Origin of the sequence: Methylomarinovum tepidoasis, from assembly GCF_030294985.1 — a bacterium.
Taxonomy (GTDB): domain Bacteria; phylum Pseudomonadota; class Gammaproteobacteria; order Methylococcales; family Methylothermaceae; genus Methylohalobius; species Methylohalobius tepidoasis.
The window spans coordinates 1,389,793-1,445,941 of the sequence record NZ_AP024718.1; the positions used below are offsets into that span (position 1 = coordinate 1,389,793).

General features: G+C 65.7%; 52 protein-coding genes (1 of these 52 cut by a window edge). 29 read left to right on the forward strand and 23 right to left on the reverse strand.

Going from position 1 to position 56,149, the window contains the following annotated elements; all coding sequences use genetic code 11:
- From MIN45_RS07060 to MIN45_RS07090, 7 genes are all read right to left on the reverse strand, one after another.
- Window positions 1–136, reverse strand: partial view of an IS4 family transposase gene (locus MIN45_RS07060; protein WP_337250361.1) — the start only. 1,199 nt of this gene lie to the left of the window's left edge; only the first 136 of its 1,335 coding nucleotides appear in the window; the start codon lies at window positions 134–136; its stop codon lies beyond the left edge, outside the window.
- A 99-nt stretch (window positions 137–235) separates the two neighbouring features.
- A complete protein-coding gene (locus tag MIN45_RS07065) occupies window positions 236–940 on the reverse strand; it encodes an acylneuraminate cytidylyltransferase family protein (protein WP_286291227.1) in 705 nt (234 codons plus the stop codon).
- Window positions 924–2,267, reverse strand: a complete 1,344-nt coding sequence (locus MIN45_RS07070) for a surface carbohydrate biosynthesis protein (protein WP_286291228.1) — start codon at window positions 2,265–2,267, stop codon at window positions 924–926. Before MIN45_RS07070 ends, MIN45_RS07065 begins: the two co-directional genes overlap by 17 nt.
- A complete protein-coding gene (gene neuC / locus MIN45_RS07075) occupies window positions 2,264–3,409 on the reverse strand; it encodes a UDP-N-acetylglucosamine 2-epimerase (protein WP_286291229.1) in 1,146 nt (381 codons plus the stop codon). Before neuC ends, MIN45_RS07070 begins: the two co-directional genes overlap by 4 nt.
- The gene (locus tag MIN45_RS07080; RefSeq protein ID WP_286291230.1) at window positions 3,409–4,431 is read right to left on the reverse strand and encodes an N-acetylneuraminate synthase family protein; all 1,023 of its coding nucleotides are present in this window, start codon (window positions 4,429–4,431) and stop codon (window positions 3,409–3,411) included. Before MIN45_RS07080 ends, neuC begins: the two co-directional genes overlap by 1 nt.
- Before the next feature lie 14 nt (window positions 4,432–4,445).
- On the reverse strand, window positions 4,446–5,600 hold the full coding sequence (locus MIN45_RS07085) for an O-antigen ligase family protein (protein WP_286291231.1): 1,155 nt from the start codon (window positions 5,598–5,600) through the stop codon (window positions 4,446–4,448).
- 91 nt (window positions 5,601–5,691) lie between these two features.
- The gene (locus MIN45_RS07090) at window positions 5,692–6,252 is read right to left on the reverse strand and encodes a YbhB/YbcL family Raf kinase inhibitor-like protein (protein WP_286291233.1); all 561 of its coding nucleotides are present in this window, start codon (window positions 6,250–6,252) and stop codon (window positions 5,692–5,694) included.
- A gap of 39 nt (window positions 6,253–6,291) precedes the next feature.
- Here MIN45_RS07090 and MIN45_RS07095 point away from each other — a divergent pair, with 39 nt between their 5' ends.
- Both MIN45_RS07095 and MIN45_RS07100 read left to right on the forward strand, forming a co-directional pair.
- On the forward strand, window positions 6,292–7,170 hold the full coding sequence (locus tag MIN45_RS07095; protein ID WP_286291235.1) for a fructosamine kinase family protein: 879 nt from the start codon (window positions 6,292–6,294) through the stop codon (window positions 7,168–7,170).
- Between the two features lie 22 nt (window positions 7,171–7,192).
- A complete protein-coding gene (locus tag MIN45_RS07100) occupies window positions 7,193–7,378 on the forward strand; it encodes a PA3496 family putative envelope integrity protein (protein WP_286291237.1) in 186 nt (61 codons plus the stop codon).
- A gap of 85 nt (window positions 7,379–7,463) precedes the next feature.
- On the opposite strand, the gene MIN45_RS07105 is transcribed toward MIN45_RS07100, so the two are convergent.
- Window positions 7,464–9,569: an Rne/Rng family ribonuclease gene (locus tag MIN45_RS07105; RefSeq protein WP_286291238.1), complete on the reverse strand. Its 2,106-nt coding sequence runs from the start codon at window positions 9,567–9,569 to the stop codon at window positions 7,464–7,466.
- A 395-nt stretch (window positions 9,570–9,964) separates the two neighbouring features.
- Between MIN45_RS07105 and rluC the strand changes: the two genes are divergently transcribed.
- A complete protein-coding gene (rluC, locus tag MIN45_RS07110) occupies window positions 9,965–10,885 on the forward strand; it encodes a 23S rRNA pseudouridine(955/2504/2580) synthase RluC (RefSeq protein ID WP_286291240.1) in 921 nt (306 codons plus the stop codon).
- A gap of 69 nt (window positions 10,886–10,954) precedes the next feature.
- Here rluC and MIN45_RS07115 read toward each other — a convergent pair whose 3' ends face one another.
- A complete protein-coding gene (locus tag MIN45_RS07115) occupies window positions 10,955–11,917 on the reverse strand; it encodes a WD40 repeat domain-containing protein (RefSeq protein WP_286291242.1) in 963 nt (320 codons plus the stop codon).
- Window positions 11,914–13,341, reverse strand: coding sequence for a siroheme synthase CysG (gene cysG, locus MIN45_RS07120; RefSeq protein WP_422732654.1), 1,428 nt, complete (start codon window positions 13,339–13,341; stop codon window positions 11,914–11,916). The genes MIN45_RS07115 and cysG overlap by 4 nt, the downstream gene beginning before the upstream one ends.
- A gap of 20 nt (window positions 13,342–13,361) precedes the next feature.
- Between cysG and MIN45_RS07125 the strand changes: the two genes are divergently transcribed.
- Window positions 13,362–13,589 carry a sulfurtransferase TusA family protein gene (locus MIN45_RS07125; RefSeq protein WP_286291243.1) on the forward strand — a complete coding sequence of 76 codons (228 nt, stop codon included), beginning with the start codon at window positions 13,362–13,364 and terminating at the stop codon, window positions 13,587–13,589.
- Here MIN45_RS07125 and MIN45_RS07130 read toward each other — a convergent pair.
- Window positions 13,568–14,302 (reverse strand): histidinol-phosphatase, encoded by a 735-nt coding sequence (locus tag MIN45_RS07130; protein WP_286291245.1) that lies wholly within the window; start codon window positions 14,300–14,302, stop codon window positions 13,568–13,570. The two genes, MIN45_RS07125 and MIN45_RS07130, sit on opposite strands and share 22 nt — an antisense overlap.
- Before the next feature lie 87 nt (window positions 14,303–14,389).
- On the opposite strand from MIN45_RS07130, the gene MIN45_RS07135 reads away from it, so the two are divergent.
- From MIN45_RS07135 to MIN45_RS07145, 3 genes are read left to right on the forward strand one after another with little or no spacing between them, the layout of a single operon-like run.
- Complete coding sequence (locus MIN45_RS07135) at window positions 14,390–14,905, forward strand: RNA pyrophosphohydrolase (RefSeq protein ID WP_286291246.1); 516 nt, start codon at window positions 14,390–14,392, stop codon at window positions 14,903–14,905.
- 48 nt (window positions 14,906–14,953) lie between these two features.
- A complete protein-coding gene (locus tag MIN45_RS07140) occupies window positions 14,954–15,403 on the forward strand; it encodes a type 2 periplasmic-binding domain-containing protein (RefSeq protein ID WP_286291248.1) in 450 nt (149 codons plus the stop codon).
- A gap of 24 nt (window positions 15,404–15,427) precedes the next feature.
- Window positions 15,428–16,618 (forward strand): porin family protein, encoded by a 1,191-nt coding sequence (locus MIN45_RS07145; RefSeq protein ID WP_286291249.1) that lies wholly within the window; start codon window positions 15,428–15,430, stop codon window positions 16,616–16,618.
- Here the strand turns inward: MIN45_RS07145 and cpdA are convergent.
- The 6 genes from cpdA to MIN45_RS07175 all read right to left on the reverse strand — a co-directional run bounded on the left by cpdA (window position 16,615) and on the right by MIN45_RS07175 (window position 23,569).
- Window positions 16,615–17,442 (reverse strand): 3',5'-cyclic-AMP phosphodiesterase, encoded by an 828-nt coding sequence (gene cpdA, locus MIN45_RS07150; protein ID WP_286291251.1) that lies wholly within the window; start codon window positions 17,440–17,442, stop codon window positions 16,615–16,617. The genes MIN45_RS07145 and cpdA overlap by 4 nt on opposite strands.
- A complete protein-coding gene (gene argA / locus MIN45_RS07155; RefSeq protein ID WP_286291252.1) occupies window positions 17,433–18,740 on the reverse strand; it encodes an amino-acid N-acetyltransferase in 1,308 nt (435 codons plus the stop codon). Before argA ends, cpdA begins: the two co-directional genes overlap by 10 nt.
- Window positions 18,741–19,029: 289 nt before the next feature.
- Complete coding sequence (gene ilvD / locus MIN45_RS07160) at window positions 19,030–20,727, reverse strand: dihydroxy-acid dehydratase (protein ID WP_286291253.1); 1,698 nt, start codon at window positions 20,725–20,727, stop codon at window positions 19,030–19,032.
- Between the two features lie 28 nt (window positions 20,728–20,755).
- Window positions 20,756–21,427 (reverse strand): TIGR04211 family SH3 domain-containing protein, encoded by a 672-nt coding sequence (locus MIN45_RS07165; protein ID WP_286291254.1) that lies wholly within the window; start codon window positions 21,425–21,427, stop codon window positions 20,756–20,758.
- Between the two features lie 76 nt (window positions 21,428–21,503).
- Window positions 21,504–22,397, reverse strand: coding sequence for an ornithine carbamoyltransferase (gene argF / locus MIN45_RS07170; RefSeq protein ID WP_286291256.1), 894 nt, complete (start codon window positions 22,395–22,397; stop codon window positions 21,504–21,506).
- Window positions 22,394–23,569 carry an acetylornithine transaminase gene (locus MIN45_RS07175; RefSeq protein WP_286291257.1) on the reverse strand — a complete coding sequence of 392 codons (1,176 nt, stop codon included), beginning with the start codon at window positions 23,567–23,569 and terminating at the stop codon, window positions 22,394–22,396. The genes argF and MIN45_RS07175 overlap by 4 nt, the downstream gene beginning before the upstream one ends.
- 409 nt (window positions 23,570–23,978) lie before the next feature.
- Between MIN45_RS07175 and bufA2 the strand changes: the two genes are divergently transcribed.
- The 3 genes from bufA2 to MIN45_RS07190 are packed head-to-tail and all read left to right on the forward strand — an operon-like array spanning window position 23,979 to window position 25,993.
- Window positions 23,979–24,404, forward strand: coding sequence for a BufA2 family periplasmic bufferin-type metallophore (bufA2, locus tag MIN45_RS07180; RefSeq protein ID WP_286291258.1), 426 nt, complete (start codon window positions 23,979–23,981; stop codon window positions 24,402–24,404).
- A 37-nt stretch (window positions 24,405–24,441) separates the two neighbouring features.
- Window positions 24,442–25,278: an MNIO family bufferin maturase gene (gene bufB, locus MIN45_RS07185; protein WP_286291259.1), complete on the forward strand. Its 837-nt coding sequence runs from the start codon at window positions 24,442–24,444 to the stop codon at window positions 25,276–25,278.
- Window positions 25,265–25,993: an HvfC/BufC N-terminal domain-containing protein gene (locus tag MIN45_RS07190; RefSeq protein WP_286291260.1), complete on the forward strand. Its 729-nt coding sequence runs from the start codon at window positions 25,265–25,267 to the stop codon at window positions 25,991–25,993. The genes bufB and MIN45_RS07190 overlap by 14 nt, the downstream gene beginning before the upstream one ends.
- Before the next feature lie 8 nt (window positions 25,994–26,001).
- On the opposite strand, the gene MIN45_RS07195 is transcribed toward MIN45_RS07190, so the two are convergent.
- A complete protein-coding gene (locus tag MIN45_RS07195; protein ID WP_286291261.1) occupies window positions 26,002–27,279 on the reverse strand; it encodes a hypothetical protein in 1,278 nt (425 codons plus the stop codon).
- Between the two features lie 72 nt (window positions 27,280–27,351).
- Here MIN45_RS07195 and alaC point away from each other — a divergent pair, with 72 nt between their 5' ends.
- The 6 genes from alaC to MIN45_RS07225 are packed head-to-tail and all read left to right on the forward strand — an operon-like array spanning window position 27,352 to window position 34,027.
- Window positions 27,352–28,536 carry an alanine transaminase gene (gene alaC / locus MIN45_RS07200; protein WP_286291262.1) on the forward strand — a complete coding sequence of 395 codons (1,185 nt, stop codon included), beginning with the start codon at window positions 27,352–27,354 and terminating at the stop codon, window positions 28,534–28,536.
- Window positions 28,537–28,571: 35 nt separating this feature from the next.
- Window positions 28,572–29,882 (forward strand): homoserine dehydrogenase, encoded by a 1,311-nt coding sequence (locus tag MIN45_RS07205; RefSeq protein WP_286291263.1) that lies wholly within the window; start codon window positions 28,572–28,574, stop codon window positions 29,880–29,882.
- A gap of 4 nt (window positions 29,883–29,886) precedes the next feature.
- Window positions 29,887–30,957, forward strand: a complete 1,071-nt coding sequence (gene thrC, locus MIN45_RS07210; protein WP_286291265.1) for a threonine synthase — start codon at window positions 29,887–29,889, stop codon at window positions 30,955–30,957.
- A gap of 3 nt (window positions 30,958–30,960) precedes the next feature.
- Window positions 30,961–32,664, forward strand: coding sequence for a single-stranded-DNA-specific exonuclease RecJ (gene recJ / locus MIN45_RS07215; RefSeq protein ID WP_286291267.1), 1,704 nt, complete (start codon window positions 30,961–30,963; stop codon window positions 32,662–32,664).
- Window positions 32,661–33,488: a carboxylating nicotinate-nucleotide diphosphorylase gene (gene nadC, locus MIN45_RS07220; RefSeq protein WP_286291268.1), complete on the forward strand. Its 828-nt coding sequence runs from the start codon at window positions 32,661–32,663 to the stop codon at window positions 33,486–33,488. Before recJ ends, nadC begins: the two co-directional genes overlap by 4 nt.
- A gap of 2 nt (window positions 33,489–33,490) precedes the next feature.
- Window positions 33,491–34,027, forward strand: a complete 537-nt coding sequence (locus MIN45_RS07225) for a hypothetical protein (protein WP_286291269.1) — start codon at window positions 33,491–33,493, stop codon at window positions 34,025–34,027.
- On the opposite strand, the gene MIN45_RS07230 is transcribed toward MIN45_RS07225, so the two are convergent.
- The 3 genes from MIN45_RS07230 to gltA are packed head-to-tail and all read right to left on the reverse strand — an operon-like array spanning window position 34,024 to window position 37,582.
- Window positions 34,024–34,389 carry a YraN family protein gene (locus tag MIN45_RS07230; RefSeq protein WP_286291271.1) on the reverse strand — a complete coding sequence of 122 codons (366 nt, stop codon included), beginning with the start codon at window positions 34,387–34,389 and terminating at the stop codon, window positions 34,024–34,026. The two genes, MIN45_RS07225 and MIN45_RS07230, sit on opposite strands and share 4 nt — an antisense overlap.
- Window positions 34,367–36,214, reverse strand: a complete 1,848-nt coding sequence (locus MIN45_RS07235) for a penicillin-binding protein activator (protein ID WP_286291272.1) — start codon at window positions 36,212–36,214, stop codon at window positions 34,367–34,369. The genes MIN45_RS07230 and MIN45_RS07235 overlap by 23 nt, the downstream gene beginning before the upstream one ends.
- A 3-nt stretch (window positions 36,215–36,217) precedes the next feature.
- Window positions 36,218–37,582 (reverse strand): citrate synthase, encoded by a 1,365-nt coding sequence (gltA, locus tag MIN45_RS07240; protein WP_286291273.1) that lies wholly within the window; start codon window positions 37,580–37,582, stop codon window positions 36,218–36,220.
- Window positions 37,583–37,874: 292 nt separating this feature from the next.
- Here gltA and MIN45_RS07245 point away from each other — a divergent pair, with 292 nt between their 5' ends.
- The 5 genes from MIN45_RS07245 (at window position 37,875) to MIN45_RS07265 (ending at window position 42,362) form a co-directional block, all read left to right on the forward strand.
- The gene (locus tag MIN45_RS07245) at window positions 37,875–39,455 is read left to right on the forward strand and encodes a peptide chain release factor 3 (protein ID WP_286291278.1); all 1,581 of its coding nucleotides are present in this window, start codon (window positions 37,875–37,877) and stop codon (window positions 39,453–39,455) included.
- 281 nt (window positions 39,456–39,736) lie between these two features.
- Window positions 39,737–40,174, forward strand: a complete 438-nt coding sequence (locus MIN45_RS07250; RefSeq protein WP_286291279.1) for a c-type cytochrome — start codon at window positions 39,737–39,739, stop codon at window positions 40,172–40,174.
- Window positions 40,175–40,277: 103 nt separating this feature from the next.
- Entirely contained in the window at window positions 40,278–41,225 is a 948-nt protein-coding gene (gene pip, locus MIN45_RS07255) for a prolyl aminopeptidase (protein WP_286291281.1), read from the forward strand.
- Entirely contained in the window at window positions 41,222–41,791 is a 570-nt protein-coding gene (locus MIN45_RS07260) for a UbiX family flavin prenyltransferase (RefSeq protein ID WP_286291283.1), read from the forward strand. Before pip ends, MIN45_RS07260 begins: the two co-directional genes overlap by 4 nt.
- 13 nt (window positions 41,792–41,804) lie before the next feature.
- Entirely contained in the window at window positions 41,805–42,362 is a 558-nt protein-coding gene (locus MIN45_RS07265) for a Uma2 family endonuclease (protein ID WP_286291284.1), read from the forward strand.
- Here MIN45_RS07265 and bioA read toward each other — a convergent pair.
- Window positions 42,311–43,636: an adenosylmethionine--8-amino-7-oxononanoate transaminase gene (gene bioA, locus MIN45_RS07270; protein WP_286291286.1), complete on the reverse strand. Its 1,326-nt coding sequence runs from the start codon at window positions 43,634–43,636 to the stop codon at window positions 42,311–42,313. The genes MIN45_RS07265 and bioA overlap by 52 nt on opposite strands.
- On the reverse strand, window positions 43,633–45,147 hold the full coding sequence (locus MIN45_RS07275) for a Ppx/GppA phosphatase family protein (RefSeq protein ID WP_286291289.1): 1,515 nt from the start codon (window positions 45,145–45,147) through the stop codon (window positions 43,633–43,635). The genes bioA and MIN45_RS07275 overlap by 4 nt, the downstream gene beginning before the upstream one ends.
- 117 nt (window positions 45,148–45,264) lie before the next feature.
- Here MIN45_RS07275 and MIN45_RS07280 point away from each other — a divergent pair, with 117 nt between their 5' ends.
- The 8 genes from MIN45_RS07280 to fba all read left to right on the forward strand — a co-directional run bounded on the left by MIN45_RS07280 (window position 45,265) and on the right by fba (window position 56,102).
- Window positions 45,265–46,563: an N-acetylmuramoyl-L-alanine amidase gene (locus MIN45_RS07280; protein ID WP_286291292.1), complete on the forward strand. Its 1,299-nt coding sequence runs from the start codon at window positions 45,265–45,267 to the stop codon at window positions 46,561–46,563.
- Entirely contained in the window at window positions 46,560–48,320 is a 1,761-nt protein-coding gene (gene mutL, locus MIN45_RS07285) for a DNA mismatch repair endonuclease MutL (RefSeq protein ID WP_286291294.1), read from the forward strand. The genes MIN45_RS07280 and mutL overlap by 4 nt, the downstream gene beginning before the upstream one ends.
- The gene (miaA, locus tag MIN45_RS07290; protein WP_286291295.1) at window positions 48,320–49,240 is read left to right on the forward strand and encodes a tRNA (adenosine(37)-N6)-dimethylallyltransferase MiaA; all 921 of its coding nucleotides are present in this window, start codon (window positions 48,320–48,322) and stop codon (window positions 49,238–49,240) included. The genes mutL and miaA overlap by 1 nt, the downstream gene beginning before the upstream one ends.
- Before the next feature lie 150 nt (window positions 49,241–49,390).
- A complete protein-coding gene (gap, locus tag MIN45_RS07295) occupies window positions 49,391–50,404 on the forward strand; it encodes a type I glyceraldehyde-3-phosphate dehydrogenase (protein ID WP_286291297.1) in 1,014 nt (337 codons plus the stop codon).
- A 3-nt stretch (window positions 50,405–50,407) separates the two neighbouring features.
- The gene (pyk, locus tag MIN45_RS07300) at window positions 50,408–51,880 is read left to right on the forward strand and encodes a pyruvate kinase (RefSeq protein WP_286291299.1); all 1,473 of its coding nucleotides are present in this window, start codon (window positions 50,408–50,410) and stop codon (window positions 51,878–51,880) included.
- 28 nt (window positions 51,881–51,908) lie between these two features.
- Window positions 51,909–52,940 carry a class 1 fructose-bisphosphatase gene (locus tag MIN45_RS07305; RefSeq protein ID WP_286291300.1) on the forward strand — a complete coding sequence of 344 codons (1,032 nt, stop codon included), beginning with the start codon at window positions 51,909–51,911 and terminating at the stop codon, window positions 52,938–52,940.
- A gap of 87 nt (window positions 52,941–53,027) precedes the next feature.
- Entirely contained in the window at window positions 53,028–55,034 is a 2,007-nt protein-coding gene (gene tkt / locus MIN45_RS07310; protein WP_286291301.1) for a transketolase, read from the forward strand.
- 21 nt (window positions 55,035–55,055) lie between these two features.
- Window positions 55,056–56,102, forward strand: a complete 1,047-nt coding sequence (gene fba, locus MIN45_RS07315; RefSeq protein WP_286291302.1) for a class II fructose-bisphosphate aldolase — start codon at window positions 55,056–55,058, stop codon at window positions 56,100–56,102.
- Window positions 56,103–56,149: the final 47 nt, after the last annotated feature.

Below are 56,149 nucleotides of genomic sequence, written 5' to 3' on the forward strand. Positions count from 1 at the left end.
GGTAGGCTGCCTTGGTCTCCGCCCAACCGCCCCCGCAAACGCTGGGAATGCTCGCCATCGGGTCGCTTGCCATCGCTTCTATCACCTGACACAGCCGCCGGTTCAGGCGGGCATCGCCCAGCGCCAGGTAAAAAATTCTTGTTCAGCCCAGCTCATGTCAACGCTTATCCAGAAAAATCAACATCTTACTACAGGGGTGGGAGATGTGGGTAATAGGGTGGGATAACGCCGGTCGCTATCGATAGTGCTTTTGATAAAGGAATTCGGCGAAATCCAGATCGATGGGATCGTCAATGTTGGCCGTTGGCGTCTCGATCACGACGCCTGCGCAGTTTCCTTCCACGATGCGCCTTTTGGTCACGATGGTATCCCGCCAGGCGGCATAGCACGCGCCGGTGCGGTAATAATACCGCGGTGCCTGCTGGCGGTTGGACAGGCTCTTGTCCAGATAAGGGCGGACACAGCCACTTTCATCCAGACGCAATATTTTTTCCGGTACGAAATGGCCGGGAACCGGCGCGATGGTGGTGGCGGCCTCGAAGTTGCCTGCCGACAGTGCCTCGACGGTTTTTTCGATATGCTCGGGACGCCGCAAAGGCGTGGTCGGTTGGAGATAGACGGCGAGATCGAACTGCCGTCTCCAGTGTGCTTCCGCCGCCAGCCAGGCATGGCGCCAGACATCGATCCCCAAAGCGGTATCGGTCGCAAGCTCGGGCGGGCGCAGAAAGGGAACCGCCAGGCCGGAACGGCGTCCTTCCTCGGCCAGGGCAGGATCGTCGGTGCTGAGAAGCGCCTGGTCAATCCAGGGGATCTGGTCGATCAGCCAACCGGTCCACCCGATCAGGGAGCGCCCGCCCACTTCGCGTAAGTTCTTGCCAGGAATGCCCTTGCTGCCGCCGCGGGCGGGGACGACGGCGAGAACGCTATGGCCTTTCCACATGACGGATGCAGTAGTAGTTGGTGTCCAACGCAACCGCCTCGATGCCGTCGAAGCGGTTCAGCAACCGGGCATAGGCGACGATACGCTGGTTGATTTCCGCGACCGGCGTCGGTGGGAACACGTCCCTGAGCGGTGTCTCGGTTTCCCCGAGCAGGCGGCGCTGGATCTGTTTGCGAACGCCCCGCCAGCGGCTGCGAAGCCGTTTCATCCGGGAGATCTGCGGAAAGGGTACCGTTTCCAGGACATCGGCAATGCGTTCGCTGGCCAGAGGGCCGTCCAGTGCTGCCACATGTTTTCCCAGGAGCGCTTCTTGTTGGGGTTTCAGGCGGTAGGTTTTCTGCTCCAAGGCCGAGGTTAGCGCCTGCCGTAGGGTGTCAGGATCTTCGGCCTGCAGGCTCAGCTGGATGGGCAGGTGGGGATCCATGGACGCTTCGCGGTAAGGGCGATAGCAGAGCACGGGTTTGCCGAGGATGGTCGCCTCCACCGCCGTGGTGCAGCTGTGGTGCAAAACCGCCTCGCTGCCCAGGATCCAGGGGGTGACCTCCCCTTCGTGCAGCACGGTGCAGTTGGGCAGATGGGCGGTGGCTTCCTGCCAGGGTCCCGGGTTTTCCGCCGGATGCGGGCGAATGATGAAATGCAGCTGTGGCAGGGACCGGGCCAGTCGGGGCAGCGCCTCCAGGTAAGCGCGGAACAGGCGAATGCGATAACGGGCCAGATCGGGATTGTAGAAAGCCGGCACGGGAAAGCGGCCGGCGGCGACGTCGTCCGGGTCCGGCAGGCGGGTTGCCGCCGCATCTCGGGTGTTGACCCAGTGGAAGTTGCTGTTGAACAGCACGTAGCGGCCGAACCGGGCCTGGTAGGCGGCGGCGCGCTGGCGGTAGATCTCCCGCAAGGGGGTGCGCAGCAGATCGAAGCGGGGGTTGCCAGTGATGTGGATCCGTGACGCGTCGCCCAGTTCCTCACGCCAGATGGCGGCATTGGCCGGGCCCCAGGCGAACAGGGCCTGGGGGATGCGGATGGTGTCCCGGCCGATTCTGCGGGTGCGGTAGATTTCCGGGGAATAGATCACCAGCCCCTCCTCGTCCAGTGCCGTGATGCAGTGCCCCATGTCACGCAGCCAGCGATAGCGCTTTCCCACCGATTGGGTGATCGTGCGTCCCAGATAGACCAGGGGCGGCAGGGTGTGGGCGGTCCGTTTGGAATGTTTATGATTGCCGAGCCAGACCTGGTGTCCCCGTTCTGCGAGGAGGCAGGCGAGGAGGATGGTGGCGTCCAGTTCTCTGGCCTTGATTTCGATCGGGAGGAAAAAGGAACGATGTGCAGTCATTTTTCGTAATGCAAAGGTTCGGTGGCGAGCAGGTCGGCGATGCGCTCACCGGCACGGCCGTCACCGTACAGGTGGCTCGGCTGGGGGCGTGGTTGTCGTTTGACCGTTTCGATCGCAGCGAGGATTTGGCGGCGGTCGTGGTCGATGTCGATGACGTTGGGAGCCCGGTCGCGGTTCTGCTGGCGTTTGCCGATGTTGACGGCAGGGACGCCGAGGAAGGCACACTCGCGGATGCCGACGCTGGAGTTGCCCACGATCGCCAGGGAATGGTACACCAGCCGCAGAAAATCGTCGGGCGGCAGATTCTTGAAGAAATGGATGTTCTGCGGCCGGTAACGTTCCCGAAAGGCGCGGATGGCGTGGGAGGTAGCGTCGGAGCCGGCATCGATGTTGGGCCAGAACCAGAAGGTGGGGATGCCGCTTTGGTGGACGGCGTGCAGCGTTTCCTCCGCCTGAAAGCCGGCGGCTTCCGGTTCGGTGGTGACCGGGTGCTGGAGCACGACCAAATAGGGCTGATGCCAGTCGAAAGTGGGGCCGACGCCCTTGTAGGCGGCGAACAGATCGACCTTGATTTCCGGATCGCGAAGGATGCGGGCGGCCAGATCGATGGAAGGGCAGCCGGTGACGTGAACGGTGGCGGGTTCTTCTCCCATGGCGATCACCCGCCGGCGTGCCGGTTCGGATGCCACCAGGTGGAGGTCGGCCAGTTTGGTGATGGCGTGGCGCACCTTGTTGTCGATGTTGCCGGTGATCTCCCCGCCCTGGATGTGCACCAGCGGAATGTTCATGTAGGCGGCGGCCACGGCGGTGGACAGGGTTTCGAAGCGGTCGGCGATGGTTACCACCGCATCCGGCGCCAGCGCCTGGAACGCCGAAGTCAGCTCGATGATGCCCAGACCGGTGGATTTCGCGGCGGTGACCAGATTGCCGCCTTCGAGCATGGTGTGGAGCTTGTAATCGATGCTGAAACCTTCGGCCTCGATCACCCGGTCGGGAAAACCGAAACGCTCCAGGATGGCGGAAGCGGCGGTGATCACCTGAAGTTCCAGCTTTGGATGTTCCCGGATCGCTTCCATGGCGGTGCGGATGCGGGCGTAGCTGGGACGGGCGGTGATGACGACGCAAATCTTGCGGCGGTGCATTAGTCCTCCAGATCCTCCGGCGTCAGGATGTGGTTTTCCGGTACGCTGTTGCGCAGGCGTCTGCCTATGAGGCGGTCGAAATCCCACGCCGGAATGCCGGTTCCCGGTTTCTTGGTGGTCAGGTGTCCGGCCTCGAGGCGGGTTCCGGCCGGGAGCGCCTGGCGGGTTACCACGCTCTTCATGAAGATGGGGCGCAAGGCTTCGACCGTCTCCGGCATCCGGTCCTTGTCCTGGGGGTGGGCCAGCATGGTTTCGATGAAGCGGATGCCTTCCACCAGCCGGGTCAGTTCCTCTATCGTCAGCGATGCGGGTACGTCAGGGCCGAACATGTGGCGGCTGAGGGTGACGTGGACCTCGACGACCTGGGCGCCCAGCACCGCCGCGGCCAGTCCCGGATAAATCGTGCCGGAATGATCCGAGAGACCGGCGGCGCCATAGCGTTCCCGGAACAGGACGACGTTGTTGATGCCGATGTGCTCAGGGCCGCAGGGGTATTCGGACGTGCATTGCAGCACCGCCAGGGGCGAGGAAAAGCCTCGCAGCCATGCCACGGTGCGGTCGATCTCCGCCAGCGGGCTCATCCCCGTGGACAGCAGCATGGGCAGCCCGGTGCGGGCCATGCGTTCGAGCAGGGGCTTGTTGGTGATCTCTCCGGAGGCGACTTTCCAGGCGGCCACGCCGATGCGGTCCAGGAGCTCGAAAGCCGGTTCCGAAAACGGGGAGCTGAGAAACAGCAGGCCCTTTTCCTCACAGTGGCGCTTGAGCCCGGCCCATTGCTCGGGGGTGAATTCCATCCGCTTCCAATAATCGTAACGGGTTTCGTCTTGAGGGCTGAAGCGGACCCGCCAAGGCTCGCCCGGCGTGCTTTCCGCCGCGGCGATGTGGGTCTGGAATTTCACCGCGTCGGCGCCGGTGGTGGCGATGGCGTCGATGAAGGCGTGGGCCATCCCCAGACTGCCGTCGTGGGCCTGGGCGACCTCGGCAATGACGGTACAGGCCGCCTTCTCAGAAGGCGTATGCAACCAGGTAGGTGGGATCATTTTGCAGAAGGTGGTGATTGTCGCAGAATCAGTTCGTCCCCGAGGGCGATGCCGAGGGGGAACCAGAAAACCGTCAGTACTTCTTTGACTTTGAAGCCGGGGTAAAACAGCTCCCATTCATTGGCCTGCATGGCCAGAAAAGCGAACGCCAGCAGCGGGACGGCCAGGCCGTCAAGCTGCATTTTCCGCCAGCCCCGATAACTGTAGCCAAGAGCGGTGCCGATCACAGCGACAATGGCCAGGACACCGGCGATTCCCAACGCACGGAAATGTCCCAGGAGCAGATTGTGGGCATCGCCGTAGTGGAAAGGGTGGCCGTCGATGGTGACGTTCCCGCCGGGATCGGAAAGCAGGCCGGAACCCAGAAAGGGATGTTGCAACGCTTGCAGGAAACTTGCCTGCCAGATGTAAGGACGGTAGGGAACGGAGCGGAAGATTTCACTTGCCCAGGCAGGTTCGGCCAGGTAAAGGATGCACAGAGAAACCAACAGGATGCCCAAGATGGCGGCCAGGCGGAGAACAAGAGACTTTGGATCGACGCCGGCCAATATCGCCGTGACGGGCAGGCAAACCAAGCAGGCGATCAGAATGCTGCGGCTCTGGGAGAGGGCCAGATACAAAAGCAGGGGTATTTGAAGCGCTAGATAGCGGTTTTGTCCAGTTGTCAGAAAAAGGTGGAAAGCCATGATTTGCGCCGCGGCGATGATGGCGGTGGAACGTATAGGGCTGTCTATCTGGCCGATGCCTTCCAGCCTCGACAAGGGAAAGGGATGGTCATGATACCAGACGCCCATATCGATTGCCGCCGCCAGGCTTGCGGCGATGACCAGGCTCGTTGCCAAGCTTGGGAAATCAGGCGTAAACCGCTGGCGGAAATAGGCGGTCGCAATCGTAAAATGAAGGATGAGGACGGTGTTTGAAATCAACTTGAAAACTATGTGCTCGTCAGAGGCCGTTGGAACGTGCGACCAGGCGATGCTGGCGAGCGCCAGGACCGTATAGAGGGAAATGAGGCGGAACAGCCGGCTGGCGGTAAGGGTGCGGAACCAGCCCTCTTGGACCATGATCCAGGTCAGGATTGGCAAAACGGTCAAGGCATAGAAGAATTCCATCCATTTGCTGCCGGGGAGAACGACGGCAAGCGGGATCAAGGTGAGGTAGGCTCGGTACCCCAACAGAGCGGGTCTGTGCATGCAAATGATGTCGTGCGGATGCCGGCATGGGCCGAAAAAATACAAACGGTTATTTTTGCCGCTGATACGTCCCGATCAACACCGCCTCCTCCAGAACATGCCCCTTCATCGCCTTCTCCAGCTTTTTCTTGGTCGGCGTGTCGAGATCCGGAAGCACGGTGTCGAGCGCATACAGCTTGAAGAAATAGCGGTGCCGTCCCCGGGGCGGACAGGGGCCGCCGTAGCCGGTGCGTTTCCAGTCGTTCAGCCCTTCTCTGGTGCCGGGGGGCAGCTGTTCGGAGGTGACGCCCTCCGGCAGTCCGGTCGCCGTGGGCGGGATATCGTACAGGATCCAGTGCACCCAGGTCATGATCGGGAAACGGGGATCGGGGGCGTCCGGATCGTCGACGATGAGGGCCAGGCTCTTGGCCTCGTCGGGAATACCGGACCACGTCAGAGGTGGGGAGATGTCTTCACCGTCACAGGTATACTTGACCGGGATCTCGCCGTTGTGGGAGAAGGCGGGGGATTTCAGGACCATGGTCACAGATTGCCTCCTGTCCGCGAGGACGTTGTGGGTGACCAGAAACAGCAGCAGGCAGCTGCAGAGGAAGCGGGCAAGTGCGTTCATGCGGAACGATGTTAATTTCCCTGCAGGGATGAATCAACCATGAACCGGACTTTTTTCGGTGAAATCGTGCGCCGGGTCGATCCCGGCTTCAGGCTTGCTGCTTACGCGCCGGTCACGGGGGGCTGCATCCACGAGGCCTGGCAGGTGACAGGTGGAAGCCGGCGTTATTTCGTCAAAACCGCCGAAGCCGCCCGTCTGCCGATGTTCGCCGCCGAGGCCGAAGGCCTGCGCGCTTTGGCTGAAACCAAAGCGGTGCGGGTGCCGGCGGTGCGCGATTGGGGGTGTCTGGACGGAAAAGCCTTCCTGATTCTCGAATGGTTGCCTTTGACCTGCCGGGATGGCGATGCCGATGCCCGCCTGGGTGAACGTCTGGCGCGGCTGCATCAGGTTCCGCAGCCGCGATACGGTTGGCCTTGCGATAACTTCATCGGCGCGACGCCGCAGCCCAACGGTTTTGCCGACGACTGGATCGCGTTCTGGCGCCGGCGCCGCCTGGGTTACCAGCTGGCGCTGGCGGCCAGGCGGGGATACGGCGGGAAAATTCAGGAACTCGGCGAGTGCTTGCTGGTCAATCTGGACGCCCTGTTCTCCGGCCACCGGCTGGTTCCCTCGCTGTTGCACGGGGACCTGTGGTCGGGGAACGCTGCGGCGCTTCCGGAGGGAGATCCGGTAGTCTATGACCCGGCCTGTTACTGGGGAGATCGGGAGGCCGATGTGGCCATGACCGAATTGTTCGGCGGTTTCGATGCGCGTTTTCACGCCGCCTACCGGGCGGCCTGGCCGCTGGATCCCGGCTACCCCGTCAGGCGGGATCTCTACAACCTCTATCATGTCCTCAACCATCTGAATCTCTTCGGAGACAGTTACCGCCGTCAGGCCGAAGTCCTGTTGGCGCGTCTGGTGGCGGAAATCCGTTGACCGGCTGAAGGAGGTGACGACGATGGAGATGTCCGAACGGTTGCAAACCGACGACCACGACAACATCGACCAGGAAGTGGAGGCGCTGTTTTCCCAGTGGCGCGAGGACCGGAAGAAACTGGCGGCCCGCCGTCAGGTGGAACAATATCTGGAAATGAAGCGCCTCCGCGAACAGATCGGCGACGTGTTCGATCTGGAGGATTTCTGATCGGCCGGCTGTACGCCGGCCTTTTCAATGCATTGCCGAATTCCCTGGTCGGAGAGGGGATAACCGGGCTGACCGCCCCGATGGGTCAGTCCGGTTCGTCGTTTCGATCCGTTGGCGGTTTTTCCGGCGTTTCCGTGGTTCTGGGCGCTGGCAGAATGTTGGTGGCCGGTGGGGGGGTGAGCGTAGCCTTGTCTGTCTCAGGCGCAGGTGTGTTTTCCGCCGTCGTTTCAGCGTTGTCCGGCCGGGATGGAACGGCAGGGTTGCCACCGGCGCGGCGTCCCCGCCGCCGCCGGCCACCGCGGCGGCTGCTGCGGCGGCGTGAGGGCGCCGGGGTGGGTTCTTCTTCCGCAGGCGGATTTTCCGCTGTCGTGGTTTCTACCGGCGTCGGGGTCGTCGGTGCGGCGCTGCGGTTCGCGGTGCCGCGACGTCGTCGCGGGCGTCGCGGCCTCGGCGGCTGGGTTTCCGTGGTTTCGGTAGCCTGGGATTCGTCGGGGCGGTCCTGCGGTTCTGCGGTGCGGGCGCCGCCGACCAGCTTCTGCCAGAAGCGTTTGATGAGCTCGGTGGAGGAGGTCTTGCTGCGGATCGGTGCCGGCGTCGAGGGCAGGAAATCCTTGACTGCCGGTTCTTCCACCTTGCGGCCTTCGGCGGTGGCGTATTCCGGCAATTCGCGTTCTTCCTCCTCGATGCGTTCGTAACTGACGGCTTCCTCTTCTCCCTCGCTGGCCTTGATGCGCTGGATTTCGTACGCAGGGGTCTCCAGATGGCGCGCCGGGATGATGACGATGCCGACCTGGTGGCGTTTTTCGATCTGCCCGAGCACCTCGCGTTTCTCGTTGAGCAGGTAGGTGGCCGGCTCGACGGGTAGTTGCACCACGATCTTGCCGGTCTGGGGCTTGAGCGCTTCTTCCTCGATGATGCGCAGGATCGACAGCGCCAGGGATTCGGTGCTGCGGATGGTGCCCTGTCCCTGGCAACGGGGACAGGGCACCAGGCTGGATTCCCCCAGGGAAGGACGCAAGCGCTGGCGGGACATTTCCAGCAGACCGAAGCGGGAGATGCGGCCGATCTGGATCCGGGCCCGGTCGCTTTTGACCGCCTCGCGCAGTTTGGTTTCCACCGCCCGCTGGTGGCGCATGGCGGTCATGTCGATGAAGTCGATGACGAACAACCCCCCCAGGTCGCGCAACCGCAGTTGGCGGGCGATTTCCTCGGCCGCCTCCAGATTGGTGTTGAAGGCGGTTTCTTCGATGTCGCCGCCTTTGGTGGCCCGGGCCGAGTTGATGTCGATGGTGGTCAGGGCCTCGGTGTGGTCGATGACGATGGCTCCGCCGGAAGGCAATGGCACCTCGCGCCGGTAGGCCAGCTCGATCTGACTTTCGATCTGGAAACGGCTGAACAGGGGAACGGAATCTTCGTACAGCTTGGCCTTGTTAATGAAATGCGGCATCACCTGCTGGAGGAAGTTGCGCACCATGCGGTAGGTGGCCGGGTTGTCGATGAGGATCTCATCGATGTCGGCGCGCAGGTGGTCGCGCAGGGCGCGGATGATGACGTTGCTTTCCTGGAAGATCAGAAACGGGGCTTTGCGCTGGGCGGCGGAGCGTTCGATGGCCTCCCACAACTGGAGCAGGTAGTTGAGATCCCACTGCAGTTCCTCGGCGCTTTTGCCACCGGCGGCGGTACGGACGATCAGCCCCATACCTTCCGGAATGTCGAGGGAAGCGAGAATTTCCTTCAGATCGCCCCGGGCCTCGCCCTCGATGCGGCGGGAGATGCCGCCGGCACGGGGATTGTTGGGCATCAGCACCAGATAGCTGCCGGCCAGGGCGATGTAGGTGGTCAGAGCCGCACCTTTGGTGCCGCGCTCTTCCTTCTCGATCTGGACCACGACCTCCTGGCCCTCCCGGATCAGGTCCTTGATGTCGGAGCGGCTCTGCTGTGGTCCAAGGGGCTGAGAGAAATAGGTCGGGGCGATCTCCTTGAACGGCAGAAAGCCGTGGCGCTCGGCACCATAGTTGACGAAGGCGGCTTCCAGGCTGGGTTCGATGCGGGTGATGATGCCCTTGTAGATGTTGGACTTTTTCTGTTCTCGGGAGGGAACCTCAATGTCAAAGTCGTAAAGTTTCTGCCCTTCCACCAGGGCGACCCGCAGCTCTTCCGGCTGCGTGGCGTTGATGAGCATTCTTTTCATTGCGAGGGTCCTTTTGGCATGGGGCGAATGCGCACACGGCGGGACCGGACCGGAACACGACGTCGGTCTCAAGGATAGCGCTCTCCGGAAAGCGGGAGCTGCGTTCCTGCTGCGGCAGGGGACGATCCCGGTTAATGGGTTGCTGCATTCGCATCCTGTGATTTAAACCAGTTGATTTACAATGGGTCTTCTATGGAAGATTTTGTTTCTTCTAAGACTCCGTGGCCGGCGCTTGGTTCGGGGAAGGCGCGGGAGGCGGTCTTCCGGCCGGCGTGTCCCCGGCTGGATGCCTGTCAGGCAAAGGAGGGGAGCAAACATCGGACAAAGCATTATAAACAGGCCATGCCATGAAATCCATGAAAGGACAAGTTTCTGATTCGGCGCGAAAAACGCCAGTGCGCCAGGTCGAGATCGACGCCGACGAAGCCGGTCAGCGCATCGACAATTTTCTCCTCGCCCGTCTCAAGGGAGTGCCCAAGAGCCGTATCTACCGGATGCTGCGTACGGGCGAGGTGCGGGTCAACAAGGGGCGGGTCAAGGCCCCTTACCGCCTACAGGCCGGGGACGTGGTCCGCCTGCCGCCGGTCCAGGTCACAGCAGTCTGTTCCCCGGTGGCGCCGGGAGACTGGGGGCGGCGTCTGGAAGCGCGGATCGTGTACGAAGACGAAGACCTGCTGGTGCTCGACAAGCCGGCGGGGATGGCGGTCCACGGCGGCAGCGGATTGGCGGGCGGGGTGATCGAGGCGCTGCGGGCGATCCGTCCCCAGGCCCGCTTCCTGGAGCTGGTGCATCGTCTCGACCGCGACACCTCCGGCTGTCTGCTGATCGCCAAGCGCCGTTCCGTGCTGCGGGCGTTGCACGAGCAATTGCGTTCCGGTCGGGTGGAAAAGCGCTATCTGGCCCTCTTGGAAGGCGGGTGGCGCCGTCGATTCCAGCGGGTGGACGTACCGCTGCGCAAATTCGTGCTGCAGGGCGGGGAACGGTTAGTGAAGGCGGCCGAAGACGGCAAACCGTCGCAGACGCTGTTCCGCCGCATCGAGGCTTTCCCCCATGCCACGCTGGTGGAGGCCGAACTGCTGACCGGCCGCACCCATCAGATCCGGGTCCACGCCGCCTGGCTGGGACACCCCCTCGCCGGGGACGAGCGCTACGGCGACAAGACGGCGAACCGCCGCTGGCGCCGCCTGGGGCTCAAACGCTTGTTTCTGCACGCCTGGCAGGTGGCGTTCCATCATCCGCGCCGGGACGTTATGATACGTCTCGAAGCCCCGCTGGATGGGGAGCTGGAGGCCCTTCTCGATCATTTAAGGCAGTGATGAGTCTCCGGGACTCTGCCGATGTTCCCGGTTTTGCCGCCGATCACCTGATCCGGATGCAAGATGAGATCACTTTTTCTTCTTTCTTCCCCGGATCGCCCACAGCTGGACAGTGCCGTCTGATGTGGCGCTGAGCAGTCGTTTCCCCGCCTTGACGAAACGCAGCGCCAGCACCGGCGCCGAGGTGGGTTTGAGAATGCCGGTCTGACGCGGTAGAAACTCACGCAACAGCTTGCCACGTTTGAGGCTCCAGAGCTTGATGCCCCGGGAAGGGTGGCCGGTGGCCAGCAGCCCCTCCGAAGGGGTGAAGGCGGCGCGGGTGACGGTGACGTATCGAGGCCCGAGTTGCCGTTTCAATTTGCCGTTGGCGGTCTTCCAGACCTGGATCGGGCCGAGGAGGGGGTTGGTCAGGGCGTAGGTGCCACGGCCAGAGAGGGCGACGGCGGCCAGTTTGCCCCGTTGTTTCCAGGTGCGGCGCAGCTTGCCGCTTTGCAGATCCCACAGTTTGGCGGTGGCATCGTCACTGCCGGTGAGGGCGAAACGGCCCTGGCGATCCAGGGCCACGGTCTTGACCGCGCGGTCGTGGGGGAAGGCGAAACGGGTCTTGCCGTGGCGCAGGGAGAAATAGACCGCCCGGTCCCCGAGACCGATCAGCGCCCACTGGCCATCGGCCGACAGCGCCAGGCTGTGGATGCCTTCCAAGGTCCAGGACGCCAGCGGCCGCCCGCTTCGGGTGTCCCACCAGGCCAGGCCGTTGCGGTCGGCGGTGACCGCGAAACGGCCGTCGGCGGTGACGGCGACGGCGATCATCTCCTGTTTTGCCTGGCTGTGCCGGAAGGTATGAAGCAGCTTTTTCGGTTTCAGTCGCCACCACTGGGCCCCCTGGTCGATGCTGGCCAGCAGGGCGTAATTGTCGGCCACCGCGGCGGCGGTGATGCCACCGGGGACCAGTTTCCAGGTCTTCAGGGGCGGATTGGCGTCGCCACAGGCGCCCAGAAGCAGGGTCAACAACAGGGGCAGGAGCGTTTTCATCGATGGTTTCCTTGGAACCAGGCCAGTTTGTCATGCAGGCGCACCACTTCGCCCACGATCACCAGAGTGGGCGGGGACACGCCGGTCTGCCGGGCCCTGTCGGCCAGCGTCGCCACGGTGGTCACCACCACCTGCTGCTGCGGGGTGGTGCCGGCCTGAATCAGGGCCGCGGGCATGGCCGGATCCATACCGTGGGCGACCAGAGCCTGACAGATTTCCTCTAAGCCTAGCAGACCCATGTAGATCACCAAGGTCTGACGGGGGGCGATGAGCCGGTTCCAGTCCAGGTTGGGGCGGTCGTCGCGGCGGTGGCCGGTGACGAACAGGCAGGACTGGGCATAGTCGCGGTGGGTCAGGGGAATGCCGGCGTAACTGGCGCAGCCGGAGGCGGCGGTGATGCCGGGGACCACGATGAAGGGCACGCCTTCGTCCGCCAGGGTCGCGATTTCCTCGCCGCCGCGGCCGAAGATGAAAGGATCGCCGCCCTTGAGGCGCACCACCCGCTTGCCCTGTTTCGCCAGCCGTACCAGCAGCGTATTGATGGCCTCCTGGGGAAGGGCATGGTCGGCGCGGGCCTTGCCGGCGTAGATCTTTTCCGCATCGCGGCGGACCAGCTCCAGAATCGGTTGCGACACCAGGCGGTCGTAGACCACCACGTCGGCCTCCTGGAGGAGGCGCAGGGCGCGCAGGGTGAGCAGTTCCGGATCGCCGGGGCCGGCCCCCACCAACGCCACGTAGCCGGGGAGGGGACGGTCCGTTTCCGCCGCCGTCAGGGCCTGTTCCAGTGCCTGGGCGGCGGCCTGTTCCTGACCGGCGTGCACCAACTGGCCGGGAGCGCCGTCGAAGACCTGCTCCCAGAAACGCCGCCGCCGCGGGGGCGGGAGGCGGCGCTTGACCGTTTCCCGGAAGCGGCCGGCCAGGTGCGCCAGCCGTCCCAGTCCGGCCGGTAGCAGGGTTTCCAGCCTGGCCTTCACCTGCCGGGTCAGGACTGGGGCCCGGCCGCCGCTGGAGACGGCGACTACGACGGGGGAGCGATCGACGATGGCCGGCAGGATGAAATCGCAGTCGTCCGGCTGATCGACGGCATTGATCCAGATGCCGCGCCGGCGTGCCTCGGTCGCGATGCGGTGGTTGAGGGCGCCGTCGTCGGTGGCGGCGATGACCAGCACGGCGCCGTCCAGGGCAGCGGGGGTGTAATCCTGACGCCGCAGCCGGATTTCGCCCCGACGGGCGAGGGCTTCCAATTGCGGGTGGAACCGGGGGGCGATGACGCCGACTTCGGCGCCTGCCCGGCGCAGCATTTCAGCTTTCCGCAGGGCCACAGCACCACCGCCGACCACGAGACAGAGGCGGCCGGTGAGCTTCAGAAAGACCGGCAGGTAGTCCATCGGCGGCAGACGGGTTTTGCTATCATTTACCTTCAATCGGAAGACTTCGACGTGTCATGGAATTCGATCGCGAACTGGACACCAGCGGGTTGCACTGCCCGCTGCCGCTGCTCAAACTGAAGAAAGTCCTCAACGAGATGGCCCCGGGCCAGATCGTCCACGTCATCGCCACCGACCCGGCGTCGGAGCTGGATTTCGGCGTCTTTTCCGAGCAGAGCGGCAACGAGATCCTGCAACGCCGTCGCGAAGACGGGATACTCCATTACTGGATCCGCAAGGCCTGAGACGCCTCCAGTTTCACCGGTTCCGTGCCCTGGCGCAGGCTGAGGATGGGCCAGCCGCGCTTTTCCGCTTGCGCCGCCAGGGTCGGGTCGGGATCGATGGCGACCGGGTGGCCGACCTGTTCCAGCAGCGGCAGGTCGTTGTGGGAATCGCTGTAGAAGGTCGCCTGGCGCAGATCGAAATCGTGGTGCTGCAGCCACTGGCGCAGCCGTACGACCTTGCCTTCCTGGAAACAGGGGGTGCCGACGAAATCCCCGGTGTAGCGGCCATCCTTGAATTCCGGCTCGGTGGCGATCAGGTCGTCGATGCCGAAGCGGGCGGCGATGGGGGCGGTGACGAAAGCGTTGGTGGCGGTGATGACCACCAGCCGGTCGCCGCGGCGGCGATGGCATTCCACCAGCTTTTGCGCCGCCGGGAGCAGGATCGGTTCGATCTTCTCGGCGAGGAACTGTCGCCGCCAGGTCTCGAGCCGGGCGGGATCGTGTTCGGTCAGCGGTTTCAGAGCGAAACGCAAAAAGGCGCGGATGTCGAGACGGCCGCGGCGGTAGTCTTCGTAGAAGCGCCGGTTGGCGGCCTCGTAGCGGTCGCGGTCCACAAGGCCCCGCTCGACCAGGAACTGGCCCCAGAGATAATCGCTGTCACCGCCGAGGAGGGTGTTGTCGAGATCGAAGAGCGCCAGGGCAGGCGCGCGCTGAGGGTCAGATTCGGGAATCACGAAAGTTGCCTGTGGTACCGGGTGGGTGTAGTTTATGGAAAATGAAAGTCAAAATTCTATCACCGAAAGTGACTCGTCGGCTTGGACATGATTGACGCCGATGGATTCCGTCCCAATGTAGGGATCGTGCTCTGCAACGACGCCGGCCATGTGTTCTGGGCCCGGCGGGTGGGAATGCGGTCGTGGCAGTTCCCCCAGGGCGGCATCAAGCGCCGCGAGGATCCCGAGGCGGCGATGTACCGGGAGCTGTATGAGGAGACGGGGCTGGCTGCGGACGATGTCGAACTGATCGGCCGGACCCGCGAGTGGCTGCGCTACCGCCTGCCGGCGCGCTACATTCGGCGTCATTCCCTGCCGCTGTGCATCGGCCAGAAGCAATTGTGGTTCTTGTTGCGCCTACGGGCCGACGAAACCCGGATCTGCCTTGACCGTTGCGGTAAACCGGAGTTCGACGCCTGGCGCTGGGTGGAATACTGGCACCCGTTGCGTGAAGTCGTCTATTTTAAGAAAGAAGTCTATCGCCGGGCGTTGACCGAACTGGGGCGTCTGTTGGTTTCGGATTCGGTGCCGATCGATCCCCGAGGGTTTCTGGCGGCGGACTAGGGCGACTCCCGCAACTTGCGCTTGGTATCCCGAGTGACTGGAGGAAGTTTGTTCGTTTTTGGAGGCGTTTGGCGCATTGCCGTTTTCCTGCTGATGGGCCTGGTGTTGTCGGTGGGGGAGGGAGGCGAGGACCCGGTGCAGGACGTCGTCGTCGCCGTCCATCCCGGTGTTTCCGTCACCCGCCTTGCCCGCAACGAGCTGCGCGCCATCTTCGCCATGCGCCGGCGTGCCTGGCCTGACGGCACGCCGATCCGGGTTTACGTGCTTCCGGATGACCACCCCCTGCATCGGACCTTTTGCAAACGCATCCTTCACGTCTATCCCCATCAACTGCGCCGGATCTGGGACCGCAACGTCTATTCGGGAACCGGCCAGGCGCCGGTCGAGGTCGACGACGTGAAAACCCTGCACGCGCGCATCGCTGCCAACCCGGGGGCGATCGGTTATCTCCCCCCCGAATGGATCGACGAACAGGTAAAGTCGGTCGAGGTTCGGTGAGGGGATGGATACTATACTCGAAGCATGAAATTCGTACGCAAGTGGCTACTGATTCTGATTGTCACCTGGGGGACGGTGCCGGCTCCCGCCTGGGAGGTGCCGGGTGCTGACGGCTTTCAGGTGCACGGTTTCCTCAGCCAGGGCTTCACCTGGACTTCCGGCAATCGCTGGTACGGCAGGAGCGAGGACGGCAGCCTGGATTTTCTGGAAGCCGGGGTCAATGTTTCCTACCGTCCCACTGCAAACCTGATGCTGGCGGCTCAGGGACTCTACCGCCGGGCCGGCCGGGTGGATCCCAATCAGTTGCGCCTCGACTACGCCCTGGCCGACTGGACCTTCTGGTCCCGGTCCGCCGGCCGGGCCGGGCTGCTGCTGGGGCGGGTCAAGAATCCCTTCGGCCTGTATAACGAAACCCGCGACGTCGCCTTCACCCGCCCTACCATCTTTCTGCCCCAGAGCATCTATTTCGACCGTACCCGCAATCTCGGGCTCGCCAGCGACGGCGTGCAGTTCTACGGCGAACGTTACGGCGACTGGGGCGATTGGTTCCTGCGCCTGGGACTGGGATGGCCCAACGGGGTCGGAGACAAGGAATTCGAGCGGCTGAATCTGGGCGGGGACCGGCCGGGGGATTTCGAGTCCCGCCTGTCCTACATCGGCCGTCTCAGCTACGAATACCAAGGGGGGCTGGTGCGGCTGGCCGTGACCGGCGCCGTCGTCGATACTCATTACCAGCCGGGGCGGAACGATTTTTTCCAAGCGGGGGAGTCGCCTCTGAAACCGCTGATCTTCTCCGCCCAGTACAACGGCGAGCGCCTGTCGCTGACCGGCGAATACGCTCTGCGCTTCATCGACATTCACGGTTTCGGTCGTTACCTGCCCGATACCGAAATGACCGGGGAGAGCTATTACCTGCAGGGCAGCTATCGGGTGCTTCCCAAGCTGGAAGCGGTGCTGCGCTACGATGTCTATTTCGCCGACCGTGACGACACCAGCGGCCGCCGTTACGCCCGCCTCACCGGCAATCCTCGCCATGCCCGCTTCGCCCGCGACTGGACCGTGGGGCTGCGTTGGGACGTCACGCCCTGGTGGATGCTGCGGGCCGAGTGGCACAAAGTGGACGGCACCGGCTGGCTCGCCGCTTCCGAGAACGACATGCAGGGACGCCAGCGGCGCTGGCACCTGTTCGCGCTGCTGACCTCGTTCCGTTTCTAATAGCCTCTGGTGTCGAAGTCCAGCCCGCCGGGGAGATCGGCCAGGCGTTCCACCCAGGTGCGGAGACGGCCGTGGGATGACAGTTCGAGCCAACGCCAGCCGGGGGGCAGGGCGTCGACAGCGAAGTCGTCGCTGCCGGGTTTGAACTGGAAGCAGGTGGAGGGCGCACTCCACAGGGGGATGTCCCGGCAGCGGCCGCTGAATACCTGGTGGACGTGGCCGAAGACGATGCCCTTGACCTGAGGGTATCCTTCCAGCTGCCGCCAGAAGGTTTCGGCGTTCTGCAGTTGCATGGTGTCCATCCAGCGGCTGCCGACGGCGACCGGCGGGTGGTGGAGGGCGATCAACGCCGGTAGCCGGCAGCGCCCGAGACAATTCCCGAGCCAGTCCAGCTGGGAAGGGGCGAGCCGGCCGGCGTGGGAGCCGGGCAGGTGGCTGTCGAGGGCGATCAGCTGCCATGCGTCGCCCAGAATGACCTGACCGGCACAATGATGGCGCTCTCTGCAGAGAATCTGCGCCAGCAGCCGGGGATCGTCGTGGTTGCCTGGAAGCGCCAGCCAGGGACAGGGGAGCGAGGCCAGGTAGCGGTGCAGGCGCCGATAGGGGGCGGCCAGGGGTTCCTGGACCAGATCGCCGGTGAGCAGAAGGAGGTCCGGCGGCCATTGGGGGTGGCGTTGCAGGGCTTCGAGGACGGCTTGAAAGCGCTTTTCGGTGTCGACGCCTATCAGGGTGTCCCCCGGTTGGGGGAGAAAATGGCAGTCGGACAGTTGCAGCAGGCGCAACGGGAAACGATCGGCCGGCAGCCGCCAGGTGGTCAGAGACATTTGATCAGCACTTTGGAATTGCGCTGGGCATTGTAGCAGCGCTGGCGCTGGACCGGCAGATCGGTGAAGGCGGCCGGCCGGAAGCCGCGCTCTCGGAACCAGTGCAGGGTGCGGGTGGTGAGGACGAACAACCGTTCCAAACCCTGGCGGTGGGCCTGGGCTTCGATGTGTTCCAGCAGCCGCCGGCCGCGGTTTTCCCCCCGGTAGTCGGGATGCAGGGCCAGGCAGGCCAGTTCCCCCATCTTCACTTCCGGGAAGGCGTGCAGGGCGGCGCAGCCGATCACCAGGCCGTCGCGTTCGATGACGCAGTAGTCGGCCAGGTCCATCTCCAGTTTCTCCCGGGAGCGTTTGACCAGGACCCCTTCCCGCTCCAGGGGTGCGATGAGCTCCAGGATGCCCGGGATGTCGTCGAGACGGGCCGGGCGCAGGGATTCGAAGGGCTGGCGGGAGATCAGGGTGCCGGCGCCGTCGCGGGTGAACAGTTCCAGCAGCAGGGCGCCATCGAGATGGCGGTCGAGCAGGTGGACGCGTTCGACGCCGCCTTCCGCGGCGGTCACGGCCGCCTCCACGTGGGGGGCGACCGGTGCCGGGAAACGCGCCTGGTTCAGGTGGGTTCTGGCCTCGCTGCTGGTCAGCTGGGCCACCGGCTCCTCATCCAGGTAGCAAGGCCGTTCCATCAGGATCAGGAATTTGTCGGCCTTGAGGGCGGTGGCGACGGCGGTGGCCACGGTCTCGGCGCGGAGGTTGAAGACCTCGCCGGTGGGGGAGTAACCGAGCGGGGGGATCAGCACCAGGCGTTCCTGGGCCAGCAGCGCCTGGATGCCGGCAGCGTCGACCCGGCGCACCTCGCCGGTGTACTGGAAGTCGATGCCGTCGATGACGCCCAGGGGTTTGGCGGTGATGAAGTTGCCGGAAATCACCGGCAGGCGCATCCCGGCCATGGGGGAGTCGGCCACCCCCAGCGACAGCCGGGCCTCGATTTCCACCCTAACCTGGCCGGCGGCTTCCTTGACGCATTCCAGGGCGGTCGCGTCGGTGATCCGCTGTCCCCGGTGGTAGCGGCAGGCGATGCCGCGTCGCTGCAGGCGGGTTTCGATCTGGGGGCGGATGCCGGGGACCAGCACCAGGCGGATGCCGAGGCCGTGGAGCAGGGCGATATCGTGGACCAGGCTGGCGAAGCGGGGTTCGTCGGCCACCGCCTCGCCGCCGAAATGAATCACGAAGGTCCGCCCGCGGTGCGCATGGATGTAGGGCAGGGCGCCCCGGAACCAGCGGACGAAGGCGGCAGGGTCGATCATGGGTGGCGTGTCAGTTGGCGGGTGTGGGGTTGCCGGGACGCCGTGAACCCTTCCCTGGGGGCTCGGACCCGGCCGTCCAGGCCGGGTACGCCCGGCAACCCCACACCCGCCACCAGGGAAGCACCAGCCTCAATCATGGGGTACCGAGCGGTTGGATGGCCTCGGGGAATGGTCTTGCGGGACGCCGTGAATCCATCCCTGGAGGCTCGATAACCGGCCGTCCAGGCCGGTTACGCCCTTCAGACCATTCCCCGAGGCCGCCGGTGCCTGTGTGGTTCCTGCCCACGGATTAGAGCTTGTCGGCGAGATCCTTGTCGGTGACCGCGCCTTCCGAGGCGGAGCTGACCAGCGCCGCGTACTTGGCAAGGATACCACGGGTGTAACGGGGGGCGGGTTTGCGCCAGCGGGCCAGGCGGGCCTGGATTTCCTCGTCGCTCAGGTGCAGGCGCAGCTCCCGGGTTTCGGCGTCGATGGTGAGGGTGTCGCCGTCCTCGACGATGGCCAGGGGGCCACCGACATAGGCCTCCGGGGTGATGTGGCCGACCACGAAGCCGTGGGTGCCGCCGGAGAAGCGGCCGTCGGTGATGAGGGCCACGTCCTTGCCCAGCCCCTTGCCCATCACCGCCGAGGTGGGTGACAGCATCTCGCGCATGCCGGGGCCGCCCTTGGGGCCTTCGTAGCGGATGACGATGACGTCGCCCTTCTGCACCGTGCCGTCGAGAATGCGCTGCAGGGCTTCCTCCTCGCACTCGAACACCCGGGCGCTGCCGGTAAAACGCAGACCTTCCTTGCCGCTGATCTTGGCCACCGCCCCTTCGGGAGCCAGGTTGCCCTTGAGGATGACCAGGTGGCTGTCCTTCTTGATCGGGTTGTCGAGGGGACGGATGATGTCCTGGCCTTCCGGATAGGGGGCGACGTCGGCCAGATTCTCCGCCAGGGTCCTGCCGGTGACGGTGAGGCAGTCGCCGTGCAGCAGGCCGGCGTCGAGCAGCGTTTTCATCAGCGGTTGGATGCCGCCGATCTCGATCAGGTCGGCCATGTGGTAGCGGCCGCTGGGTTTGAGGTCTGCCAGCACCGGCACCTGCTTGCCGATGCGGGTGAAGTCGTCCAGGCTCAGCGGCACGTCGCAGGCGTCCGCCATCGCCAGCAGGTGGAGGACCGCGTTGGTGGAGCCGCCCAGGGCGATGACCACGGTGATGGCGTTCTCGAAAGCCTCGCGGGTCATGATGTCGCGGGGCTTGAGATCCAGCTCCAGCAGCCTGAGCACCGCCTCGCCGGCGCGTTCGCAGTCCTGCTGCTTCTCCGGGGAAACGGCGGCCTGGGCCGAGGAGCCGGGCAGACTCATCCCCAGCGCCTCGATGGCCGAGGCCATGGTGTTGGCGGTGTACATGCCGCCGCAGGAGCCGGGGCCGGGGATGGCCTTGGATTCGATCTCGTGCAGGGCGGCATCGTCGATCTGGTCGTTGGCGCGGGCGCCGACAGCTTCGAACACCGAGACGATGTCCATTTTCCTGCCGCCGCAGCTGCCGGGCAGGATGGTGCCGCCGTAGACGAACACCGCCGGGCGGTTGAGACGCGCCATGGCGATCAGGCAGCCGGGCATGTTCTTGTCGCAGCCGCCGATGGCCACCAGGCCGTCGTAGCCCTGGCAGCCCATCACGGTTTCGATGGAATCGGCGATCACTTCGCGGGATACCAGGGAGTACTTCATCCCCTCGGTGCCCATGGAGATGCCGTCGGAAATGGTGATGGTGTGGAACAGGATGCCCTTGCCGCCGTTCTCCTCGATGCCGCGGATGGCGTACTGGGCCAGCTGATTGATGTGCATGTTGCACGGGGTCACCATGTTCCAGGTGGAGGCGACGCCGATCTGGGGTTTCTGGAAGTCCTCGTCCTTGAAGCCCAAGGGGTGGAGCATCGCCCGGCTGGGGGCGCGCTCGTAACCATCGACGATCTTGGAGGAGTGGGGGCGTTTCTTGTCGGTCATGATCGGATGGATCTCCGTTGCGAATCGGTTAGAGAGAGGATAGGGAATCCCAGCCGCGCTTGCGGCGCCAGCCCAACCGCGGCAGGATCAGCCCCAGCAGAATGCCGCCACCGAGAACCCCGGCGCCGATGAGGAACCAGCGCTGCGAGTTCTCCCGGCTCAAAGCCTGGTTTTCCAGCTGCAGTTGCTTCAGCTGCCGCTCCAGATCGGCGACCCGTTCGCGCAGACGGTTGCGTTCGTCCTGGATTTCCAGGGCGTGGGCGGCGGCGTTGCGGATGCGCTGCAATTCCGCTTCCAGCTGGGCGCTGCGCTGGGCCAGCTGGGCGCGTTCGCTGCTCAGACTGCCCTGCTGCGACTTCAGTTCGGCCAATTCCTTTTTCAGTGCGGCGTTTTCCTGGCGCAGGCGCTCCAGGGCCGCCTGGACCTGGGCCAATTGCTGACGGGCGCTGGGTTGATCGGACAAATAGCGGGTCAAGATCCAGCCCTCGGTGCCGTCGCGGAGGCGGATGCGGGAATAGCCGCTGTTGCGATCGCGCTCCAGCACCGTGACCGGATAGCCGCTGGGGAGGCGGCGCAGGATCTTGTACTGGGTGCCTTTGCCGGTCCGCACCAGCACCTCGACCCGGTCGGTGACGTAGGCAGTCTCGGCCGCCAGAACGATCGCCGGCAACCAGGCCAGAAGAAATATCAGAACTTTCACGGCAGCTTCCTGGACCCGTGGTGAAAAACAGGCATTGTAAATCCTCCAGGGACAATGCCAAAGAGACGGTGCGGGTTTACCCCGCCAGGAATTCCATCAATGCCTTCTGCGCGTGGAGGCGGTTTTCCGCCTCGTCCCAGACCACGCTTTGCGGGCCTTCCAGCACCTCGGCGGCGACCTCCTCGCCACGATGGGCCGGCAGGCAGTGCATGAACAGGGCATCCGGCTTGGCCAGGGCCATCAGCGCGGCGGTGACCTGGAAATCCCGGAAGGCGGCGATGCGTTGCTGCTGTTCTTCCTCCTGTCCCATGCTGGCCCAGACGTCGGTGACCACCAGATCGGCATCGCGGGCGGCCGCCTTGGGATCGTGGCCGAGGGTGACGTGGTCGCCGGCCTCGGCCACCAGTTGCACCTCGGGCTCGTAGCCGGGGGGGCAGGCGATGTGGAGATGGAAATCGAACAACACCGCGGCGTTGATGTAGGACTGGCACATGTTGTTGCCGTCGCCGATCCAGGCCACCTTGCGACCGCGGATGTCGCCGCGGTGCTCGACGTAGGTCTGTATGTCCGCGAGCAGCTGGCAGGGATGGAAGCGGTCGGTGAGGCCGTTGATGACCGGCGCCGATGAATGGGCGGCGAAACGTTCCACGGTGTCGTGACGGTGGGTGCGCAGGACGATCAGGTCCACCATCCGCGACATCACCCGGGCGGTGTCCTCCAGCGGTTCGCCGCGGCCGAGCTGGGAGTCGCGCGGCGACAGGAACACCGCCGCCCCGCCCAGCTGGACGATGCCGGCTTCGAAGGACACCCGGGTGCGGGTGGAGGCCTTTTCGAAGATCATCCCCAAAAGCTTGTTGCGGAGGGGCTCGTAGGGCGCCTTGAGGGCCTTGAGGGCGATGGCGCGGTCGATGAGGTGATGCAGTTCCTGCGGGCTCAGGTCGCGCAGGGTGAGAAAGTGGCGTGGTTTCACGGTTTGTCCAGGGTTTGAATGATGAGGGTTGAAAGGGTGTCGAGCAGCTGCCTCGCCTGGTCGTCGTCGAGGATCAGGGGCGGCAGCAGCCGGACCACGGAGGTGGCGGTGACGTTGATCAAAAGTCCCGCCTCCAGCGCCTGCGATACCAGCGTGCCGCAGGGACGGTCGAGCTCGATACCGAGCATGAGGCCCCGGTAGCGGATGTCCCGGACCCCGGGGAGAGCGCCGAGACGCTCCCGGAAGCCGGCGGCCAGCTGCCGGCCCAGGGTCTGGGCCCGGGAGAGAAGATTTTCCGCTTCGAGGACGCGGAGCACTTCCAGCGCCACCCGGCAGGCGAGGAAGTTGCCGCCGAAGGTGGAACCGTGCATCCCCGCCTGCAGCACCTCGGCCGCTTCCCCCCGGGCGAGGCAGGCACCGATGGGAAAGCCGTTGCCCAGGGCCTTGGCCAGGGTCATGACGTCGGGAACGATTCCGGCATCCTGATGGGCGAACCAGTGGCCGCAGCGGCCGATGCCGGTTTGCACTTCGTCGAGCATCAGCAGCCAGCCGTGACTGTCGCAGAGCCGGCGCAGCCGGGCCAGGTAATCCGGCGGCGGCACCCGCACCCCGCCCTCGCCCTGGACCGGTTCCACCAGGACGGCGACGATGTCGGGATCGTCCGCCAGGGCCGCGACCGCCTCCGCCTGCCCGAAGGGGCAGTGGACGAAACCCGCCGCCAGGGGCTCGAAACCCTGCTGGATCCTGGGATTGCCCGTGGCGCTGAGGGTCGCCAGGGTGCGGCCGTGGAAGCTGCCTTCCATCACGACGATCTTCGGCGTTTCGATGCCGCGGCGGTGGCCGTAAGCGCGGGCCAGCTTGATGGCGGCCTCGTTGGCCTCGGCGCCGGAGTTGCAGAAGAAAGCGTTGTCCATCGCCGCTAGCCGCGTCAGTTCGGCCGCCAGCCGCTCCTGGGGCTCGATGCGGTAGAGGTTGGAGGTGTGCCACAGATTGCCGGCCTGGTCGCACAGGGCTTGGGCCAGACGCGGATGGGCGTGCCCCAGATTGCACACGGCGATACCGGCCAAGGCGTCCAGATAACGCCGGCCTTCCGTGTCCCACAGCCAGGCGCCTTCGCCGCGGACGAAGGCCACCGGCAGGCGGGCGTAGGTGGGCATGACGGCGGAGGTCATGAGCGCTTCCCTCAAGTTCGGTGGAAAACAAAAAGGCAGCCGCGTGACTGCCTGAAATGGGCAATTCTAACGGAATGGGTCGGCAGGGAACAAGCTGCGACAGGGCAATCGCATGAACGCTGCGCTCATCCAGGCCGGGGTGTCGAGGTGGTGGATATCCTTCCACCGGGCTTGCTTCGACAGCTCAATCACCGTATCGTGCATCTTTGCGGGGTATCGTTCATGGCGCCTCATCATCCGACGAGTCTCGAACCATGAGGAGCCTACGACACCCCCGCTCACTCGGCGAGTTTTGTCAGGCAGTCAAGTCGGCGGCCTGTATTGTCTGTGATATCGGGGAAGGCAGCTGTAAGGATTTTCCCTGCAGGCCACTTAATTTGTTGATTCAATCGTCAAGGAGTCGTTCGTGATGAGCAAGTACCAGTTTTCCCGGGGTGCGGTCTTGGCGACGGCGGCCGCGGCCATCTTCAGCGCTGGCTGTACCTCGCAGAATCAGGCTGAACAGGAAGGCAAGGCGGCTGCCGCCCAGCCGCAGGCGCTCCGGCCCGGTCAGGCGCCGATGCAGCAGCAGGGTCAAGAGGCCATGCAGGGCATGGAAGGCAAGGCCAAGGGCATGATGGAAGGCATGAAACAGCGGATGCAGGGGGCCGTGGATCAGGCGACCGAAGTCAAGGTGGCCTGTTTCGGCATCAACGCCTGCAAGGGCCAGTCCGAATGCGCCACTCCCAACAACGCCTGCAAGGGCATGAACGCCTGCAAGGGCCAGGGATTCCTGTACGTCAGCCTCAAGGAATGCGAGGCCAAGGGCGGCAAGGTCATCACCCCCAGCATGTGAACCGGCGGCCCGCCGTCAGGCAGGCCGTTCAGATACCATGACGCCCCGTCCCTTTCCCGGCTTCGGCCTCGGCCTGCGCAAGGAGCACTACGAAGCCGTGTTGACGCAAAAGCCGGCGCTCGGCTGGTTCGAGATTCTCACCGAGAACTATCTGGTCGATGGCGGCAAGCCGCTGCACTATCTCGACCGCATCCGCGCCGACTACCCGCTGGCCATGCACGGGGTCTCCCTCTCCATCGGCAGCACCGATCCCCTGAACCGGGATTACCTCGCCCGCCTCAAGACCCTGGTCGATCGGGTCGAGCCGCTGTGGGTGTCCGACCACCTGTGCTGGACCGGGGTGGACGGCCTCAACCTCCACGACCTGCTGCCGCTGCCCTACACCGAAGAGGCGCTCGGCCACGTGGTCGCCCGGATCGGGCAGGTGCAGGACTTCCTGGGGCGGCGGATTCTGCTGGAGAACGTCTCCAGCTATCTCAGCTATCCCGAATCGGAGATGGCCGAGTGGGAATTTCTGTCTCAGGTGGCCGAACGGGCCGACTGCCTGATCCTGCTCGACATCAACAACATCTACGTCAGCGCCCGCAATCACGGCTTCGATCCCGACGCCTATCTGGCAGCGATCCCGCCCGGGCGGGTGTGGCAGTTCCACCTGGCCGGTCACACCGACCTGGGGGAGGTGGTCATCGATACCCACGATCACCCCGTCCGGCGGGAGGTGTGGGACCTGTTCGCCCGGGCCGCGGCCCGCTTCGGGCCGGTGGCCACCATGATCGAGCGCGACGACCGCATTCCGCCGCTGGAAACCTTGCTTCAGGAGCTGGACCAGGCCCGTCGCATCGCCGAGCCCCTGTGGACCCATGAAGCTGCGTGAGCGCCAGCGGCAGCTGCAGCAGGAGATCGTCACAGGCCGGAGGTTGGACTGGCCGGGGCTGGCGATCTACCAGAACGCCTACCGCCTGCGCCTGACCGAGGCCCTGGCGGTGGATTATCCGCTGCTGCGGCGCTGGCTGGGGGAGGCGGCTTTCACTCGCCTGGCTCGGGATTATCTTGCCGCCTACCCGTCGCGTCATTTTTCCATCCGCCGGATCGGCCGCCGGCTGCCCGAATTCCTCGCTCGGCAGGGGGAAGCGGCGCTGGCGGATTTCGCCGCCTTCGAATGGGCCCTGGGGCTGGCCTTCGACTGCGCCGACGCCCGGGCCTTGAGGCCCGCCGATCTGGCTGCGGTGCCTCCGCAGGACTGGCCGGGGCTGCGCTTTCGTTTCCATCCCAGCGTGCAGCTCCTCTGGCAGCGTCACGCCATTCTGCCCCTCTGGCGCGCCCTGCAGGCAGGCGATCCTCCGCCCGCCTGCCCGCCCTTGGAGACGCCGGTGCCGGTGTTGATCTGGCGGCGGGAACTGCGACAGTTCTTCCGCTCTCTGACGCCGGAGGAGGCCGGCGCTTTGGAGCGTCTGCGGCAGGGGGAGGATTTCGCCGCCTGCTGCGAATGGCTGGCGCGACGACCTGCCGTGGATGATGCCGCCCACCGGATCGCTTCCTGGCTGCAATGTTGGCTGCGGGAAGGTTTGATCGTCGGATTTCGTGTTTGACAGACGACCTAAAACATTCCCGAGACCCACACCGTCACCTGATTCCCATACCCCGTCCGGCCCCGCTTGAGGCCGAAATTGTGGGCGTAGTCCACCACCAGCAGCAGTCCACCCGGCAGCCCACTGCTCAGGCGCACGCCGGCGAAGGGCATCAGGGTGTTGTGGCGCTGGCGTTTGCCGTGGCGGTATCGGATGGGATCCAGGTGAGCGGTGCCGCCGTAGAGGTGGACGAAGCTGAAGAAGGTGGGGGCGAAGCGGTATTCACCATAGCCGATGGCGTAGTGGCGGGGGAAGAATTCCAGATAGGCGGCCCCCGGGATAACGGGAAAACCGGTGGTGTGGAAGTCCATTCCCAGGGGATTGATGCCGCCGCCGAGGCGGCGGGTGACGCTGCGGTTGAAGCGGTCGGGGTGGTGGGTGATGCCTGCGTTGACGGCGGCGATCAGGCGGTGGCGGCCGCCGGCGAAGGGGACGGGCAGGGCGGCCAGGGCGTAGCCGCTGCCGGTCAGGTAATGGCGGTGGCCGTTTTCCCGCCGGTCGACGCCCCAGTCGCGCCAGTTCGCCCGCCAGCCCCAGACGCCGTCGGCGCCGAAGGCCAGTCCTCGGTCCGGCAGGCTGAGCAGGTTGCGGCGCAGCCCGTCCCAACGCAGTTGCAGCCGCGAGCGCAGCTCGAAGGTGTCACCGGGCGAGCGGAAGCGTTGGGCGTGGTCGCCGAAGTAGAGCAGGCCGGGTTCCACGATTAGATCGGCGGCGGCCATGTTGTCCACCGCCGGCCCCACCTGGCGGCGGTAGCCAAGGCCGATGCCGGGGCGCACGTAGCCCCATTCGGTTTCACCGTCCTCGTCGTTGCGGCCTTCGATCAGCTCCCCCTGCTGCAGTTTGGGAAGCGTGTAGTTCTCGAAGGTGGTGACCCATTCGAAGGGCGAGCCGTCGCGGAAGCTGCGGGCGTGGAACAGATGGTTGTAGACCAGGGCGATGTCGCCGTAGAGCAGGTGGTTTTCGTCGGGCCGGCGCCACAGGTAGAGCGATCCGGCCGGATCCACCGGGCGGTCGCCGGGGGTGGGGAAGTTGAAGGTGAGTCCCAGGGTCCAGGCGTCGAGACGGCGGCGGTCGAAGCCGGGGAAGCGGATCTCGCGGCCGAGGAAACGGGTGTGGAAGGGCTCGCCCAGGGCGGGGGGATCGTCCGCCAGTGCCGCCGCCGGCGTGAGGCCGCCGGTGGGTTGCGCCGCCAGCGCCGCACTGCACAAAGCCGCTGCGATGCCGTGAAACCAACGCCTTTTCGCCATCGTCTCAACTCCTGTTTGACAGTTGGAAACCACCCAAGTAACTTTAACCCATTTATCTCACCGACTGAACGGATGGAAGAATTCCAACGCATCAAGCGCCTGCCTCCCTACGTCTTCAACATCGTCAATCAGCTCAAGGCCAGGCAGCGGGCCGCCGGCGAGGACATCATCGACTTCGGCATGGGCAACCCGGACCAGCCGCCCCCGCGCCATATCATCGACAAGCTGGTGGAAGCGGCCCAGCGCGACAACACCCACCGCTATTCCCTGTCGAAGGGGATTCCGCGCTTGCGCAAGGCCATCTGCGACTGGTACGCGCGCAAGTACGACGTCCAGCTCGACCCGGAAACCCAGGCCATCGTCACCATCGGCTCCAAGGAGGGGCTGGCCCATCTGGCCTTGGCGACCCTGGGGCCGGGGGACGTGGTGCTGGTGCCCAACCCCGCCTATCCGATCCACCCTTACGGCTGCGTCATCGCCGGGGCCGACATCCGTCACGTGCCGCTGACCTCGGGGCGGGATTTCTTCGAGGAGCTGGAGCAGGCCATCGCCGATCTGTGGCCCAAGCCCAAGATGCTGATCCTCAACTTCCCCGCCAACCCTACCACCCAGTGCGTGGATCTGGCGTTCTTCGAACGCGTGGTAGCCATCGCACGCGAACACCGCATCTGGCTGGTGCACGACATCGCCTATGCCGAGATCGTCTTCGACGGTTACCAGGCGCCGTCCATCCTCCAGGTGCCGGGGGCGATGGATCTGGCGGTGGAGTTCTACTCCCTGTCCAAGACCTACAACATGCCCGGCTGGCGGGTCGGTTTCATGTGCGGCAACCGCGAGCTGGTGGCGGCCCTGGGGCGGCTCAAGTCCTATCTTGACTACGGCATGTTCACGCCGATCCAGATCGCCGCCATCACCGCCTTGGAGGGCACCCAGGACTGCGTGGACGAGATCCGCGCCATGTACAAGCGCCGCCGCGACGTGCTGTGCGAAGGCTTGAACCAGCTCGGCTGGGAGGTGGAGAAACCCAAGGCCACCATGTTCGTGTGGGTGCCGATTCCTGAAAGCTACCGGGCCATGGGATCGCTGGAATTTTCCAAGAAGCTGCTGCTGGAGGCCAAGGTGGCGGTCTCCCCCGGCGTCGGCTTCGGCCAGTATGGAGAGGGTTTCGTGCGCTTCGGCCTGATCGAGAACGAACACCGCACCCGCCAGGCGATCCGCGGCATTCGCCATATGATGCGGCGGGACGGGACGTTATAATGCCGTCAGTCATCCCTGAACGAGGAGTGAGGACATTGGAACCGGTCAAAGTCGGCCTTCTGGGGCTGGGAACCGTCGGCGGGGGCACGGTCAACGTGCTGGCCCGCAACGGCGAGGAGATCGCCCGCCGCGCCGGCCGGGCGCTGGTGATCGCAAAAGCCTTCACCCGCAGTCCGGACAAGCCGCGCATCTGCGACCTATCCGGGATCGAGCAGGTTACCGATCCCTGGCAGGTGGTGAACGATCCGCAGATCGCCATCGTCGCCGAACTGATCGGCGGCACCGACATCGCCCGCGAGTTGGTGTTGGGTGCCATCGAGCGGGGCAAGCACGTGGTCACCGCCAACAAGGCGTTGATCGCCCTCCATGGCAACGAGATCTTCGCCAGGGCCTCGGAAAAGGGGGTGATGGTGGCCTTCGAGGCGGCGGTGGCCGGCGGCATCCCCATCATCAAGGTGCTGCGCGAGGGGCTGGCGGGCAACCGCATCGAATGGCTCGCCGGCATCATCAACGGCACCGGCAACTTCATCCTCACCGCCATGCGCGACCAGGGGCGCGACTTCGACGACGTCCTTGCCGAAGCCCAGCGTCTCGGTTACGCCGAGGCCGATCCCACCTTCGACGTGGAGGGCATCGACGCCGCCCACAAGCTCACCATCCTCGCCGCCATCGCCTTCGGTATCCCGCTCCAGTTCGACAAGGTCTATACCGAGGGCATCACCCGTATCACCCAGGAGGACGTCCGCTACGCCGAGGAACTGGGCTACCGCATCAAGCACCTGGGGATCGCCCGCCGCCGTGAGAACGGCGTGGAACTTCGGGTCCATCCCTGCCTGGTGCCGGCCCGGCGCCTCCTGGCCAACGTGGACGGGGTGATGAACGCGGTGGTGGTGAAAGGGGACGCCGTCGGCCCGACGCTCTACTACGGTCCCGGCGCCGGGGCCGAGCCGACCGCCTCGGCCGTGGTGGCCGATCTGGTGGACGTGGTCCGCACCATGACCGCCGATCCGGAAAACCGCGTCCCCCATCTGGCCTTCCAGCCTGACGCCCTCTCGGACCTGCCGCCCCTGCCCATGGCGGCGGTGGAGACCGCCTATTACCTGCGCCTGCGAGTGGCCGACCGTCCTGGGGTGCTGGCTGACGTGGCCCGTATCCTCGCCGACGAAAACATCAGCATCGAAGCGGTGATTCAGAAGGAGCCCCAGCCGGGCCAGACCGACGTGCCGCTGATCTTCCTCACCCACCGGGTGCGGGAGCAGGCTTTCGACGCCGCCCTGGCGCGCATCACCGCTCTCGACAGCGTCAAGGCCCCGCCATACCGTATCCGCCTGGAAACTTTGGAGTGAATCCGTGACCCGTTACACCGGCCTCATCGACCGTTACCGCGACCGCCTGCCCCTGCAGCCCGGCACCGTCCCCGTCTCCCTGTGCGAGGGGGACACGCCCCTGATCCGGCTGGAGAACATCCCCAAGCTGATCGGCCGCGAGGTGGCGCTGTACGTCAAGTTTGAGGGACTCAATCCCACCGGCTCCTTCAAGGACCGCGGCATGACCGTGGCGGTGACCCGGGCGGTGCGCGAGGAGGGCAGCCGGGCGATCATCTGCGCCTCCACCGGCAACACTTCCGCCTCGGCGGCGGCCTATGCGGCCCGCTGCGGTATCAAGTGCTTCGTGCTGATTCCGGAAGGCAAGATCGCCCTCGGCAAGCTGGCCCAGGCGCTGATGCACGGGGCCGAGGTGATCCAGATCCAGGGCAACTTCGACGACGGCATGCGCATCGTCAAGGAGATCGCCGACCACGCCCCGGTGTCCATCGTCAACTCCATCAATCCCTACCGCATCGAGGGCCAGAAGACCGCCGCCTTCGAGATCGTCGATGCCCTGGGGGACGCCCCTGACTATCATTGCCTGCCGGTGGGCAACGCCGGCAACATCACCGCCTACTGGAAGGGATACAAGGAATACCACGGCGACGGCGCAGCCTCGAAGCGGCCGGTGATGTGCGGCTACCAGGCCGAGGGGGCCGCGCCCTTCATCAAGGGCGCGCCGGTGGAGAACCCGGAAACCGTCGCCACCGCCATCCGTATCGGCAATCCTCAGTCGTGGGAGGGCGCCGTGGGCGCCCAGCGCGAATCCGGCGGCTGGTTCGAGGCTTTCTCCGACGAGGACATCCTCAAGGCCCAGAAGCTGCTGGCCGACCGTGAAGGCATCTTCTGCGAGCCGGCCTCGGCTACTTCCGTCGCCGGCGCCATGCACGATCTGAAGACCGGCAGGATCCCCGAGGGCAGCACCGTGGTCTGTACCCTCACCGGCAACGGCCTCAAGGACCCGGACACCGCCATCCGCCAGTGTCAGGTAGCCCCGGCCGCGGTTCCGGCGGATCTGGAAGCGGTGAAACGGGCGATTTTGGACCGGCTGTAAGCGGTGCGGCGCAGGAAGCTCGTTCCCCGGCCGCTTCCGAAGGACGGCGGCGACCTGCCGCCCCGCCTCCATCCTGTCCTTGCCCGCATCTACCTGGCCCGCGGGATCCGCCGGGCCGAGGAACTCGATTACACCTTGAAGCGCCTGCCGCCGCCCGGTGCCCTCAGCGGCATCGAGGCGATGACCGAGCGCCTGGCGGCGGCCATCGAGCGGGATGAGGCCATCCTGGTGGTGGCCGATTACGACGCCGACGGGGCGACCGCCTGTGCCCTGGCGGTGTCGGGGCTGCGGGCCCTGGGCGCCCGGCGGGTGGATTTCATCGTCCCGGACCGCTTCAGGCTCGGTTACGGTCTGACGCCCGGTCTGGTGCGGGAGGCGCTGGCCCGCCGCCCCGACGTGCTGCTGACGGTGGACAACGGCATCGCCAGCCTTCAGGGGGTGGCGGCGGCCAAGGAAGCCGGGCTGGACGTGCTGATCACCGACCATCATCTCCCCGGCGAGGCGCTGCCTGAGGCCGACGCCATCGTCAATCCCAACCTTCCTGAAGACGCCTTCCCCAGCAAGGCCCTGGCCGGGGTGGGGGTGATGTTCTACGTCCTCATCGCCCTGCGGGCGAAATTGCGGGCACGGGGGCGGGCGGCGGAGGTCAATCTGGCCGACTGGCTCGATCTGGTGGCGCTGGGCACGGTGGCCGACGTGGTGCCCCTGGACGCGGTCAACCGCATTCTGGTCCACCAGGGGCTGGAACGGATGCGGCGGGGGCGGTTGCGGCCTGGCATCCGGGCGTTGCTGGAGGCGGCCGGCCGCAGCCTCGCCGATCTGGTGGCCAGCGATTTGGCTTTCGCTGCCGGCCCCCGCCTCAACGCTGCCGGCCGCCTCGACGACATGACCGCCGGCATCCGCTGTCTCCTCAGTGACGATCTCCGTGAGGCCCGCACCCTGGCGGCCCGGCTCGACGCCCTCAACCGCGAGCGCCGCGACATCGAGGCCCAGATGCAGGCCGAGGCCCTGCGGATTCTGGACAGCCGCGACTGGGAGGACGGCAGCGCCGCCATCTGTCTTTACGACCCCGGCTGGCACGAGGGGGTGGTCGGAATTCTGGCCTCGCGGATCAAGGACCGCACCGGCAGGCCGGTGATCGCCTTCGCCCCGGGGGAAGACGGCCTGCTCAAAGGTTCGGCGCGCTCGGTTCCGGGGCTCCACATCCGCGACGTGCTCGCCGCCATCGATGCGGCCCGGCCGGAGCTGATCGCCCGCTACGGCGGTCATGCGATGGCGGCGGGTTTAAGCCTGGCGCCGGAGAATCTGGACCGTTTCGCCGCCGCCTTCGAGGCTCAGGTGGCCGCCGCCGGAATCGCCGCCGACGAGGTCCTGGTCACCGACGGTACCCTCGAACCGCCGCAGTTTTCCCTGAATCTGGCCGAAACCCTGCGCCGGGCCGGTCCCTGGGGACAGGCGTTTCCGGAGCCCCTGTTCCACGGCGACTTCAGCGTGCGCCAGGCCCGCATCGTTGGCGAGCGCCATCTGAAACTGACCGTGGTCCCGCCCGGCGGCCCGGCTCTGGACGCCATCGCCTTCAATCTGGACGACCCGGCCGCTTGGCTGGATTGCGCCCAGCTGCGCCTGGCCTATCAGCTCGACGTCAACGAATTCCGCGGCCGCCGCAGCGTCCAACTGAAAGTGGATTATTTGGAGCCTTTGCAATGATCGTCGATCGTGAGCAGATCCGGGCCTGGCTGGCCGAGGACGTGGGCAGCGGCGACCTCACCGCCGCCATCATCCCACCGGATCGGCAAGCGGGCGGGGAGGTGATCACTCGCGAGTCCATGGTGCTGTGCGGCCGCGACGGGTTCGAGGCGGTCTTCGCCGAGGTCGATCCCGCCTGCCGCATCCACTGGGAGGCGGCCGAGGGGGAGGCGGTGGCCGCCGATACCGTCCTGTGCCGGCTCGAAGGCCCGGCCCGGGCGCTCCTGACCGCCGAGCGCACCGCCCTCAACTTCCTCCAGACCGTGTCCGCCACCGCCACCGTCACCCGCCGTTACGCCGAGGCCGTCGCCGGCACCGGCGCGGTGGTGCTCGACACCCGCAAGACCCTTCCGGGGCTCAGGCGCTGGCAGAAGTACGCGGTCGAGGTGGGGGGCGGGGTCAACCACCGCATGGGGCTGTACGACGGCATCCTCATCAAGGAGAACCACATCGCCGCCGCCGGTTCCATCGCCGCCGCGGTGCGGCAGGCCCGGGCCCTGGAAACCGGGCTGCCGGTGCAAGTGGAGGTGGAGTCGCTGGCGGAGCTGGAAGAAGCCTTGGCAGCCGGCGCCGACATGATCCTGCTCGACAACTTTTCCCTGGAAGACCTGCGGGCGGCGGTGCGCCTGAACGCCGGGCGGGCGCTGCTGGAGGCCTCCGGCAACATCGGCCTCGACGACATCCGCGAGGTAGCCCTGACGGGGGTCGACCGGATCTCCGTCGGCGCCCTGACCAAGCACGTGCGGGCGGTGGATCTGTCGCTGCGCCTCACCCTGGAGGAATGAGCATGTCGCGCTGGGGCCAGAATTTCGTCTTCCCCCTGTTCACCGTCACGGCGGCGATTCTGGCGGTGGTTTTCTGGCTGTGGCCGCCGCTGCTGGTGGGGCTGAAGCAGTACTGGCTCTGGGTGCTGTCCGTGGGCGTGGTGGCCCTGGTGCTGGTGTTGCTGTTGGCGTGGCGTGGGTTGCTGTCCCCGGCGCGGCGTTACGATCTGCTACTGTGGGCCTCGCTGTGGCTGTGGCTGGGCGGTTGGCTCAACGTGTTCTTTCCCGAAGCGCCGCTGTTCAAGATCTACCCGGTCTATTTCGTGCTTCTGGACGTGTTCGTCGGCCGCTTCCGCTTCGCCGCCGAGATCGGCTTCGCCGACCCCAGGGAGCGGGAACTGGTGGAGACGCTGCTGCGCCAGTGGTGGTTCAGCGCCCCGCTGTGGGCCGGCATCGTGCTGCTGACCCTGCTGTTTCCCCAGCGCTATCTGGCCTATCCGCTGGCGGTGAGCGTGCTGACCCTGCGTTTGTCCTTGGGGTGGGTGCTGGGGGAAGATTAACCTTCACCCTCGATGGCGTTGCGGATCCACTCGATCCGGTAGCCATTCCGGTCGGGGGTGAGGGCGACCACGTCGAAACGCGCCGGACAGTCTCCGTGGCGGGCAAGGAACAGCGCGGCGCCCTGCCGCAGCCGCCTCTGTTTGCACCGGTCGATGGAGGCGGCGCCGTCGGCGAAGGCGTTGGGACGGCGGCAGCGCACCTCCACGAACACCAGCCATTCCCCCTCGCGCAGGATCAGGTCGATCTCCCCGCCGCGCCAGCGCCAGTTGCGGGCGACCAGCGTCAGGCCCCGGCGCTGCAGCCAAGCCAGGGCCGCGTCCTCCGCCGCCCTGCCGATGTCACTGGGGGTGCGGCGCGGCATCGGTGAGCGCTTCCGGGGCCAGGCCGTACACTTCCGGCACGCCGTGGCGGAATTCGGCGCAGGTCAGGCGGCGGCGGACCCGCCCTTCCGGACCCAGGCTCAGCAGGCCGGTCGCCCCCTGGACCGGTTGCTGTTCCACCAGCAGGGTGAAGGGCAGCTGCCAGCCGTCCATCCCCAGGGCCGCTAGGCGCAGCCAGCCGCCCGGATGCAGCCCGTACTCGGCCTCGAAGGCGTCCACGGTGGGGAGGTTGCCGACATCGCCGCCCAGCAGCCAGGGGATGTCGCAGAAGCGGATGCCGTCCAGGTCCTGGTCCCGCTGCGGGTCAGGATGGCCTTGGTAGATGTCGCGGGTGGCGTAGACCGGAATGTGCTCGGCGCGGTGGAACAGCAGCTGCGGGCGGATCAGCCGCCCCTGGCGTGGATCGGCCTGGAGGAAGAGGAAATCCGCGTCGCGCCGCACCCGGGGCTGGAATTTCACCTCCCACACGACTTTGCGCAGACGCCGGTAGCGGCGCTTGCTTTCGTCGATGTTGAGCACCTTTTCGATCGCGGCGGTGTGATCGGCCTGGGCAGGATCGTAGCGGGCCGTTTCCAGCAGGCGGCCGCCCAGATTCTCCCAGGTGGCGGCGAAATGGCCGCCGATGCGTTCCCCCGTTGGCGTATCCGGCAACAGGGCCAGAGCGCGGCGATGATCGTGCATCCAGGCGCTGGCGGCGACCTGTTCGACGCTTTCTTCGGGAGACAGCGCCAATTGATAGAGCCCGGGGCGGGCCGTCTGCGCGAGCCGGTTGAGGGCCAGCACGGGGGGATCGAAGCCGGGCAGCGCCGCCAGGCGTTCCAGCCTGGGCTTCAGCAGCGGGCCAAGGACCATCTGCGCGCCCTCGTCCGCCGCCTGACGGTAAAGCGCCACGGGATCGCCGGATTCGCTGTCGTAAAGCGCGAAGTCGGCCTCCCAGGCCGTCGGCTGGCGGCGCAGGGCTTCGATACCGGCCAGCACCGCCTCGCCGGCCTGCCGGTAGGGGCCGGAGGTCGGCAGCAGCGCGGCGATCTTTTGCGGCCGTTGCAGCGGCGGGGCCAGGGTGGTCAGATAACGTTTGAGAAAGCGATGGCGGTCGGCCGGATGATAGGGATGACGGCTGCGCCATTCGGCGACGGCCGCATCCAGGGCCGGTGAGCGGTTGGGATAGCGGCGCAGGATCCGGGCCAGCTCGACCCAGCCGGCCAGTTCCCGGTCGCCGCTTTGGGCCAGGGTCTGCAGCGATTCCTGCGGCAGATGCAGCAGCGCTTCGAGGATGGCGGCGTTGTTGTCGCTGACCGAGCGCGGGTCACGCAGGAAACGGGCCAGGGCGATGCGTTCGCGCACCTGGGCGGCCAGGTCGCCGGTCAGGGCGTAGGCGCGGGCCTTGAGTTCATGCAGTTGCCGCTGACGGATGGGCGGCAGCCGGCGCGGGTCGATGCACTCCAGATGGCGCAGCGCCAGCTCCGGCCGTTCCGCCGCCAGCGCCAGGCGGGCGCTGAGGAAGGCGTAATCGAGCTGTTCCTCCGCCGGCAGGAGGGCGGGGTCGATCGCCGCCAGCAGCCGGCGGGCGTGGGCGGTTTCCCCGGCCCGGTACCAGGCTTCGGCGGCGTAAAGGCGCGCCCGCAGGCTTTCTGCATGTGGCAGGTTCCCGGCCTGGCTTTCGTAGAGCGAAGCGGCTTGGCGATACTGGCCGGCCTGATACAGGTTTTCCGCTTGGCGCAGGGGCGACGGGGGGGCGGGGCGGTGGGGGACGGCGCAGGCGCTCAGCAGTAACGCCCCCAGGCCGGAAAACAGCAGGCGGCGCATCGGCTACTTTTCCCCACCGCCCCAGAACCGGCTCCAGGTGCGTTGTCCCGGTGTGGGGCGCTTTTCCATCGGCACGAAGGGACGCTGGGGGGCGCCGACGTAGAGCTGGCGTGGGCGGCCGATCTTGGACTCGGGATCGGAGATCATCTCCTTCCAGTGGGCTACCCAGCCGACGGTACGCCCGATGGCGAACAGCACCGTGAACATCCGGGTCGGAAAACCCATGGCGCGCAGGACGATGCCGGTGTAGAAGTCCACGTTGGGATAGAGCTTGCGTTCGATGAAGTATTCGTCCTGGAGGGCGATCTTCTCCAGCGCCATCGCCAGCTCCAGCAGCGGGTCGTCCTCGTGTCCCAGGGCTTCCAGAACCTCGTGGCAGGTCTCGCGCATGATCGCCGCGCGCGGGTCGTAGTTCTTGTAAACCCGGTGGCCGAAACCCATGAGCCGGAAGGGGTCGTTCTTGTCCTTGGCGCGGGCGATGTATTCGGGGATGCGGCGTTTGTCGCCGATCTCCATCAGCATCTTCAGCACCGCCTCGTTGGCGCCGCCGTGGGCCGGTCCCCACAGGGAGGCGATGCCGGCGGAGATGCAGGCGAAGGGATTGGCGCCGGAGGAACCGGCCAGCCGTACCGTGGAGGTGGAGGCGTTCTGCTCGTGGTCGGCGTGGAGGATGAGGATGCGGTCCAGCGCCTTGACCAGCACCGGATCGGGGCGGTATTCCTCCGACGGCACCGAAAAGGTCATGTAGAGCAGGTTTTCGGCGTAGCTGAAGTCGTTGCGGGGATAGACGAAGGGGCGGCCGATGGTGTAGCGGTAGGCGTAGGCGCCGATGGTGGGCATCTTGGCGATGATGCGGTAGGCGGCCAGCATGCACTGCTCGGGATCGTAGATGTCGGTGTCCTCGTGGTAGAAGGCCGACAGCGCTCCCACCACCCCGACCATGATCGCCATCGGATGGGCGGCGCGGGTGAAGCCGCGGAAGAAGTGCATCAACTGGTCGTGGAGCAGGGTGTGGCGTTTGATGTCGTTGACGAATTCCGCCTTCTCCTCCGTCGAGGGCAGTTCGCCGTAGAGCAGCAGGTAGCAGACCTCCATGTAATCGCTTTGGGTAGCCAGCTCCTGGATCGGGTAGCCGCGATAGAGAAGGACGCCTTGCTCACCGTCGATGAAGGTGATCGCCGATTTGCACGAGGCGGTGGAGGTGAAGCCGGGGTCGTAGGTCAACACCCCGGCCTCGCCGTAGAAATTGCGGATGTCGATGGCCGACGGTCCCAGGGTGCCGTGGAGCAGGGGGCGCCGGTAGCGTTTGCCATCGCGTTCGTCGATCAGGGAAAAGTGGTCGTTCGTCCGGGTCTGGTTCTCCGCCATGACGAAAACCCTCGTAGTCGCTGATATGGCTTAAGGTTATCACGAATCCTGGCAGGGAACAGGATCACGTCAGTTCAAACACGTGATGGATTGATCGAGGAGGCAGGTGGTCCGATTCGAAAGCCTCGCCGGCAGGGAGGCCGGCGTGGAGCCTACAGGGAGGTATTGACGGCATCTTTCGAAGCGGACCACCTGCCTCGAGTGCCACGAGCCCGGCGGCAGGGAATGAAAGGCGGCGTCGCCGGTCCAACAGCCGGTATAATCGAACGCTTTTTTCAGACCACCACCATCCATGACCGATCTGCACCAGGAAATCGCCAAACGCCGTACCTTCGCCATCATTTCCCATCCGGACGCCGGCAAGACCACCCTGACCGAGAAGCTGCTGCTGTTCGGCGGCGCCATCCAGATGGCCGGCGCGGTCAAGGGCCGCAAAGCGGCCCGCCATGCCACTTCCGACTGGATGGAGCTGGAGAAGCAGCGCGGCATTTCCGTGACCACTTCAGTGATGCAGTTCGAGCACGGCGGCTGTCTGCTGAACCTGCTCGACACCCCGGGGCACGCCGATTTCTCCGAGGACACCTACCGCACCCTGACCGCGGTGGACTCGGCCCTGATGGTGATCGACAGCGCCAAGGGGGTGGAGGAACGCACCATCAAGCTGATGGAAGTGTGCCGCATGCGCGACACCCCCATCATCACCTTCATCAACAAGCTCGACCGCGAGGGCCGCGAACCCATCGAGCTGCTCGACGAGATCGAAGCGGTGCTCGGCATCGCCTGCGCGCCGCTCACCTGGCCCATCGGCATGGGGCAGCGTTTCAAGGGCGTCTATCATCTGGAGGAGGACGCCGTGCACCTGTTCGACGCCAGGCACCGCGACCGGGTGGTCAAGGGGGAGGTCATCGAGGGACTGGACAACCCCTTGCTCGATGCGCGTCTCGGGGACCAGGCCGGGGAGCTGCGCGAGGAGATCGAACTGGTGCGCGGCGCCAGCCACCCCTTCGATCACGAGGCTTATCTGCAGGGCCGGCAGACGCCGGTGTTCTTCGGTTCGGCGATCAACAACTTCGGCGTGCTCGAACTGCTCGACGCCTTCGCCAAATATGCACCGCCGCCGCGGCCGCGGGCCGCGCTCGAGCGGGTGGTGTCGCCGGACGAGCCCAAGTTCAGCGGTTTCGTGTTCAAGATCCAGGCGAACATGGATCCCCAGCACCGCGACCGCATCGCCTTCCTGCGTATCTGCAGCGGCAGCTACCGCAAGGGCATGAAGCTGTACCACGTGCGCCTGGGGAAACAGATCACCGTCGCCAACGCCATGACCTTCCAGGCCGCCAGCCGCCAGCATGTGGAAGAAGCCTGGCCCGGCGACATCATCGGCCTCTACAACCACGGCACCATCCAGGTGGCCGATACCTTCACCCAGGGAGAAAAGCTCAAGTTCGGCGGTATCCCCTATTTCGCCCCGGAGCTGTTCCGCCGTGTGGTGCTCAAGGATCCGCTCAAGGCCAAGGCGCTGCACAAGGGCCTGCTTCAGCTCAGCGAGGAGGGGGCGACCCAGGTGTTTAGGCCACTGAAGAACAACGACCTGATCCTGGGCGCCGTGGGGGTGCTGCAGTTCGACGTCACCGCCTTCCGCCTCAAAAGCGAGTACAACGTGGAATGCGGCTACGAGCCGGTGGGTGTCGCCACCGCGCGCTGGATCGAATGCGACGATCTCAAGTTGCTGGAGGAATTCAAGCGCAAGAACTTCGAATATCTGGCCGAGGACGGCGGCGGTTTTCTGGTCTATCTGGCGCCGACCCGGGTCAACCTGCAGCTGGCCGAGGAACGCTGGCCACAGGTGCGCTTCAAGGCGACGCGGGAACTGTAAAGGAGGGGGCTGGAAAGGGGTTGCCGGCGGCCAGGGACGGCCGCTCCGGGCCTAAATTCAGGGAAGAATTTCGGTCTGGCAACCCCTTCCCAGCCCCCGGAAGTGCAAATCGATAGGTGTTAGGCTGTGAAAAATTCCCGCCGGAGGCAGCGCCGGGCTTTGCTATAATTCTTTGCTTGTGTACCCGTTTCAGGATGGCGGTCCCAAGGGGGTTCAGTGAGGATTCAGAAGATGACCGCTATCCTGTCACTACCGACAATCCGCAAAGGAGGACCTGACTGATGAAACTGCGTAAACTGATCATGGGTGTGGCGATGGCAGCCGGCATGGGCCTGACTTCCCAGGCGTTCGCCGTCGAGTTCACCCAGGACGAAATGCTGTGGCTGGGAATGAAGATCTACGAGCGCGCCGCCGGCCGCGGCTGCGGCACCTGCCACGACGTGCGTCCGTTCCCGGACCTGACCGAAAGCATCAAGAAGCTGAGCAAAGAAGAATTCCTCAAGGTGGTCAAGGAAGGCCGTCCAGGCACCATCATGACGCCGATGGCACCGCAGATCATGAAAATCGGCCTGGTGGAAAAGGCCTGCATGACCGAAGATCAGGCCCTCGACGCCCTGTACGCCTATCTGAAGGCTTTGTCCGAGGGCAAGATCAAGGGCAAGGTCAAAAAGCCCAAGACCCTGAAGGACAAGATGAAGGCCTGCAAGGCCGGCGGCTGAGCCGTCACGGCATCACGAGGAAACGGCCCGGTCATGACCGGGCCGTTTTCGTTGGCGGTACGGCGGCATGGGTCCCCTGTCCCAATTGGATTACAATATCCCCATGAAAACCCTGTATCCGCCCATCGAACCCTACGCCACCCACTGGCTCGAGGCCGACGGCCACCGCATCTACTACGAGGAATGCGGCAATCCGGATGGGCTGCCGGTGCTGTTTCTCCACGGCGGACCCGGTTCCGGTTGCCGGCCGGATCACCGCCGTTTCTTCGATCCGGCCCGCTGGCGCATCGTCCTTCTCGACCAGCGCGGCAGCGGCCGCAGCGAGCCCCAGGGGGAACTTCGCGACAACGACACCGGCAAGCTGCTGGAAGACCTGGAGGCGATCCGCACCCGCCTCGGCATCTCCCGTTGGGCGGTGTCCGGAGGCTCCTGGGGGGCGGCTCTCGCCCTGCTGTACGCCCAGAAACACCCCGAGCGGGTGCTGGGGTTGATCCTCAGGGGCGTGTTCCTGGCCCGGCCTTACGATCTCGACTGGTTCATCCGCGACGGGGTCAAGCGTATCTATCCGGACCACTGGCATCAGCTGGTCAGCAGCCTGCCGGTTTCAGGCTGGAACGACCTGATCCAGGGTATGTACAAAGCGGTCACCGGCGGCAACGAGGCCCTGCAGCACCGGGTCGTCGAAGCCTGGGCCCGCTGGAGCAACGCGGTGACCCTGGGACGCGACTTTGACCCCGACAAGCTCCCCGATCCCGAGTCCGCCCTGCCCAAGGTCAAGATCGAGCTCCACTACGCCGCCCACCGTTATTTCCTCGACGACAACCGTATCCTGCACGACTGCCGCTACATCCGCCACATTCCCGCCACCATCGTCCACGGCCGCTGGGATCTGGTCTGTCCGCTGGAGGCCGCCTTCGTCCTCAAGCGCCAGCTGCCGGGGGCGGAACTTAGGGTGCTGGAGAACGCCGGGCACATCGCCGCCGGCGAGGAGATGATCGACGCCCTGGTGGATGCCGCAGACCGCTTGGCCGAGCGCCTGAGCGCCCCATGAAAAAGCGCCTCGTCGTCGCCCTCACCGGCGCTACCGGTGCCGTCTACGGCGTCCGCATTCTCGAGCTGCTGCGGCCGCTGCCGGCGTGGGAGACCCATCTCATCGTCTCCCGCGCGGGCGTGATGAACCTGCATCACGAGCTGGGAATGAAGAAACCTCAAGTGCAGGCACTGGCGGACGTCCACTACGACATCGACGACATCGCCGCCGCCATCGCCAGCGGCGCCTTCCGGGTCGCGGGCATGGTGGTGGCGCCCTGTTCCATGAAGACGCTGGCGGCCATCGCCCACGGTTTCGGCGACAACCTCATCAGCCGCGCCGCCGACGTCACCCTCAAGGAGCGCCGCCCTCTGGTGCTGGTGCCCCGCGAAACCCCCCTGAATCTGGCCCACCTGCGCAACATGACCGCGGTGACGGAAATGGGCGGCATCGTCTTTCCCCCGCTGCCGGCCTTCTACGGCCGCGACAAGACCCTGGCGGAGATGATCGACGAGAGCGTCGGCCGTATTCTCGGCTTCTTCGGCATCGAAATCGACGGGCTGGTAGAATCCTGGGAAGGTCTGTAGCGGAGGAAAACCCATGGGCCAAACCGCCAAGCGCCACGCCACCTACGAGGACATCCTCAACCTGCCGGAGAACCTGGTCGGCGAGATCATCGGCGGCGCGCTCTACACCCAGCCGCGGCCGGCGCCGAAACACGCCGTCGCCCATTCGGTACTCGGCTTCAGTATCGGCGGGCCGTTCCACGGCGGCACAGGCGGCCCTGGCGGCTGGTGGATCATCGACGAGCCGGAGCTGCACATCGGCGGCGACATCCTGGTGCCCGACCTGGCCGGCTGGCGGCGCGAGCGGATGCCAGCGCTGCCGGAGACCGCCTGGTTCGAGCTGCCGCCCGACTGGGTCTGCGAGGTGCTGTCGCCTTCCACCGCCCGCATCGACCGCAGCCTGAAGATGCCGCGCTACGCCCGCTGGGGCGTGCCCTATCTGTGGATGGTGGACCCGTCGCTGCGGACGCTGGAGGTTTACGCCCTGGAGCAGGGCCGCTGGTGTGTGCTGACGACCCTCAAGGACGACGACCCGGTGCGTCAGCCGCCCTTCGAGGCGGTCGAATTTCCCCTCGACCGGCTCTGGGCCTGAGCCAGCACCCGGCAGATGCCTTCGGTCAACGCCGCCAGGTCCGCATCGCCCATCACGTAGGCCGGCATGGTATAGATCAGCCTGCCGAAAGGCCGCAGCCAGATCCCGGCTTCGACGAACTTCGGGGTGATCTGCGCCAGATCCACCGGTTCGGTCGTCTCCACCACCCCGATCGCCCCCAGGACGCGCACGTCCGCCACCCCCGGAAGCGCCCGGCAGGGCGCCAGCCCGGCGCGCAGGCCGGCCTCGATCCGCGCCACCCGGGTCTGCCAGTCGGATTCCAGCAGCAGGTCGATACTGGCCGCCGCCACCGCGCAGGCGAGGGGATTGGCCATGAAGGTGGGGCCGTGCATCAGGCAGCCGGCCTCGCTGCAGCGCAAGGTGTCGGCCACGTTTGCAGTGGTCAGGGTGGCGGCCAGGGTCAGGTAGCCGCCGGTCAGGGCCTTGCCGAGGCAGAGGATGTCCGGGGCGATGCCGGCGTGCTCGCAGGCGAACAGCCGCCCCGTGCGACCGAAGCCGGTGGCGATCTCGTCGGCGATCAGCAGCACACCGTGTTCGTCGCACAACCGCCGCGCCCCGCGCAGATATTCGGGATGATAGAACCACATCCCTCCGGCGCCCTGGACCACAGGTTCCAGGATCAGCCCCGCCAGTTCGCCGCCGTGGTGCGCCAGCAGGGCGGCCAGGGGCTCCAGGTCCGCCGGATTCCAGGAGGCGTGGAAGCGGCAGGCCGGACGCGGGGCGAACCGCTGCTGCGCCAGCAAGCCGGAGAACAGGGTGTGCATGCCGGTGACCGGGTCGCACACCGACATGGCGCCGAAGGTGTCGCCGTGGTAGCCGCCGCGCAGGGCCAGAAAGCGGCGCTTCTCCGGCCGGCCGCGGGCCTGCCAGTACTGCAGCGCCATCTTCAGGGCCACCTCCACCGCCACCGAGCCGGAATCGCTGAAGAACACCTTCTCCAGCGGCGCCGGGGTCAGATCCACCAGCCGTCGGCCCAGTTCCACGGCCGGGGCGTGGGTCAGGCCGCCGAACATGACGTGGGCCATCTGCGCCAGCTGGTCCCGGGCGGCGGCGTTGAGGCGCGGGTGGTTGTAGCCGTGGATCACGCACCACCACGAGGCCATGCCGTCGATCAGCGCCCGGCCGTCCGCCAGGTGCAGGCGCACCCCCTTGGCGCGCGCCACCGGCCACACCGGATAGTGGGGCGGCAGGGTGCTGTAGGGATGCCACAGGTGCGCGCGGTCGAAGGCGAGGGCGGCGTTCCAGTCGTTCACAGCTCAATGTCGATGGGATGTCCCAAGGCCTTTTCGGCGATATCCTTCTGCCGCAGGGCGGCCCAGCGTTCCAGCAGCAGGTCGCCCTTGCCGAGGCAACGGATCTCGATGCGCTTGCCGTCGAAGTGGCAATGGATTTCCGCCACCCCACCGCAGCGTTCCTTGTCGAAGGCGATGGCCAGCCGCAGCAGCGCGACCAGTTTGAGCCAGCGTTCCCGCGCCTTCTTGTCCAGCGGGGCCAGCAGCGGGTCGTCCCCGTCCGGCAGTTTCTTGCGCTGGCAGCGCACCACCAGGGCCAAAAGTCGCTGCTCGGCGTCGCTGATGCCCAGCATCGGCATGGCGCTGAGCAGATAGTGGGCGTGGCGGTGGTGGCCGTCGGGGCGGACGAAGATGCCGATCTCGTGCAACAGCGCCGCCAGTTCCAGCAGCAGGCGGTCGCGGGCCGGCAGGCCGTGGACGGGGGTGAGCTGGTCGAACAGCTGCAGGGCCAGGTGGCGCACCTGGTCGGCGTGTTCCCGGTCCACGCGGTACTTGCGTGCCACCGAGGCGGCCCAGGCCAGGGCGTCCTGATGGGCGTTGCCGCGGCGGCGCTGGAGCAGGTCCAGCAGCGCCCCCTCCGCCAGCCCCACGCCGGGGATCAACAGATCTGGTTTGCCCACCAGTTTGAGCACCTGCCGCAGCACGTGGCTGGCGGGGATGATGACGTCGGCCCGGTCCGGGCGCAGTTTGAGTTGCTCCAGCCGCTCCTCGTAGCTCAGCGCGTCCAGACGCTTGCACAAGGCCTTGAGCTGGCCGTACTTGAGGCGCTTGGGCGAACCTGTGTCCAGCAGCTGCCGCCCCAGCTGTCCCAAGGCCTCGATGTTGCCGCCGGTGCCAACGGCGATGTCGATGGGGGTGCCGTCCACCAGTTCGCGGATCTTGCCGGCGTTGGCGTCGAAGAACTCGTCCAGCAGACGGACGAAGCGTTTCTGGTCCTCGCCGCCGAAGCGCGACAGCAGCCGCACCGTGCCCATCTTCAGGCTTTCCAGGGCCGTCACTTGCCCCCGCTCCAGCACCACGAACTCGACGCTGCCGCCGCCGATGTCGATGTGGAAGGCGTTGCGCTTCTCCAGCTCCGGGAGCGCGTGGCGCACCGCCAGGGAAATCAGCCGCGCCTCTTCGGTGCCGGAGATGACCTCGATGACGATGCCGGTTTCCGCCTTTACCTGCTCGATCAGCGCCTGACGGTTCTCCGCCTCGCGCATGGCGCTGGTGGCGATGGCGCGTACCTGGGTCAGGGGGACATGCTTGCGCTCCAGAAGATGGCGGAAATCACGGAAGGTCTCCAGGGCGCGGGCGATGGTGTCCTCGCCGAGGCGTCCCCGGCCGAAGGCGTCCTGTCCTAGCCGTACCGGGGCGCGGATGGCTTCGATGATGTCGAGGCGGCCGCCGTGTCCCAGTGCGCCCACCCGCAGGCGGACGGCGTTGGAGCCGATGTCGATGACGGCGTGAAGCGGAGAGGATTCGGGCACGCGAAACTCCATTGGCAAAGCGGGCATCCAAGTATAGCGAATTTGCCACCTGCGGGCCGCACCTGGCGCAATTGACGATATAATCGAAATATCGAGCGCGAGATTGCGGAGGGCGCCATGGGATATCGGGTCTGGCTGGGCTTGCTGCTGGGATTGCTGATGCAGGCCGGATGGGCGCTGGAGGTTTACGGAGTGCGGTATTGGAACGCGCCCGACCACGTGCGCCTGGTCCTGGATGTTTCCAAGCCCTTCAAGCCGAAAGTGTTCGGGTTGGAGAATCCCAGACGCCTGGTACTGGACCTGCCGCAAGGCCGCCTCAAGGCCGCCCTGCCGCGGATCGACGCCAGCGTCCCTTATGTGCGGCGGATTCGCAGCGGCCATCCGAAGAAAGGGGTGCTGCGGCTGGTTCTGGATCTGAAGACGGCGGTACGTCCTAAGGTGTTCACCCTGCCGCCCAGCCATCGCTACGGTCACCGGCTGGTGGTGGATCTCTACGGCACCAAGGGGGGGGCGCGGTCCCGGCCGGCGCCGAAGCCTCCCCGGCCGCCACAGGCGCTTCGGGATGTGGTGGTCGCCATCGATCCGGGACACGGCGGGGAGGATCCCGGCGCCATCGGCCGCCGCGGCACCCGGGAAAAGGACGTGGTGCTGGCCATCGCCCGCAAGCTGGCCAAGCTCATCGACGACACCCCGGGAATGCGGGCGGTGCTGATCCGCAAGGGCGACTATTACGTTCCCCTGCGGCGGCGGATCGCCCTGGCGCGCCAGGCCAAGGCGGACCTGTTCGTTTCCATCCATGCCGATTCCTTCAAGAACCCCCGGGTCAGCGGTGCGGGGGTTTACGTTCTGTCCGAGCGCGGCGCTTCCAGCGAGGCGGCCCGCTGGCTGGCGGCGCGGGAGAACGCCTCCGATCTCGTCGGTGGCGTCAGTCTCGACGACAAGGACGAGACCCTCGCCAAGGTGCTGCTCGATCTGTCTCTGACCGGCACCCGCGAGTACAGTCAGCGCCTCGCCCGCGAGGTACTGGAAGAACTGAAGCGCATCGGCCGCATTCACCACAGCGGCGTGCAGCAGGCCGGTTTCGTGGTGCTGAAATCCCCCGATATTCCCTCGATTCTGGTGGAGACAGCGTTCATCTCCAACCCGGACGAGGAGCGGCGGCTGCGCAGCGGCAAGTACCAGTGGTACTGGGCCAGGGCACTGCACCGCGGCATCCGCGATTACTTTAGGCGCCATGCCCCACCGGGGACCTATCTGGCTGCGCGGGCGCGGCGGCACGTGATCGCCCGCGGCGAGACCCTGTCGGAAATCGCCCAGCAGTACGGTGTCAGCCTACAGGCGCTGAAGGCGTACAACGCTCTGGAGGGCAGCCGGGTGCGGGCTGGGCAGGTGCTCAGGATTCCGGTGGGCGGATGACCCGGATTCGCTTGCTGCCGCCCCAGCTAGTGGGGCAGATCGCCGCCGGCGAGGTGGTGGAACGGCCTGCTTCGGTGGTCAAGGAGCTGGTGGAGAACAGTCTCGACGCGGGGGCGCGCCGGGTGGACGTACAGGTGGAGGCCGGCGGGGTCGGTCTCGTCCGGGTGCGGGATGATGGGGTCGGCATTGCCCGCGAGGATCTGCCGCTGGCGCTGGCGCGTCACGCCACCAGCAAGATCGCCACGACGGAAGATCTGCTCCAGGTGCGTACCTTAGGGTTTCGCGGCGAGGCGCTGGCGAGCATCGCCGCCGTCTCGCGTCTGGAGCTGATTTCCCGCACCGCCGACGATCCCTGCGGCTGGCGCGTGGCGCTGGCGGGGGGGGGCGAAATACCGGAGCCGGTGCCGGTGGCCCATCCCCGTGGCACCACCGTGACCGTGGCCGACCTGTTCCACAGCGTGCCGGCGCGGCGCAAGTTCCTGCGCAGCGAGCGCACCGAGTTCTCCCACATCCAGCATTTTCTCGAACGTCTGGCGCTGAGCCGCTTCGACGTCGGGTTCTCTTTGCGCCACAACCAGCGCGAGGCTTGGAGATTGCCGCCGGCGCCGCGGGAAGACCAGTGGCCGCGACGGGTGGCGGCGGTGTGGGGAAAGGAATTCGTCGAACAGGCGCTGCTGATCGAGTGGACCCACGGGCCGCTGCGGCTGTGGGGTTGGCTGGGGCTGCCGGCGGTGGCGCGGCGTCAGGGGGACCGGCAGTGGTGGTACGTCAACGGCCGGCCGGTGCGCGACAAGCTGCTCTTGCACGCGCTGCGTCACGGTTATCGCGACGTGCTCGGCGGCGACCGCCAGCCGGCGGCATTGCTGTATCTGGAGCTGGATCCGGCCCTGGTGGACGTCAACGCCCATCCCGCCAAGCTTGAGGTGCGCTTCCGGGAACCGCGTCAGGTGCGCGATTTCATCGCCCAGTCGTTGTACCGTTCCCTGGGGCAGGCCCGTCCCGGTCCCCGCCCGCCACCGAAGCCGCCCGCACCGGCTTCTCCCGGTTCCGCTTCGTATCCGCCACCCGCCGCCCGGCCGCAGCCTCAGGTCAACGAGGCCCTGGCCTTCTACGAGGCCCTGCATTCACCGCCTGCTCCCGCCGCGCCGGCGGAAAATACCGAAGCGGAGGCTGCGCCGCCTTTGGGTTACGCGCTGGCCCATCTGCACGGCATCTACATCCTGGCGGAAGCCGAAGGCGGGCTGGTGATCGTCGATGCCCACGCCGCCCACGAGCGCATCGTCTACGAGAAGTTCAAGCGCCAGCTGGAGCGCGGTGAGGTGGTGCGCCAGCCGCTGTTGCTGCCGGTGAAACTGCAGGTCGGACGCGGGGAAGCCGAACTGGCCCAGCAGCATCAGGATCTGTTGCTGAGCCTCGGCCTGGAGGTGGACCGCCTGGGGCCGGAAACCCTGGTGGTGCGGTCGCTGCCGGCCCTTCTGGGGCAGGCGGACGCGGCGGAGCTGGTGGGCGGGGTGCTGGCGGAACTGGGCCGGTTCGAGGCGGTCACCGGGGTCGAGACGGCCATCCGCGAGCGCCTGGCCACCTGCGCCTGTCACCGGGCGGTGCGGGCCGGCCAGCGCCTGACCCGGGAGGAGATGAACGCTCTGCTGCGGGAGCTGGAGCGGACCGAGCGCGGCGGCCAGTGCAACCACGGCCGTCCCACCTGGGTCAAGCTCGATTTTAAGACCCTGGACCGGTTTTTCCATCGCGGCCGCTGATGTCCCGTCCGAAGATTTTGCTGCTCATGGGGCCGACGGCGGCCGGCAAGAGCGACTTGGCCATCGAGTTGGCCCGGAGGGTCGGGGGCGAGATCGTCAGCGTCGATTCCAGTCTGGTCTACCGTGGTATGGACATCGGCACCGCCAAGCCGCCGCCGGCGCTGCGGGCCGAGATTCCCCACCATCTCGTCGATATCCTCGATCCTGCGGAAAGCTATTCCGCCGGCCGTTTCCGCCGCGACGCCCTGGCGGCGGTAGAAGCGATCCTGGCCCGCGGCCGCCGCCCGATCCTGGTGGGAGGGACGATGCTGTACTTCAACGCCCTGCTGCGCGGCATCGCCCCGCTGCCGCCGGGGGATGCGGCCGTGCGGGCCGCCATCGACCGCGAGGCGGCCCAGGTCGGCTGGGCGGAACTACACCGCCGGCTGGCCGCCCTCGATCCGGAGGCGGCCGCCCGCATCCATCCCAACGATCCCCAGCGGATCCAGCGGGCCCTGGAAGTCTGGCGTCTTACCGGCAGGCCCCTGAGCGGGTGGTGGCGGCAGGCGGGACAGGAAACACTGCCTTTCCGGCCGCTGAAGGTGGTGGTCGCCCCCCGTGACCGCCAGGTGCTGCACCACCGTATCGAAGCCCGCTTCCACGCCATGCTGGAGGCGGGGCTGGTGGAAGAGGTCGAACGCCTCTACCGCCGCGGTGATCTCCATCCCGGCCTGCCGTCGATGCGCAGTGTCGGCTATCGCCAAGTGTGGGCCTATCTGGCCGGGGAATACGATTACGCCGCCATGATCGACAAGGCGGTCATCGCCACCCGCCAGCTGGCCAAACGCCAGTTCACCTGGCTTAGGCGCGAGCGTGACGCCCTATGGCTCGATCCGGTGGAATCAGGCGTCGAGCGGATTCTGGCAGCGTTGTCAGATTGATGGATATTCTGCCAGGTCCAGGTTCCTGCAACTGGACGCGTTTCCCATCCCTTTGATATAGTTCCCCGAATCAGGATGGAAAATCACGTCGTATCGCCTTGGCGGTACACGGTCTTCAACTTTATTTAACGCATTGGGGAGAAGCGCTCTATGGCAATCAAGATAGCGATCAATGGTTATGGCCGGATCGGCCGCAACGTGCTGCGGGCCTTGTTCGAATCCGGACGCACCGACGAATTCGAGATCGTTGCTATCAACGACCTGGGGGATGCCAATAGCAACGCCCACCTGACCCGTCACGACACCGTTCACGGCCATTTTCCCTTCGAGGTGGCCGTGGACGGCGATTATCTGGTGGTCGATGGTCACAAGATCCGGGTCCTGGCCGAGCGTGATCCCGCCAAGCTGCCCTGGGGCGAGATGGGAGTGGACGTGGTGATGGAATGCACCGGCCTGTTCACTTCCAAAGAGAAGGCTTCGGCCCACCTGCAGGGGGGCGCCAAGAAGGTGCTGATCTCCGCCCCCGGCGGCAAGGACGTGGACGCCACCGTGGTCTACGGGGTCAATCATACCGTGCTCAAGGCCTCCGACACCGTGGTTTCCAACGCCTCCTGCACCACCAACTGTCTGGCGCCGCTGGTCAAGCCGCTCAACGATAAACTCGGTGTCGTCAACGGGCTGATGACCACCATCCACTCCTACACCAACGACCAGCGTCTGATCGACGTCTTCCACAAAGACCTGCGCCGGGCCCGTGCCGCCGCCCACAACATGATTCCCACCAAGACCGGCGCCGCCGCCGCCGTCGGTCTGGTGCTGCCGGAGCTGGCCGGCAAGCTCGATGGTTTCGCCGTGCGCGTGCCCACCATCAACGTCTCTCTGGTGGACCTGACCTTCCAGGCTGCCCGCGCCACCACCAAGGAGGAGATCGACAGCATCCTCAAGGAGGCGGCGGAAGGCGCGCTCAAGGGCATCCTGGCCTACAACGACGAGCCGCTGGTGTCGATGGACTTCAATCACAATCCCCATTCTTCGATCTACGAGTCCACCCTGACCAAGGTCATCGACGGCACTCTGGTGAAGGTGCTGTCCTGGTACGACAACGAGTGGGGTTTCTCCAACCGCATGCTCGACACCGCCAAGGCCATGATGGAGGCCCGCTGATCCATGGCTGAAATCTACGTGCCGAGACGCACCAAGATCGTCGCCACCCTGGGACCGGCCAGCGACAGCCCGGAGGTGCTGGAGCGGTTGATCGATGCCGGTGTCGATGTCTTCCGCCTCAATTTCTCCCACGGCACCGCCGACGACCATCGCCGGCGGGCCCGGCTGGTGCGGGAGATCTCCGAGAGCAAGCAGCATTACGTCGGCATCCTCGCCGATCTGCAGGGGCCCAAGATCCGCATCGGGCGTTTCAAGGAAGGCAAGGTCTTTCTCGAGAAAGGGGCCCGTTTCGCCCTCGATGCCGACTATCCCCTGGATCAGGGGGACGAGACCCAGGTCGGTCTGGTCTACCGCGATCTGCCCAAGGACGTCCGGCCCGGGGACGTGCTCCTGCTCGACGACGGCCGGGTGGAGCTCAAGGTCGACAAGATCGTCGGCGACCGGGTCGAGTGCATCGTCGTGGTCGGTGGTGTCCTGTCGGACAACAAGGGCATCAACAAACAGGGCGGCGGCCTGTCGGCTCCGGCCCTGACCGAAAAGGACAAGGAAGACATCCGCACCGCGGTGGAAATCGAGGCCGATTATCTGGCCGTCTCCTTCCCCCGCAGCGCCGCCGACATCCACCTGGCGCGGCGCCTGCTGCGTGAAGCCGGCGGCGAGGCCGGCATCGTCGCCAAGATCGAGCGCGCCGAGGCGGTCCAGCCCGGCGTGATGGAGGAGATTATTGAGGCCTCCGACGTCATCATGGTGGCCCGCGGCGACCTGGGAGTGGAAATCGGCGACGCCCGTCTGCCCCAGGTGCAGAAGGACCTGATCTCCAAGGCCCGCGACATGGACCGGGTGGTCATCACCGCCACCCAGATGATGGAGTCCATGATCGAAAGCCCGCTGCCGACCCGTGCCGAGGTGCTCGACGTGGCCAACGCCGTGTTCGACGGCACCGACGCGGTGATGTTGTCGGCGGAGACCGCCTCCGGCAAGTATCCGGTGGAAGCGGTCAAGGCCATGCACCGGGTGTGCGTCGAGGCGGAGAAGAGTCCGCGCGTGCGGCGCTCTTCCCACCGCATGGACCGCCGGTTCAAGCGTACCGATGAGGCCATCGCCATGGCTTCCATGTACGTGGCCAACCATTTTCCGGTCCGTGCCATCGCCGCTCTGACCGAAAGCGGGGCGACCCCGCTGTGGATGTCGCGCATCCGCTCCGGCATCCCGATCTACGCCCTGACCCGGCATCTGAAGACCTGCCGCAAGGTGACGCTGTACCGCGGTGTCTATCCCATCCTGTTCCAGTGCGACACCACCGACCACGCAGTGCAGAACAAGGCCGCGCTGGAAGAGCTGCTGCACTACCGCGCGGTGACCGAGGAGGACCGGGTGCTCATCACCAAGGGGGATCTGACTGGCGTCAGTGGTGGAACCAACACCCTGAAAATCGTCAAGGTCAAGGACGCTCTGGCTTTGACGACGGCGGCCTGAAGCCGCCCATAACGAAGAGGAGGATGCTATGCAAGGTCAAGGGATTTCCTTAACCGAATTTCTGATTCAACAGCAGCGCAAAGCAGCCGGCGCCACCGGCGAACTGACGTTGTTGATCAGCGACATCGCCCGCGCCTGCAAGGCGATCGCCCGCGAGGTGCGCTACGGTGCGCTGGTGGGCAATCTGGGCCAGGTGGGCGAGGAAAACGTCCAGGGAGAGGTGCAGCAGAAGCTGGACGTGCTCTCCAACGACATCATGATCGCCATTCTCAGCCGCAGCGGTCACGTGGCGGCGATGGCCTCGGAGGAGAACGAAGACATCATCGTCGTTCCCAAGGCCAACCGGGGCAAGTACCTGGTTTGCTTCGACCCGCTGGACGGCTCCTCGAACATTAACATCAACATGTGCATCGGCACCATCTTCTCGATCCTGCGCTGCCCCGAAGGCGTGGACGAGCCGACCGAGGAGCACTTCCTGCAGCCGGGAACCGAGCAGGTGGCCTCCGGTTTCTGTGTCTACGGCCCATCGGTCACCCTGGTGCTGACCACCGGCGACGGCGCTTACGGTTTCACCCTGGATCAGGGTGTGGGGGAATTCTTCCTGACCCATCCTGACATCCGCATCGCCGAGGAAGCCAAGGAATTCGCCATCAACATGTCCAATTGGCGCTTCTGGGAGCCGCCGGTGCGGCGTTACATCGAAGAATGCCTGCAGGGCAAGGAAGGCCCCCTGGGACGCGATTACAACATGCGCTGGATCGCCTCGTTCGTCGCCGAAGCCTACCGCATCCTCCAGCGCGGCGGTTTCTGGACCTATCCGCTGGACGAGAAGCTCAAGAAAAAGGGCCAGGCCGGACGCCTGCGCCTGATGTACGAGGCCAATCCCATCGGCTTCATCATCGAGCAGGCCGGCGGGGTCGTCTCCACCGGGCGTGAACGCGTCCTGACGCTGCAGCCGACCCACATCCATCAGCGCGTTCCGCTGTTCATCGGTGCCAGGAAGGACATCGAGACCATCGAAGCCTATCACCGGGAGTGGGACGCCCAGCAGCAATCCTGAAATTGCGCCGATACGCAAGCCGTTTTAAGATTCGGTTCCAAGCGGTTTCAAGAACAACAGTCAAACGATAACTTGGGAGAGACAACCATGCCTTCACGCCGAGAACTTGCAAACGCCATTCGTGTCCTGGCCATGGATGCGGTCCAAAAGGCCAAATCCGGCCATCCCGGCGCCCCCATGGGGATGGCGGACATCGCCGAGGTGCTGTGGAACGACTACATGCGCCACAACCCCAACAATCCCAAATGGGCCAACCGAGACCGTTTCGTGCTGTCCAACGGTCACGGTTCCATGCTGATCTATGCCCTGCTGCATCTGACCGGATACGATCTGCCCATCGAGGAGCTGAAGAATTTCCGTCAGCTGCACTCCAAGACCCCGGGCCATCCGGAATACGGCTACACCCCGGGGGTGGAGACCACCACCGGTCCCCTGGGGCAGGGGATCGCCAACGCCGTTGGCATGGCCTTGGCAGAGAAGGTGCTGGGCGCCCAGTTCAACCGCGACGGTCATAACATCATCGACCATTACACTTACGTGTTCCTGGGCGACGGCTGCATGATGGAAGGGGTGTCCCACGAAGCCTGCGCCCTGGCCGGCACCTTCAAGCTGGGCAAGCTGGTGGCCTTCTGGGACGACAACGGCATCTCCATCGACGGGGAGGTGGAAGGCTGGTTCACCGACGATACCGCCAAGCGTTTCGAAGCCTACGGCTGGCACGTGATCCGCGGTGTCGACGGCCACAATCCGGATGCCATCAAGGCCGCCATCGACGAGGCACGCAGCGTCACCGACAAACCGAGCCTGATCTGCTGCAAGACCATCATCGGCTACGGTTCGCCCAACAAGCAGGGCAAGGAAGAATGCCACGGCGCCCCGCTGGGTGAGGACGAAATCGCCCTGGCCCGTGAATTTCTCGGCTGGCCCTATCCGCCTTTCGAGATTCCGAAGGAAATCTACGACGCCTGGGACGCCCGTGAAAAAGGGGCGGCCTGGGAAAAGGAATGGCAGGACAAGTTCGCCACCTATCGGGCCGATCTGCCCGATCTGGCCGACGAGCTGCAGCGTCGCCTGGAAGGCCGGCTGCCGGCGGACTGGCCGGCGATCGCCGAGGCTTACATCAAGGAAGTCAACGACAAGGCCGAAACCGTGGCGACTCGTAAGGCCTCCCAGAACACCCTCAACGCCTATGCGCCGCACCTGCCGGAGTTCTTCGGCGGCAGCGCCGACCTGACCGGCTCCAACCTGACCAACTGGAAAGGGTGCAAGGATCTCAACATGCCCGGCAACAGCCACGAGGACGGCAACTACGTCCACTACGGCGTGCGCGAGTTCGGCATGGCGGCGATCATGAACGGTGTCTATCTGCATGGCGGCTTCCGTCCCTTCGGCGGCACCTTCCACGTGTTCTCCGACTACTGCCGCAACGGCATCCGCATGTCGGCCCTGATGAAGCTGCCGGTGATCTACGTCCTGACCCACGACTCCATCGGTCTGGGCGAGGACGGCCCGACCCATCAGCCGGTCGAGCATCACGCCTCCCTGCGCATGATCCCGAACCTGCACCTGTGGCGCCCGGCCGATGCGGTGGAAACCGCCGTCGCCTGGCGCGAGGCCGTGAATCAGACCGCGACACCCTCGGCGCTGGCGCTTTCCCGTCAGGGGCTGCCGCACCTGGAGCGGACGCCGGAACAGATCGAGAACATCGCCAAGGGCGCCTACGTGCTGCGCGACTGCGACGGCAAGCCCGACGCCATCATCATCGCTACCGGTTCCGAGGTGCATCTGGCCGACGAGGCTGCCAAGGTGCTGGCTGACGAGGGCAAGAAGGTGCGTGTGGTTTCCATGCCCTGTGAGGATGTCTTCGAGGCCCAGAGCGCCGAATACAAGGAAGCGGTGCTGCCTTCCGATGTCACCGCGCGGGTGGCGGTGGAGGCCGGTTGCACCGACGGCTGGTACAAATACGTCGGTCTCAATGGTAAGGTGGTCGGTCTCGACCGCTTTGGCGAGTCGGCGCCCGGCGGGGTGCTGATGAAGGAATTCGGCTTCACCGTGGACAACGTGGCCAATGCGGTCCGGGAAGTGCTTTCCTAATCCGAACAGGAGGAGACTGTCATGGCACTCATCACGCTGAGACAATTGCTGGATCATGCCGCCGAAAACGGTTACGGCGTGCCGTCCTTCAATATCAACAATATGGAACAGGTCCACGCCATCATGGAGGCGGCCGCCGAGGTGGACAGTCCGGTGATTCTCCAGGTGTCCGCCGGCGCCCGCAAATACGCCGGGGCCTACTTCATCCGCCATCTGGTGCAGGCGGCGGTGGAGCAGTGGCCGGACATTCCCATCGTGCTGCACCAGGACCACGGGGCCGATCCTGGGGTCTGCGCCCGTTCGATCCAGTCCGGCTTCACCTCGGTGATGATGGACGGCTCCCTGATGCCGGACATGAAGACCCCCTCCACCTACGAGTACAACGTCGAGGTCACCTCCAAGGTGACCGAGATGGCCCACGCCTGCGGCGTGTCGGTGGAAGGGGAACTGGGCTGTCTGGGATCGCTGGAGAAGGGCGTCACCGACAAAGGGGAGGCCATCGACAAGGAAAAGCTGCTGACCGATCCGGAACAGGCGGCCGACTTCGTCAAGAAGACCAAGGTGGACGCCTTGGCGGTGGCCATCGGTACCAGCCACGGCGCCTACAAGTTCACCAAGCCGCCCACAGGGGAGATCCTCGCCATCGACCGGATCAAGGAGATCCACGCCCGCATTCCGGACACCCACTTGGTGATGCACGGCTCCTCCTCGGTGCCCCAGGAGTGGGTCGAGATCATCAACCAGTACGGGGGCGACATCGGTACGCCTTACGGGGTGCCGGTGGAGGAAATCGTCGAGGGCATCAGGCACGGGGTGCGCAAGGTCAACATCGACACCGACCTGCGTCTGGCCTCCACCGGAGCGATGCGCAAGTTCCTGGCCGAGAACCCGAAACAGTTCGATCCGCGCAAGATCTTCGCCGCGGCCACCGCGGCCATGAAGGATATCTGCAAGGCCCGTTACGAGGCCTTCGGTTGCGCCGGCCAGGCGTCCAAGATCAAGCCGATCTCCCTGGAAGAGATGGTCAAGCGCTACGCCTCCGGCGAGCTGGATCCGCGCATCAATTGATTTTCGACTTCAACCTGCCTTTGGCCGCCCGACGGGTGGCCAAAGGC

What these genes read in the sequence shown, in the direction of transcription:
- MIN45_RS07065 (WP_286291227.1), bottom strand. Translation starts at nt 940, where the DNA reads ATGTGGAAAGGCCATAGCGTTCTCGCCGTCGTCCCCGCCCGCGGCGGC.
- MIN45_RS07070 (WP_286291228.1), bottom strand. Translation starts at nt 2,267, where the DNA reads ATGACTGCACATCGTTCCTTTTTCCTCCCGATCGAAATCAAGGCCAGA.
- neuC (WP_286291229.1), bottom strand. Translation starts at nt 3,409, where the DNA reads ATGCACCGCCGCAAGATTTGCGTCGTCATCACCGCCCGTCCCAGCTAC.
- MIN45_RS07090 (WP_286291233.1), bottom strand. Translation starts at nt 6,252, where the DNA reads ATGAACGCACTTGCCCGCTTCCTCTGCAGCTGCCTGCTGCTGTTTCTG.
- MIN45_RS07095 (WP_286291235.1), top strand. Translation starts at nt 6,292, where the DNA reads ATGAACCGGACTTTTTTCGGTGAAATCGTGCGCCGGGTCGATCCCGGC.
- MIN45_RS07100 (WP_286291237.1), top strand. Translation starts at nt 7,193, where the DNA reads ATGGAGATGTCCGAACGGTTGCAAACCGACGACCACGACAACATCGAC.
- MIN45_RS07105 (WP_286291238.1), bottom strand. Translation starts at nt 9,569, where the DNA reads ATGAAAAGAATGCTCATCAACGCCACGCAGCCGGAAGAGCTGCGGGTC.
- MIN45_RS07115 (WP_286291242.1), bottom strand. Translation starts at nt 11,917, where the DNA reads ATGAAAACGCTCCTGCCCCTGTTGTTGACCCTGCTTCTGGGCGCCTGT.
- MIN45_RS07125 (WP_286291243.1), top strand. Translation starts at nt 13,362, where the DNA reads ATGGAATTCGATCGCGAACTGGACACCAGCGGGTTGCACTGCCCGCTG.
- MIN45_RS07135 (WP_286291246.1), top strand. Translation starts at nt 14,390, where the DNA reads ATGATTGACGCCGATGGATTCCGTCCCAATGTAGGGATCGTGCTCTGC.
- MIN45_RS07145 (WP_286291249.1), top strand. Translation starts at nt 15,428, where the DNA reads ATGAAATTCGTACGCAAGTGGCTACTGATTCTGATTGTCACCTGGGGG.
- cpdA (WP_286291251.1), bottom strand. Translation starts at nt 17,442, where the DNA reads ATGTCTCTGACCACCTGGCGGCTGCCGGCCGATCGTTTCCCGTTGCGC.
- argA (WP_286291252.1), bottom strand. Translation starts at nt 18,740, where the DNA reads ATGATCGACCCTGCCGCCTTCGTCCGCTGGTTCCGGGGCGCCCTGCCC.
- ilvD (WP_286291253.1), bottom strand. Translation starts at nt 20,727, where the DNA reads ATGACCGACAAGAAACGCCCCCACTCCTCCAAGATCGTCGATGGTTAC.
- MIN45_RS07175 (WP_286291257.1), bottom strand. Translation starts at nt 23,569, where the DNA reads ATGACCTCCGCCGTCATGCCCACCTACGCCCGCCTGCCGGTGGCCTTC.
- bufA2 (WP_286291258.1), top strand. Translation starts at nt 23,979, where the DNA reads ATGAGCAAGTACCAGTTTTCCCGGGGTGCGGTCTTGGCGACGGCGGCC.
- bufB (WP_286291259.1), top strand. Translation starts at nt 24,442, where the DNA reads ATGACGCCCCGTCCCTTTCCCGGCTTCGGCCTCGGCCTGCGCAAGGAG.
- MIN45_RS07190 (WP_286291260.1), top strand. Translation starts at nt 25,265, where the DNA reads ATGAAGCTGCGTGAGCGCCAGCGGCAGCTGCAGCAGGAGATCGTCACA.
- MIN45_RS07195 (WP_286291261.1), bottom strand. Translation starts at nt 27,279, where the DNA reads ATGGCGAAAAGGCGTTGGTTTCACGGCATCGCAGCGGCTTTGTGCAGT.
- alaC (WP_286291262.1), top strand. Translation starts at nt 27,352, where the DNA reads ATGGAAGAATTCCAACGCATCAAGCGCCTGCCTCCCTACGTCTTCAAC.
- nadC (WP_286291268.1), top strand. Translation starts at nt 32,661, where the DNA reads ATGATCGTCGATCGTGAGCAGATCCGGGCCTGGCTGGCCGAGGACGTG.
- MIN45_RS07225 (WP_286291269.1), top strand. Translation starts at nt 33,491, where the DNA reads ATGTCGCGCTGGGGCCAGAATTTCGTCTTCCCCCTGTTCACCGTCACG.
- MIN45_RS07230 (WP_286291271.1), bottom strand. Translation starts at nt 34,389, where the DNA reads ATGCCGCGCCGCACCCCCAGTGACATCGGCAGGGCGGCGGAGGACGCG.
- MIN45_RS07235 (WP_286291272.1), bottom strand. Translation starts at nt 36,214, where the DNA reads ATGCGCCGCCTGCTGTTTTCCGGCCTGGGGGCGTTACTGCTGAGCGCC.
- gltA (WP_286291273.1), bottom strand. Translation starts at nt 37,582, where the DNA reads ATGGCGGAGAACCAGACCCGGACGAACGACCACTTTTCCCTGATCGAC.
- MIN45_RS07245 (WP_286291278.1), top strand. Translation starts at nt 37,875, where the DNA reads ATGACCGATCTGCACCAGGAAATCGCCAAACGCCGTACCTTCGCCATC.
- MIN45_RS07250 (WP_286291279.1), top strand. Translation starts at nt 39,737, where the DNA reads ATGAAACTGCGTAAACTGATCATGGGTGTGGCGATGGCAGCCGGCATG.
- pip (WP_286291281.1), top strand. Translation starts at nt 40,278, where the DNA reads ATGAAAACCCTGTATCCGCCCATCGAACCCTACGCCACCCACTGGCTC.
- MIN45_RS07260 (WP_286291283.1), top strand. Translation starts at nt 41,222, where the DNA reads ATGAAAAAGCGCCTCGTCGTCGCCCTCACCGGCGCTACCGGTGCCGTC.
- MIN45_RS07265 (WP_286291284.1), top strand. Translation starts at nt 41,805, where the DNA reads ATGGGCCAAACCGCCAAGCGCCACGCCACCTACGAGGACATCCTCAAC.
- MIN45_RS07280 (WP_286291292.1), top strand. Translation starts at nt 45,265, where the DNA reads ATGGGATATCGGGTCTGGCTGGGCTTGCTGCTGGGATTGCTGATGCAG.
- mutL (WP_286291294.1), top strand. Translation starts at nt 46,560, where the DNA reads ATGACCCGGATTCGCTTGCTGCCGCCCCAGCTAGTGGGGCAGATCGCC.
- miaA (WP_286291295.1), top strand. Translation starts at nt 48,320, where the DNA reads ATGTCCCGTCCGAAGATTTTGCTGCTCATGGGGCCGACGGCGGCCGGC.
- gap (WP_286291297.1), top strand. Translation starts at nt 49,391, where the DNA reads ATGGCAATCAAGATAGCGATCAATGGTTATGGCCGGATCGGCCGCAAC.
- pyk (WP_286291299.1), top strand. Translation starts at nt 50,408, where the DNA reads ATGGCTGAAATCTACGTGCCGAGACGCACCAAGATCGTCGCCACCCTG.
- MIN45_RS07305 (WP_286291300.1), top strand. Translation starts at nt 51,909, where the DNA reads ATGCAAGGTCAAGGGATTTCCTTAACCGAATTTCTGATTCAACAGCAG.
- tkt (WP_286291301.1), top strand. Translation starts at nt 53,028, where the DNA reads ATGCCTTCACGCCGAGAACTTGCAAACGCCATTCGTGTCCTGGCCATG.
- fba (WP_286291302.1), top strand. Translation starts at nt 55,056, where the DNA reads ATGGCACTCATCACGCTGAGACAATTGCTGGATCATGCCGCCGAAAAC.